At 35.5% G+C, this 57671-nt stretch carries 57 protein-coding genes and 3 pseudogenes (2 of these 60 cut by a window edge); 51 read left to right on the top strand and 9 right to left on the bottom strand.

Going from position 1 to position 57671, the window contains the following annotated elements; genetic code table 11:
* The 11 genes from A6J68_RS10010 to aroE all read left to right on the top strand — a co-directional run.
* Positions 1–201, top strand: partial view of a sucrose-specific PTS transporter subunit IIBC gene (locus A6J68_RS10010; RefSeq protein WP_000157939.1) — the 3' portion only. The gene continues 1719 nt to the left of window position 1, outside the view; 201 of the gene's 1920 nt are visible here — the last part of the coding sequence; its start codon lies off the left edge, out of view; the stop codon is at positions 199–201.
* Between the two features lie 67 nt (positions 202–268).
* A complete protein-coding gene (scrK, locus tag A6J68_RS10005; RefSeq protein WP_000164273.1) occupies positions 269–1150 on the top strand; it encodes a fructokinase ScrK in 882 nt (293 codons plus the stop codon).
* A 117-nt stretch (positions 1151–1267) separates the two neighbouring features.
* Entirely contained in the window at positions 1268–2215 is a 948-nt protein-coding gene (gene manA, locus A6J68_RS10000) for a mannose-6-phosphate isomerase, class I (protein ID WP_001294265.1), read from the top strand.
* 108 nt (positions 2216–2323) lie between these two features.
* Complete coding sequence (gene secA, locus A6J68_RS09995) at positions 2324–4852, top strand: preprotein translocase subunit SecA (RefSeq protein WP_001284146.1); 2529 nt, start codon at positions 2324–2326, stop codon at positions 4850–4852.
* A 125-nt stretch (positions 4853–4977) separates the two neighbouring features.
* The gene (locus A6J68_RS09990) at positions 4978–5985 is read left to right on the top strand and encodes a 3-deoxy-7-phosphoheptulonate synthase (protein WP_000505724.1); all 1008 of its coding nucleotides are present in this window, start codon (positions 4978–4980) and stop codon (positions 5983–5985) included.
* A 24-nt stretch (positions 5986–6009) separates the two neighbouring features.
* Positions 6010–6369, top strand: a complete 360-nt coding sequence (acpS, locus tag A6J68_RS09985; RefSeq protein WP_000635015.1) for a holo-ACP synthase — start codon at positions 6010–6012, stop codon at positions 6367–6369.
* Positions 6366–7466 (top strand): alanine racemase, encoded by a 1101-nt coding sequence (alr, locus tag A6J68_RS09980; RefSeq protein WP_000625944.1) that lies wholly within the window; start codon positions 6366–6368, stop codon positions 7464–7466. Before acpS ends, alr begins: the two co-directional genes overlap by 4 nt.
* 92 nt (positions 7467–7558) lie before the next feature.
* Complete coding sequence (locus A6J68_RS09975) at positions 7559–9097, top strand: CHAP domain-containing protein (protein ID WP_000043265.1); 1539 nt, start codon at positions 7559–7561, stop codon at positions 9095–9097.
* Positions 9098–9176: 79 nt separating this feature from the next.
* The gene (recG, locus tag A6J68_RS09970; protein WP_000926641.1) at positions 9177–11192 is read left to right on the top strand and encodes an ATP-dependent DNA helicase RecG; all 2016 of its coding nucleotides are present in this window, start codon (positions 9177–9179) and stop codon (positions 11190–11192) included.
* A 290-nt stretch (positions 11193–11482) separates the two neighbouring features.
* Entirely contained in the window at positions 11483–12397 is a 915-nt protein-coding gene (locus tag A6J68_RS09965) for an aldo/keto reductase (protein ID WP_000939997.1), read from the top strand.
* Positions 12398–12494: 97 nt separating this feature from the next.
* Entirely contained in the window at positions 12495–13373 is an 879-nt protein-coding gene (gene aroE, locus A6J68_RS09960; RefSeq protein ID WP_001086868.1) for a shikimate dehydrogenase, read from the top strand.
* 34 nt (positions 13374–13407) lie between these two features.
* Here the strand turns inward: aroE and A6J68_RS09955 are convergent, their stop codons facing one another.
* Positions 13408–14370 carry an asparaginase gene (locus A6J68_RS09955; RefSeq protein WP_000723059.1) on the bottom strand — a complete coding sequence of 321 codons (963 nt, stop codon included), beginning with the start codon at positions 14368–14370 and terminating at the stop codon, positions 13408–13410.
* A 68-nt stretch (positions 14371–14438) separates the two neighbouring features.
* On the opposite strand from A6J68_RS09955, the gene A6J68_RS09950 reads away from it, so the two are divergent.
* On the top strand, positions 14439–15821 hold the full coding sequence (locus A6J68_RS09950; protein WP_000974892.1) for an HAD-IIB family hydrolase: 1383 nt from the start codon (positions 14439–14441) through the stop codon (positions 15819–15821).
* Between the two features lie 54 nt (positions 15822–15875).
* On the opposite strand, the gene A6J68_RS09945 is transcribed toward A6J68_RS09950, so the two are convergent.
* Positions 15876–16328, bottom strand: a complete 453-nt coding sequence (locus A6J68_RS09945; RefSeq protein WP_000080032.1) for a universal stress protein — start codon at positions 16326–16328, stop codon at positions 15876–15878.
* A 266-nt stretch (positions 16329–16594) separates the two neighbouring features.
* Between A6J68_RS09945 and A6J68_RS09940 the strand changes: the two genes are divergently transcribed.
* The 3 genes from A6J68_RS09940 (at position 16595) to A6J68_RS09930 (ending at position 19332) form a co-directional block, all read left to right on the top strand.
* A complete protein-coding gene (locus A6J68_RS09940; RefSeq protein ID WP_000688108.1) occupies positions 16595–17806 on the top strand; it encodes a pyridoxal phosphate-dependent aminotransferase in 1212 nt (403 codons plus the stop codon).
* Positions 17807–17931: 125 nt separating this feature from the next.
* Positions 17932–18717, top strand: a complete 786-nt coding sequence (gene codY / locus A6J68_RS09935) for a GTP-sensing pleiotropic transcriptional regulator CodY (protein ID WP_001133183.1) — start codon at positions 17932–17934, stop codon at positions 18715–18717.
* 66 nt (positions 18718–18783) lie between these two features.
* Positions 18784–19332, top strand: coding sequence for a cysteine hydrolase family protein (locus tag A6J68_RS09930; RefSeq protein ID WP_000158744.1), 549 nt, complete (start codon positions 18784–18786; stop codon positions 19330–19332).
* Between the two features lie 46 nt (positions 19333–19378).
* On the opposite strand, the gene A6J68_RS09925 is transcribed toward A6J68_RS09930, so the two are convergent.
* Complete coding sequence (locus tag A6J68_RS09925; RefSeq protein ID WP_000153121.1) at positions 19379–20344, bottom strand: 3-hydroxyacyl-CoA dehydrogenase; 966 nt, start codon at positions 20342–20344, stop codon at positions 19379–19381.
* 245 nt (positions 20345–20589) lie between these two features.
* Between A6J68_RS09925 and A6J68_RS09920 the strand changes: the two genes are divergently transcribed.
* From A6J68_RS09920 to A6J68_RS09830, 19 genes and pseudogenes are all read left to right on the top strand, one after another.
* Complete coding sequence (locus tag A6J68_RS09920) at positions 20590–21162, top strand: helix-turn-helix transcriptional regulator (RefSeq protein WP_318655372.1); 573 nt, start codon at positions 20590–20592, stop codon at positions 21160–21162.
* 10 nt (positions 21163–21172) lie between these two features.
* Positions 21173–22003, top strand: a complete 831-nt coding sequence (locus A6J68_RS09915) for a pyruvate, water dikinase regulatory protein (protein WP_000390093.1) — start codon at positions 21173–21175, stop codon at positions 22001–22003.
* A 12-nt stretch (positions 22004–22015) separates the two neighbouring features.
* Positions 22016–24661, top strand: a complete 2646-nt coding sequence (gene ppdK, locus A6J68_RS09910) for a pyruvate, phosphate dikinase (RefSeq protein WP_000448265.1) — start codon at positions 22016–22018, stop codon at positions 24659–24661.
* Between the two features lie 137 nt (positions 24662–24798).
* Positions 24799–25101 carry an Asp-tRNA(Asn)/Glu-tRNA(Gln) amidotransferase subunit GatC gene (gatC, locus tag A6J68_RS09905; RefSeq protein ID WP_000703030.1) on the top strand — a complete coding sequence of 101 codons (303 nt, stop codon included), beginning with the start codon at positions 24799–24801 and terminating at the stop codon, positions 25099–25101.
* The gene (gatA, locus tag A6J68_RS09900) at positions 25101–26567 is read left to right on the top strand and encodes an Asp-tRNA(Asn)/Glu-tRNA(Gln) amidotransferase subunit GatA (protein ID WP_000009529.1); all 1467 of its coding nucleotides are present in this window, start codon (positions 25101–25103) and stop codon (positions 26565–26567) included. Before gatC ends, gatA begins: the two co-directional genes overlap by 1 nt.
* Positions 26567–28009, top strand: a complete 1443-nt coding sequence (gatB, locus tag A6J68_RS09895) for an Asp-tRNA(Asn)/Glu-tRNA(Gln) amidotransferase subunit GatB (RefSeq protein ID WP_001008627.1) — start codon at positions 26567–26569, stop codon at positions 28007–28009. The genes gatA and gatB overlap by 1 nt, the downstream gene beginning before the upstream one ends.
* Positions 28010–28138: 129 nt before the next feature.
* The gene (locus tag A6J68_RS09890) at positions 28139–29053 is read left to right on the top strand and encodes a DMT family transporter (RefSeq protein ID WP_000161968.1); all 915 of its coding nucleotides are present in this window, start codon (positions 28139–28141) and stop codon (positions 29051–29053) included.
* A 116-nt stretch (positions 29054–29169) separates the two neighbouring features.
* On the top strand, positions 29170–29697 hold the full coding sequence (locus A6J68_RS09885) for a YqeG family HAD IIIA-type phosphatase (protein ID WP_000020581.1): 528 nt from the start codon (positions 29170–29172) through the stop codon (positions 29695–29697).
* Positions 29697–30815, top strand: coding sequence for a ribosome biogenesis GTPase YqeH (yqeH, locus tag A6J68_RS09880; protein WP_000391742.1), 1119 nt, complete (start codon positions 29697–29699; stop codon positions 30813–30815). The genes A6J68_RS09885 and yqeH overlap by 1 nt, the downstream gene beginning before the upstream one ends.
* A 92-nt stretch (positions 30816–30907) precedes the next feature.
* Positions 30908–31225: a ribosome assembly RNA-binding protein YhbY gene (gene yhbY / locus A6J68_RS09875; protein WP_000958131.1), complete on the top strand. Its 318-nt coding sequence runs from the start codon at positions 30908–30910 to the stop codon at positions 31223–31225.
* A gap of 129 nt (positions 31226–31354) precedes the next feature.
* Positions 31355–31987: a nicotinate-nucleotide adenylyltransferase gene (locus tag A6J68_RS09870; protein ID WP_001162765.1), complete on the top strand. Its 633-nt coding sequence runs from the start codon at positions 31355–31357 to the stop codon at positions 31985–31987.
* Positions 31984–32571: a bis(5'-nucleosyl)-tetraphosphatase (symmetrical) YqeK gene (gene yqeK, locus A6J68_RS09865; RefSeq protein WP_000221167.1), complete on the top strand. Its 588-nt coding sequence runs from the start codon at positions 31984–31986 to the stop codon at positions 32569–32571. Before A6J68_RS09870 ends, yqeK begins: the two co-directional genes overlap by 4 nt.
* 62 nt (positions 32572–32633) lie before the next feature.
* Entirely contained in the window at positions 32634–33155 is a 522-nt protein-coding gene (locus tag A6J68_RS09860) for a cysteine hydrolase family protein (protein ID WP_000128170.1), read from the top strand.
* A gap of 1 nt (position 33156) precedes the next feature.
* Complete coding sequence (gene rsfS / locus A6J68_RS09855) at positions 33157–33513, top strand: ribosome silencing factor (protein ID WP_000136424.1); 357 nt, start codon at positions 33157–33159, stop codon at positions 33511–33513.
* Positions 33514–33578: 65 nt separating this feature from the next.
* Complete coding sequence (locus tag A6J68_RS09850; protein ID WP_000257075.1) at positions 33579–34313, top strand: class I SAM-dependent DNA methyltransferase; 735 nt, start codon at positions 33579–33581, stop codon at positions 34311–34313.
* Positions 34314–34335: 22 nt separating this feature from the next.
* A complete protein-coding gene (locus tag A6J68_RS09845; protein WP_000583229.1) occupies positions 34336–34587 on the top strand; it encodes a hypothetical protein in 252 nt (83 codons plus the stop codon).
* The gene (locus A6J68_RS09840) at positions 34584–35693 is read left to right on the top strand and encodes a nucleotidyltransferase (protein ID WP_000218977.1); all 1110 of its coding nucleotides are present in this window, start codon (positions 34584–34586) and stop codon (positions 35691–35693) included. The genes A6J68_RS09845 and A6J68_RS09840 overlap by 4 nt, the downstream gene beginning before the upstream one ends.
* Before the next feature lie 92 nt (positions 35694–35785).
* Positions 35786–36500 (top strand): annotated as a pseudogene (locus tag A6J68_RS09835) (MerR family transcriptional regulator).
* A 138-nt stretch (positions 36501–36638) separates the two neighbouring features.
* Entirely contained in the window at positions 36639–37043 is a 405-nt protein-coding gene (locus tag A6J68_RS09830) for a cupin domain-containing protein (protein ID WP_000675692.1), read from the top strand.
* Positions 37044–37307: 264 nt separating this feature from the next.
* Here the strand turns inward: A6J68_RS09830 and A6J68_RS09825 are convergent, their stop codons facing one another.
* Genes A6J68_RS09825 through dhaK form a run of 4 tightly spaced genes read right to left on the bottom strand, consistent with a single transcriptional unit; the run spans position 37308 to position 40010 of the window.
* Positions 37308–38021: an MIP/aquaporin family protein gene (locus A6J68_RS09825; protein WP_000191472.1), complete on the bottom strand. Its 714-nt coding sequence runs from the start codon at positions 38019–38021 to the stop codon at positions 37308–37310.
* A gap of 9 nt (positions 38022–38030) precedes the next feature.
* Entirely contained in the window at positions 38031–38405 is a 375-nt protein-coding gene (gene dhaM, locus A6J68_RS09820; RefSeq protein WP_001279899.1) for a dihydroxyacetone kinase phosphoryl donor subunit DhaM, read from the bottom strand.
* Positions 38405–38983 carry a dihydroxyacetone kinase subunit DhaL gene (dhaL, locus tag A6J68_RS09815; RefSeq protein ID WP_000453281.1) on the bottom strand — a complete coding sequence of 193 codons (579 nt, stop codon included), beginning with the start codon at positions 38981–38983 and terminating at the stop codon, positions 38405–38407. Before dhaL ends, dhaM begins: the two co-directional genes overlap by 1 nt.
* Before the next feature lie 37 nt (positions 38984–39020).
* A complete protein-coding gene (dhaK, locus tag A6J68_RS09810) occupies positions 39021–40010 on the bottom strand; it encodes a dihydroxyacetone kinase subunit DhaK (RefSeq protein WP_000722647.1) in 990 nt (329 codons plus the stop codon).
* 173 nt (positions 40011–40183) lie between these two features.
* Between dhaK and dhaS the strand changes: the two genes are divergently transcribed.
* The 14 genes and pseudogenes from dhaS (at position 40184) to A6J68_RS09725 (ending at position 52473) form a co-directional block, all read left to right on the top strand.
* The gene (gene dhaS, locus A6J68_RS09800; RefSeq protein ID WP_000204281.1) at positions 40184–40720 is read left to right on the top strand and encodes a dihydroxyacetone kinase transcriptional activator DhaS; all 537 of its coding nucleotides are present in this window, start codon (positions 40184–40186) and stop codon (positions 40718–40720) included.
* Positions 40721–40729: 9 nt separating this feature from the next.
* On the top strand, positions 40730–41716 hold the full coding sequence (gene dhaQ, locus A6J68_RS09795; RefSeq protein ID WP_001232461.1) for a DhaKLM operon coactivator DhaQ: 987 nt from the start codon (positions 40730–40732) through the stop codon (positions 41714–41716).
* A gap of 254 nt (positions 41717–41970) precedes the next feature.
* Positions 41971–42234 (top strand): annotated as a pseudogene (locus A6J68_RS09790) (hypothetical protein); the annotation flags it as partial.
* An 84-nt stretch (positions 42235–42318) separates the two neighbouring features.
* A pseudogene (locus tag A6J68_RS09785) lies at positions 42319–42666 on the top strand (DNA/RNA non-specific endonuclease); the annotation flags it as partial.
* A gap of 9 nt (positions 42667–42675) precedes the next feature.
* The gene (locus A6J68_RS09780; RefSeq protein ID WP_001083613.1) at positions 42676–42876 is read left to right on the top strand and encodes a hypothetical protein; all 201 of its coding nucleotides are present in this window, start codon (positions 42676–42678) and stop codon (positions 42874–42876) included.
* 130 nt (positions 42877–43006) lie between these two features.
* Positions 43007–43960, top strand: coding sequence for a ketopantoate reductase family protein (locus A6J68_RS09775; protein WP_000686582.1), 954 nt, complete (start codon positions 43007–43009; stop codon positions 43958–43960).
* A gap of 810 nt (positions 43961–44770) precedes the next feature.
* Complete coding sequence (locus tag A6J68_RS09770) at positions 44771–45325, top strand: hypothetical protein (protein WP_223842272.1); 555 nt, start codon at positions 44771–44773, stop codon at positions 45323–45325.
* A gap of 425 nt (positions 45326–45750) precedes the next feature.
* On the top strand, positions 45751–46467 hold the full coding sequence (locus A6J68_RS09760; RefSeq protein WP_000532903.1) for a YebC/PmpR family DNA-binding transcriptional regulator: 717 nt from the start codon (positions 45751–45753) through the stop codon (positions 46465–46467).
* A gap of 154 nt (positions 46468–46621) precedes the next feature.
* Positions 46622–47311, top strand: coding sequence for a gamma-glutamyl-gamma-aminobutyrate hydrolase family protein (locus A6J68_RS09750; RefSeq protein ID WP_000956420.1), 690 nt, complete (start codon positions 46622–46624; stop codon positions 47309–47311).
* A 101-nt stretch (positions 47312–47412) separates the two neighbouring features.
* Positions 47413–48246, top strand: coding sequence for an amino acid ABC transporter substrate-binding protein (locus A6J68_RS09745; protein WP_000152903.1), 834 nt, complete (start codon positions 47413–47415; stop codon positions 48244–48246).
* 140 nt (positions 48247–48386) lie between these two features.
* A complete protein-coding gene (locus tag A6J68_RS09740; RefSeq protein WP_000768250.1) occupies positions 48387–49211 on the top strand; it encodes a MetQ/NlpA family ABC transporter substrate-binding protein in 825 nt (274 codons plus the stop codon).
* Positions 49212–49344: 133 nt separating this feature from the next.
* Complete coding sequence (locus A6J68_RS09735) at positions 49345–50721, top strand: M20/M25/M40 family metallo-hydrolase (protein ID WP_000176660.1); 1377 nt, start codon at positions 49345–49347, stop codon at positions 50719–50721.
* Positions 50714–51784 carry a methionine ABC transporter ATP-binding protein gene (locus tag A6J68_RS09730; RefSeq protein WP_000032379.1) on the top strand — a complete coding sequence of 357 codons (1071 nt, stop codon included), beginning with the start codon at positions 50714–50716 and terminating at the stop codon, positions 51782–51784. Before A6J68_RS09735 ends, A6J68_RS09730 begins: the two co-directional genes overlap by 8 nt.
* Positions 51781–52473, top strand: a complete 693-nt coding sequence (locus A6J68_RS09725; protein WP_000574037.1) for a methionine ABC transporter permease — start codon at positions 51781–51783, stop codon at positions 52471–52473. The genes A6J68_RS09730 and A6J68_RS09725 overlap by 4 nt, the downstream gene beginning before the upstream one ends.
* Positions 52474–52521: 48 nt before the next feature.
* Here the strand turns inward: A6J68_RS09725 and A6J68_RS09720 are convergent, their stop codons facing one another.
* On the bottom strand, positions 52522–53577 hold the full coding sequence (locus tag A6J68_RS09720) for a zinc-dependent alcohol dehydrogenase family protein (protein WP_001200719.1): 1056 nt from the start codon (positions 53575–53577) through the stop codon (positions 52522–52524).
* 113 nt (positions 53578–53690) lie between these two features.
* Positions 53691–55058, bottom strand: coding sequence for a branched-chain amino acid transport system II carrier protein (gene brnQ, locus A6J68_RS09715; protein ID WP_000769356.1), 1368 nt, complete (start codon positions 55056–55058; stop codon positions 53691–53693).
* Between the two features lie 175 nt (positions 55059–55233).
* Between brnQ and sstT the strand changes: the two genes are divergently transcribed.
* The 3 genes from sstT to A6J68_RS09700 all read left to right on the top strand — a co-directional run.
* Positions 55234–56442 carry a serine/threonine transporter SstT gene (gene sstT / locus A6J68_RS09710; RefSeq protein ID WP_000819596.1) on the top strand — a complete coding sequence of 403 codons (1209 nt, stop codon included), beginning with the start codon at positions 55234–55236 and terminating at the stop codon, positions 56440–56442.
* 168 nt (positions 56443–56610) lie between these two features.
* A complete protein-coding gene (locus tag A6J68_RS09705; protein WP_001095694.1) occupies positions 56611–57159 on the top strand; it encodes an ECF-type riboflavin transporter substrate-binding protein in 549 nt (182 codons plus the stop codon).
* A 16-nt stretch (positions 57160–57175) separates the two neighbouring features.
* On the top strand, positions 57176–57671 hold the beginning of the coding sequence (locus tag A6J68_RS09700; RefSeq protein WP_000651251.1) for an ABC transporter ATP-binding protein. It continues 1181 nt past the right edge of the window; the window shows 496 of its 1677 coding nt (coding positions 1–496); it begins with the start codon at positions 57176–57178; its stop codon lies beyond the right edge, outside the window.

Raw genomic sequence — 57671 nt, 5'->3', positions numbered from 1 at the left:
TTTACTTCTAAAGTCAAGGCAGACCAAAAAGTGAAAAAAGGTGATATTCTTGGCACCTTTGATTCAGCCAAGATTGCAGAAGCAGGTCTGGATAATACAGCTATGATTATTGTGACTAATACAGCTGATTTTGCTGATGTTATACCATTGGTAAAAGAGGGTGTTGTTACTACAGGTGACATGATTATTGATGTTAAGTGAGGATTAAAGGTTGGGATAATTATCCCAACCTTTGTCTTTGAGATAGAGATTATAGATAGGAAAAAAGATGACAAAGTTATATGGTAGTATTGAAGCAGGTGGGACAAAGTTTGTTTGTGCAGTTGGTGATGAGGAATTAAAAGTTGTAGAAAAAATGCAATTTCCAACAACGACGCCTCAAGAAACGATTAAAAAGACTGTTGATTTCTTTAAAAGATTTGAAAAGAAGTTAGAGGCAGTTGCTATTGGTTCTTTTGGTCCCATTGATATTGATAAAAAATCAAAGACATACGGTTATATCACAACGACCCCAAAGTTACATTGGGCTAATGTTGATTTACTCGGCTTAATTTCTAAAGATTTCAATGTTCCATTTTATTTCACAACAGATGTTAATAGCTCTGCCTATGGTGAAGTTATAGCTCGTAACAATATTGATTCACTTGTTTATTACACCATTGGTACGGGAATTGGTGCAGGAGCTATACAAAAGGGTGAATTTATAGGAGGAACTGGTCATACTGAAGCAGGTCATACTTATATGGCGATGCATCCGCAGGACCAAGCAAATGATTTTAAAGGTATCTGTCCGTTTCATAATAGCTGTTTAGAAGGTTTGGCATCTGGTCCAACTCTAGAAGCTAGGACTGGTATTCGTGGTGAATTGATTGAAGAAAATTCAATGGTTTGGGATGTTCAAGCCTATTATATTGCTCAGGCTGCAATACAAGCAACTGTATTATATCGTCCACAAGTCATTGTATTTGGTGGAGGCGTCATGGCACAAGAGCACATGTTAAGACGTGTTCGCCAGACATTTGCAACTTTATTAAATGGGTATTTACCAGTTCCCGATTTGTCTGATTATATTGTGACACCAGCTATAGAAGAAAATGGTTCTGCAACGTTAGGAAATTTTGCTTTAGCAAAGAAAATATCAAAAGGTTAATAAAACCCTTAAGCCACTACTTAGTTTAGTTAGCAAATAAAAGATTAAAAAAAGTAAGCGATATGATGGATAAAATGCTATAATAGGCTTGAATTTTACAAAAGATAGGGGATTCTTATGTCGGAACCATTATTTTTAGAAGCAAGCATGCACGATAAAATCTGGGGTGGAACAAAGTTAAGGGATGAATTTGGCTATGATATTCCAAGTGAAACAACAGGAGAATATTGGGCTATTTCAGCTCATCCTAACGGTGTCTCAAGAGTTAAGAATGGTCGCTTTAAAGGTTGTTTTTTAGATAAGCTGTATCAAGGTGAAAAAAGCTTATTTGGCAACCCTGATGATACTGTCTTTCCTTTACTAACTAAAATCTTAGATGCTAATGACTGGCTTAGTGTACAGGTTCATCCGGATGATGCTTATGCTCTTAAACATGAAGGTGAACTTGGTAAAACAGAATGTTGGTATATTATTTCTGCTGATGAAGGATCTGAAATTATCTATGGTCATAATGCTAAAACTAAAGAAGAACTTCGCCAAATGATTGAATCTGGAGATTGGGAACATCTTTTAACCCGAATTCCTGTTAAATCAGGGGATTTTTACTACGTTCCAAGTGGGACAATGCATGCTATAGGTAAAGGGATATTAATTTTAGAAACACAGCAATCTAGTGATACTACTTATCGTGTTTATGATTTTGATCGTCCAGATGCTTCAGGAAAATTACGTGATTTACGCATTGAACAATCAATAGATGTTCTCACGATTGGTAAACCTGCCAATACTGTTCCTGCCAATATGAAGTTAAAACATCTATCTTCAACTTTATTAGTTTCAAATGATTTCTTTACAGTTTATAAATGGGAAATTTCTGGTGTTACCAACTTTAAACAATTTGCACCCTACCTTTTGGTTAGTGTCTTAGACGGAGCGGGTCACATTACAGTAGATAACAAAGTTTATACACTTAAAAAAGGTGACCACTTTATCTTGCCAAATGATGTTGTCAAATGGGATATTGATGGACAGTTAGAAATTATAGCAAGTCATGTTAAAAAATAATGAGAGTGGGGATACCACTTGTTTTAATCTCGATTAAAACGACCATTTATTGAAAGACAACATTATTTATGGTAAAATGTGGTGATAAGAGTATCGAAAGGAATTAGAATGGCAAATATTCTACGCACTGTTATTGAAAATGACAAGGGTGAATTAAAAAAATTAGATAAAATAGCTAAGAAAGTTGACTCTTACGCAGATCATATGGCTACGTTATCAGATGAAGCTTTACAAGCAAAAACTCCAGAATTTAAAGAACGTTATCAAAATGGTGAAACTTTAGATCAATTGTTACCGGAAGCGTTTGCGGTAGTTCGTGAAGCTTCTAAACGTGTATTAGGTTTATACCCATACCACGTCCAAATTATGGGTGGTATCGTTCTTCACCATGGTGATATTCCAGAAATGCGTACTGGTGAGGGAAAAACTTTAACAGCGACAATGCCTGTTTATCTAAATGCTATCTCAGGATTAGGTGTTCATGTTATTACTGTTAATGAGTACTTATCAACACGTGATGCGACCGAAATGGGTGAGGTTTATAGTTGGCTTGGATTATCTGTAGGGATTAACTTAGCAGCTAAGTCACCATTTGAAAAACGCGAAGCTTACAATTGTGATATCACATACTCAACTAACGCAGAAGTCGGATTTGACTACCTTCGAGACAATATGGTTGTTCGCCAAGAAGATATGGTGCAACGCCCACTCAACTATGCTTTGGTTGATGAGGTTGACTCTGTATTAATCGATGAAGCTAGGACGCCATTGATTGTTTCAGGTCCTGTAAGCTCTGAGATGAACCAACTGTATACACGTGCGGACATGTTTGTAAAAACGCTTAATAGCGATGATTATATCATTGATGTTCCAACAAAAACAATTGGTTTATCAGATACAGGTATTGACAAGGCTGAAAACTATTTCCATCTAAATAACTTGTATGATCTCGAAAATGTTGCCTTAACTCACTACATTGATAACGCTCTTCGAGCTAACTATATTATGTTGTTAAATATTGATTATGTGGTTAGTGAAGAACAAGAGATTTTAATTGTGGACCAATTTACCGGTCGTACGATGGAAGGACGTCGTTTCTCAGATGGCTTACACCAAGCTATTGAAGCAAAAGAGTCAGTGCCAATCCAAGAAGAATCAAAAACGAGCGCTTCAATTACTTACCAAAATATGTTCCGTATGTACCATAAATTAGCAGGAATGACTGGTACTGGTAAGACTGAGGAAGAAGAGTTTCGTGAAATTTATAATATGCGCGTTATTCCTATCCCAACAAATCGTCCTGTTCAACGTATAGATCATTCAGATCTACTTTATCCAACTCTTGACTCTAAATTTAGAGCGGTGGTAGCAGATGTCAAAGAACGTTATGAACAAGGACAACCTGTACTGGTTGGTACAGTAGCTGTTGAAACGTCAGACTTAATTTCTAGAAAATTAGTTGCTGCTGGAGTACCACATGAAGTTTTGAATGCTAAAAATCACTTTAAAGAAGCTCAAATCATTATGAATGCTGGGCAACGTGGTGCTGTTACAATCGCAACCAACATGGCTGGTCGTGGTACTGATATCAAGCTTGGTGAAGGGGTTCGTGAACTTGGTGGTTTATGTGTTATTGGTACAGAGCGTCATGAAAGCCGTCGTATTGATAACCAGCTTCGTGGTCGTTCGGGTCGTCAAGGAGATCCAGGTGAATCACAATTCTATCTTTCGTTAGAAGATGATTTGATGCGTCGCTTTGGTACAGATCGTATTAAAGTGGTTCTTGAGCGAATGAATTTAGCTGAAGATGATACAGTTATTAAATCAAAAATGTTGACACGACAAGTTGAATCAGCTCAACGCCGCGTTGAAGGTAATAACTATGACACACGTAAACAAGTCTTGCAATACGATGATGTTATGCGTGAACAACGTGAGATTATTTATGCTAACCGTAGAGAAGTGATTACTGCTGAGCGTGATTTAGGATCAGAGCTCAAAGGGATGATTAAACGTACGATTAAAAGAGCAGTTGATGCACATAGCAGAAGCGATAAAAATACTGCAGCAGAAGCTATTGTTAATTTTGCAAGATCGGCGTTATTAGATGAAGAAGCTATCACAGTTTCAGAACTTCGTGGTCTAAAAGAGGCTGAAATTAAAGAACTTCTTTATGAACGTGCCTTAGCTGTTTATGAGCAACAAATTGCTAAATTAAAAGATCCAGAAGCTATTATCGAATTCCAAAAAGTCTTAATCTTGATGGTAGTGGATAATCAATGGACAGAGCATATTGATGCCTTAGATCAATTACGTAACTCCGTTGGACTTCGTGGTTATGCTCAAAATAACCCAATCGTTGAGTATCAATCAGAAGGTTTCCGTATGTTCCAAGATATGATTGGTTCGATTGAGTTTGATGTGACACGTACATTGATGAAAGCTCAAATTCATGAACAAGAGCGTGAACGTGCTTCTCAACATGCTACGACAACAGCAGAGCAAAATATCTCGGCACAACATGTACCTATGAATAATGAATCACCAGAATACCAAGGGATTAAACGTAATGATAAATGTCCTTGTGGCTCTGGCATGAAGTTTAAAAATTGTCATGGTCTGAGATGTTTACAATAACAATGATTTTAAAATAAAAATAAAACAGTCTGAGAAGACTGTTTTATCATTACTTGTCTAATAGTATGACGACTATATTGTATAGCAGAGCTTATTAATAGACTTAGGTTGTATTAGGAAAAAACATGGGATTTCATCAGTTAAGTGATAAAATTAATATTGAAATATTGAAGCAGAAAACTAGCTTAGATCTAGAAGTTAGCCAAAAAAAATTAGCCAAAGAAGAAGAGTTAAAAAATATCATAAAAGGTGAGGATCAGCGGTTTCTAGTAATAGTAGGTCCTTGTTCTGCGGATAATCCAAAGGCGGTGCTAACTTATGCAAAGCGTTTAGCTAAATTGGAAGCTGCCTTTAAAGATAAAATGTTTTTGGTTATGAGAGTTTATACCGCTAAGCCAAGAACGAATGGTGATGGTTATAAAGGCTTAGTTCACCATTCTGACAAACTAGGAGTTTTTTTTCAAGCACGTAAGATGCACTATGACATCATTCGAGAGACTGGACTCCTGACAGCTGATGAATTACTTTATCCAGAGATGTTATCAGTGATGGATGATTTAGTTTCTTACTATGCTATTGGTGCGCGTTCAGTGGAAGATCAGGGACACCGTTTTATATCTTCAGGTATAGATGCACCAGTAGGTATGAAAAATCCAACGTCTGGTAATTTAAGAGTCATGTTTAATGCGGTCTATGCAGCACAAAATCAACAGGAATTATTCTATCAAAATAAGCAAGTTAGAACAGATGGTAATTTGCTGTCACATGTTATTTTGAGAGGATATCATAATGCCGACTATCGAAGTATCCCTAATTATCATTATGAAAACCTTTTAGAAACTATTACTCATTATGAAGAGACTGATTTGCAAAATCCCTTTATTGTTGTTGATACAAATCATGACAATTCAGGTAAGCAATTTTTAGAACAAATTCGCATTGTGAAATCAGTACTTGCAGACCGACAGTGGCATACTAAAATTAGAAACTATGTTCGTGGTTTTTTGATAGAATCTTATTTAGAAGATGGAAGACAAGATAAACCAGATGTTTTTGGTAAGTCTATCACAGATCCATGTCTAGGTTGGGATAAAACAGAAATGCTAATTAGGGATATTTACAATAGTTTGTAAGTATCGAACTTATAGGAGTTACACATGATTGTTGGACACGGAATTGATTTACAAGAGATAGAGGCGATTACTAAAGCATATGAGCGTAATCAACGTTTTGCAGAACGCGTTTTGACCGAACAAGAATTGCTTCTTTTTAAAGGAATTTCCAATCCCAAGCGTCAGATGTCTTTTTTAACAGGGCGATGGGCAGCAAAAGAGGCTTATAGCAAAGCACTTGGAACAGGAATTGGGAAAGTTAATTTTCATGATATCGAAATTTTATCGGATGATAAAGGAGCGCCTTTGATTACAAAAGAACCGTTTAATGGAAAATCTTTTGTTTCAATATCTCATAGTGGTAATTATGCACAAGCTAGTGTTATTTTGGAGGAAGAAAAATGATTTCAAGTTATCATAGACCAACCAGAGCCTTGATAGATTTAGAGGCGATTGCAAATAACGTTAAATCTGTACAAGAGCACATTCCAAGTGATAAAAAAACATTTGCTGTAGTTAAGGCTAATGCTTATGGGCATGGTGCTGTTGAAGTTTCAAAATACATTGAGTCTATTGTAGATGGTTTTTGCGTATCCAATTTAGATGAGGCTATTGAGCTACGTCAAGCAGGAATTGTAAAAATGATATTGGTATTAGGTGTTGTTATGCCTGAGCAGGTTATACTAGCCAAAAATGAAAATATTACTCTAACAGTTACTAGCTTGGAGTGGTTACGTTTATGTCAGACATCAGCAGTAGATTTATCTGGTCTAGAAGTACATATCAAAGTTGATAGTGGAATGGGACGTATAGGTGTTCGCCAGTTAGATGAAGGAAATAAGCTAATTTCTGAATTGGGGGAAAGTGGTGCCTCTGTCAAGGGGATTTTCACCCATTTTGCAACAGCTGATGAAGCCGATAACTGTAAATTCAATCAACAACTTACTTTTTTTAAAGACTTTATTTCAGGATTAGATAATTGTCCGGACCTTGTTCATGCTAGTAATTCTGCTACAAGCCTTTGGCATAGTGAGACAATTTTTAATGCCGTTAGATTGGGTGTTGTTATGTACGGCTTAAATCCAAGTGGAACTGATTTAGACTTACCTTACCCTATAAACCCTGCTTTAAGTTTAGAGTCTGAGCTAGTACATGTTAAACAACTACACGATGGTTCTCAAGTTGGCTATGGCGCAACCTATCAAGTTACTGGAGACGAATTTGTTGGAACAGTACCGATTGGCTACGCTGATGGATGGACACGAGATATGCAAGGATTTTCAGTTATAGTAAATGGAGAACTTTGTGAAATTATTGGGCGTGTCTCGATGGATCAAATGACTATCCGTTTACCTCAAAAATATACTATCGGAACTAAAGTAACCTTGATTGGTCAACAAGGTAGTTGTAACATTACAACTACGGACGTCGCTCAAAAAAGACAGACGATTAATTATGAAGTACTTTGTCTTTTAAGCGATCGTATTCCGAGATATTATTAAAAACAAATGACACAGTAGTTAACTGTTTTAAAAAATTTAAAAATATGTTAGACTAATCAGTGACAATTTTTATAGAAGGGAATCATTAGTATATGTCAAAACAAAAAGTAACGGCAACTTTGTTGTTATCCACTTTAGTCTTATCGCTATCATCACCTTTAGTGACCTTAGCAGAAACTATTAATCCAGAAACAAGCCTGACAATGGCAACAGCATCAACAGAAAGTTCTTCTGAAGCAGAGAAACAGGAAAAAACACAACCTACAGATTCAGAAACTGCTTCACCTTCAGCCGAAGGAAGTATCTCAACAGAAAAAACAGAGATTGGTACGACAGAGACATCATCAAGCAATGAATCATCATCAAGTTCATCACATCAATCTTCTTCCAACGAAGATGCTAAAACATCTGATTCTGCTTCAACAGCATCTACTCCTAGCACTAATACTACAAACAGTAGTCAAGCAGACAGTAAGCCAGGTCAATCAACAAAGACTGAATTAAAACCTGAGCCTACCTTACCATTAGTAGAGCCTAAAATAACTCCCGCTCCGTCTCAGATAGAAAGTGTTCAGACAAATCAGAATGCTTCTGTTCCTGCTTTATCCTTTGATGATAACTTATTATCAACACCGATTTCACCAGTGACAGCAACGCCATTCTACGTAGAACACTGGTCTGGTCAGGATGCCTACTCTCACTATTTATTGTCACATCGTTACGGTATCAAAGCTGAACAATTAGATGGGTACTTAAAATCTTTAGGGATTCAATATGATTCTAATCGTATCAATGGTGCTAAGTTATTACAATGGGAAAAAGATAGTGGTTTAGATGTCCGTGCTATTGTAGCTATTGCTGTCCTTGAAAGTTCATTGGGAACTCAAGGAGTGGCTAAGATGCCAGGTGCTAATATGTTTGGTTATGGTGCCTTTGATCATGACTCTAGCCATGCTAGTGCTTATAATGATGAAGAAGCAATTATGTTGTTGACAAAAAATACAATTATTAAAAACAACAACTCTAGCTTTGAAATCCAAGATTTGAAAGCACAGAAATTATCTTCTGGACAACTTAATACAGTTACTGAGGGTGGTGTTTATTATACAGATAACTCTGGAACTGGTAAACGTCGTGCCCAGATTATGGAAGATTTAGACCGCTGGATTGATCAACATGGAGGGACACCAGAAATTCCTGCTGCCTTGAAAGCTTTATCGACAGCAAGTTTAGCAGATTTACCAAGTGGTTTTAGCTTATCAACAGCGGTTAACACAGCTAGCTATATTGCATCAACTTATCCATGGGGTGAATGTACATGGTATGTCTTTAACCGCGCTAAAGAGTTAGGTTATACATTTGATCCATTTATGGGTAATGGTGGAGATTGGCAACATAAGGCTGGCTTTGAAACAACACATTCACCAAAAGTAGGCTATGCTGTATCATTTTCACCAGGACAAGCTGGTGCTGATGGCACTTACGGTCACGTAGCTATTGTTGAAGAAGTTAAAAAAGATGGTTCAGTTCTCATTTCAGAATCTAATGCAATGGGACGTGGTATTGTCTCTTACCGTACTTTTAGTTCAGCACAAGCTGCACAATTAACTTATGTTATTGGCCATAAATAATTAGACATAATAAAGGCGCTCTTGAGGCGCCTTTTTGGTGATCTTTTAGTATAATAAAAGATATTAGAAGGAGAATCTTATGCTATTACAATCACCAATTTCTAATCTTAAGGGATTTGGACCAAAATCAGCAGAAAAATTTCAGAAATTAGATATTTATACAGTAGAAGATTTACTTCTTTATTATCCGTTTCGCTATGAAGATTTTAAATCAAAATCTGTTTTTGATTTAGTGGATGGTGAAAAAGCAGTCATTACAGGCTTAGTCGTTACTCCAGCTAATGTACAATATTATGGTTTTAAACGTAACCGTTTAAGTTTCAAATTGCGTCAAGGGGAAGCTGTCTTAAATGTTAGTTTTTTTAATCAACCCTATTTAGCTGATAAAATAGAACTTGGTCAAGAGGTAGCTGTCTTTGGTAAATGGGATGCAACTAAATCAGCTATTACTGGGATGAAGGTTTTAGCTCAAGTTGAAGATGACATGCAACCTGTTTATCGCGTATCTCAGGGAATTTCACAGTCTACTTTGATTAAAGCTATTAAGTCAGCTTTTGAAATCAATGCGCATTTGGAATTGAAGGAAAATTTACCAGCTACTTTATTGGGAAAATACCGATTGATGGGTCGTAGTCAGGCTTGTTTAGCTATGCATTTCCCAAAAGATATCACAGAGTATAAGCAAGCGCTCCGTCGGATTAAATTTGAAGAATTATTTTACTTTCAAATGAACCTTCAAGTTTTGAAAGCCGAAAATAAATCTGAAACAAATGGTTTGTCTATTCTTTATAGTAAACATGCTATGGAGACAAAGATTTCATCTTTACCTTTTATTCTAACGAATGCTCAAAAGCGCTCTTTAGATGAAATATTATCTGATATGTCATCGGGAGCTCATATGAATCGTTTATTGCAAGGAGATGTAGGATCAGGAAAGACAGTCATTGCTGGTCTATCAATGTATGCAGCTTATACAGCAGGTTTTCAATCGGCTTTGATGGTTCCAACGGAAATCCTAGCTGAACAACACTACATTAGTCTGCAAGAGTTATTTCCAGATTTATCAATCGCTATATTAACTTCGGGTATGAAAGCAGCTGTTAAGCGTACGGTTTTAGCAGCTATTGCAAATGGCTCGGTTGATATGATTGTAGGAACTCATGCTCTTATCCAGGACTCGGTACAGTACCATAAACTGGGGCTTGTAATTACAGACGAGCAACATCGTTTTGGTGTTAAACAGCGTAGAATTTTCCGTGAAAAGGGAGAAAATCCTGATGTTTTAATGATGACAGCCACCCCAATTCCCCGAACTCTAGCAATCACAGCTTTTGGAGAAATGGATGTTTCTATTATTGATGAATTACCTGCCGGTCGTAAACCTATTATTACACGCTGGGTGAAACACGAGCAGCTAGGTACTGTGTTGGAATGGGTAAAAGGTGAATTGCAAAAAGATGCTCAAGTGTATGTCATTTCACCGTTGATTGAAGAGTCAGAAGCTTTAGATTTAAAGAATGCAGTAGCATTGCATGCTGAATTATCTACTTATTTTGAAGGAATTGCTAAGGTTGCTCTTGTACATGGACGTATGAAAAATGATGAAAAAGATGCTATAATGCAAGATTTCAAGGATAAAAAAAGTCATATTTTAGTATCTACAACAGTTATTGAAGTAGGGGTAAATGTCCCAAATGCAACGATCATGATTATTATGGATGCCGATCGTTTTGGATTAAGCCAGCTACATCAACTTCGTGGGCGTGTTGGTCGTGGATATAAACAATCATACGCTGTTTTAGTGGCTAATCCCAAAACTGATTCTGGGAAAAAACGAATGACAATCATGACAGAAACGACAGATGGTTTCGTTTTAGCTGAGTCGGATTTAAAAATGCGTGGTTCTGGTGAAATCTTTGGTACTCGTCAGTCTGGAATTCCAGAATTTCAAGTAGCTGATATCGTTGAGGATTATCCTATTTTAGAAGAAGCCAGACGTGTTGCTAGTGATATTGTCAAAGATAATAATTGGAAAGAAAATACAGAATGGGCACTTATTCTAGATAATTTACGCCAACATTCAGATTTTGATTAAGTTTCTATTAAGGCTGTGCTAAGCTCAGTTTAAGCTTGCTGTCATATGATATTCCTATCACAGATGTGGAGGTATGTTATGACAATAATGATTACTGTAATTTATAATAGTACTTTTCAGAATAGATTTTTCTTACCGACTTATTTAGTCAATAATGAGTATCAGAAAAAAAGTTGAGTTAAATTTACTCAGCTTTTTGCATTTGTAATAGTAAGCCTTTTCATAGAAATTTTGTTATAATGAATTGATTAATCTTTCTGTTAATACAAACAGATTAGAATGGGGTGCATATGTTACAAAACATTGGACAAACAGGCATTCAAGCAACTCGAATTGCTTTAGGTTGTATGAGAATGAGTGACTTGAAAGGAAAACAAGCTGAAGAAGTAGTTGGAACAGCATTAGATTTGGGTATTAATTTTTTTGATCATGCTGATATTTATGGGGGAGGGCTATCTGAATTACGCTTTCGAGATGCAATCAAACATTTAAATGTCAATCGTGACAAAATGATTATTCAATCTAAATGTGGGATACGAGAAGGTTACTTTGATTTTTCTAAAGAGTATATTTTATCATCAGTAGATGGTATTTTAGAAAGATTAGGGACAGAATATTTAGATTTTCTCATTCTTCATCGTCCAGATGTATTAGTTGAGCCTGAAGAAGTAGCAGAAGCATTTACCAAACTGAGGGCAGAAGGTAAAGTAAAACACTTTGGTGTTAGCAATCAAAACCGGTTTCAAATGGAGTTGTTACAATCCTACCTTGACGAGCCCTTAGCAGTGAATCAACTTCAGTTATCGCCAGCACATACACCAATGTTTGATGCAGGGTTAAATGTTAACATGTTAAATAAAGCTTCAATTGAACATGATGATGGCATTGTTGATTATTGTCGTCTTAAAAGAGTTACCATTCAAGCTTGGTCTCCATTTCAAATTGATTTATCTCGTGGTTTATTTGTTAATCATCCGGATTATAAGGAATTAAATGAAACCATAGCTAAACTGGCAAAAAACTACAATGTTAGCAGCGAAGCTATTGTGATTGCATGGATTTTACGTCATCCTGCCAAAATGCAGGCGATTGTTGGTTCAATGAATCCATCTCGTTTAAAGGCGATTGATAAGGCTAATGATATCGCTTTAACCCGTAAAGAATGGTATGATATTTACCGTAGTGCAGGTAATATATTGCCTTAAACTAAGGGAGAGAGTATAAATTACATACTCTCTTTTTAATTGAGTCAGTTTTTGGTAAAATGAACTGAAATAAATTGTTAAGAAAGAAGGTTATACAATGAATTCATTAAATGGGGAAACTTTACTAACTGGTCTAATTGCCAATCCTGCACGCCACTCTCTATCCCCGTTAATGTGGAATACCTCTTTTCAAGAAAAAAACATGAATTATGCCTATCTGACATTTGAAGTAGAAGAGGGTAAATTAACAGAAGCTGTTCGAGGTGTCAGGGCATTGAGTATTCGTGGTGTTAATGTTTCAATGCCATTTAAACAGAGTGTTATCCCTTTGCTAGATGATTTATCTCCTCAAGCTAAATTAGTGGGTGCTGTAAATACTATCGTTAATCAAGGTGGAACCGGACGTTTAGTAGGCCATATGACAGATGGCATTGGTTGTTTTAAAGCTTTAGCAGCTCAAGGTTTCAGTGCTAAAAATAAAATAATTACAATAGCTGGTATTGGTGGTTCAGGTAAAGCAGTTGCAGTTCAAGCAGCTATGGAGGGAGTTGCGGAAATTAGATTATTTAATCGTAACAGCTCAAATTACGATAAGGTCATTGACTTATCAGATAAAATTAAAAAACAGTTTCAAATAAAGGTAGTCGTTGATTATCTAGAAAATAAGACAGCATTTAAAGACGCTATTAGAACTAGTCATTTTTATATTGATGCTACTAGTTTAGGAATGAGGCCATTAGATAATTATAGTTTAATTAACGATCCAGAAATTTTAACACCGAATTTAGTAGTTGTCGACTTGGTTTACAAGCCTAAAGAAACAGCATTGTTACGATTTGTTAGACAAAATGGAGTGAAACATGCTTATAATGGTCTAGGGATGCTGATTTATCAAGGAGCAGAAGCATTTCAATTAATAACGAATCAAGAAATGCCTATTAGCAGTGTTGAGAGAGTATTACAAACTGAAAATTAATAAAAAACTCTAGAAATATTTCTAGAGTTTTTTATCAACCTTCAATATAGTCTTTTAGATTTTGCCCTGTGAGACCTGCATTGAGTGCAATGAGTAATTTGAGTCTGGCTTTGGGAGCGTTTAGTTCTTTAACAAACATGACACCAGATTCTTGTAATTTTGCTCCGCCACCTTCATATCCGTAAACTGGCTCAGCAATACCATTAAAACAGCGAGACACTAGAACAACAGGGACACCTTGCTCAATTAATTCTTCGATTTCTTGTGCAGCTTTTGGGGGCATATTCCCTGCACCGAGTGCTTCAATAACTAATCCGCTAATATTTTGAGAATTTAAAAAGCTAATGATACCACTATCACCCATGCCAGCATATGCTTTCACGATAGGAACAGTTCCTGTAATTTTATCTAAATCAAAACGAACTCTCTCTTCAGTTGCTTTAAAGAAAAGCAGGTCTTGTTTCATAATAATCCCAAGGGGGCCATGTGTAGGGGTTTGGAATGTCGAAACGTTTGTTGTATGTGTTTTTGTGACATATTTAGCAGCATGTATCTCATCATTCATGACAACTAGCACCCCCTTGTCGGCAGCTTTAGTACTATTAGCGACACGGAGGGCTGATAGGTAATTATAAACGCCATCGCTACCAAGTTCATTTGTGCTTCTCATAGCACCGGTAATGATGATTGGGATTTTAGGGAGTATCATTGTGTCTAAAAAATATGCTGTTTCTTCTAAAGTGTCAGTCCCATGCGTAATGACAACTCCATCAAAATTACTGGCATGTTGCTTCAGATAGTGATAGATATCAAGCATATGATGAGGGGTGATTTGAGGACTGGGAAGATTTAGAAAATCTACAACAGTCAAATCAAGGTCATCTAATGATAAATCAACGTATTTCATTGGGTTATCGGCGCTGGACATGACCTGTCCCTTCTCGTTAGCATTCATGGAAATCGTTCCACCTGTGTGTAGAACAAGGATTTTTTTCATTGATTTTATACTTCTTTCAAGTTGTGATATAATTTATTTTATCATAAAAAAGAGGGGATGTTGACCCAGTGGCAATTAAGGCAGTATTTTTTGATATTGATGGTACACTTCTTAATGATCGTAAGAATGTACAAAAGTCAACAATTAAAGCAATTCGAAATTTGAAAGACCAAGGAATACTAGTCGGTTTAGCAACGGGGCGAGGTCCTAGTTTTGTACAACCTTTTTTAGAAAACCTTGGTTTAGATTTTGCTGTAACCTATAATGGTCAATATATCTATAGTAGAAGTGAAATTATTTATACCAATCAATTATCTAAGACAACTGTCTATCGTCTGATTCGTTATGCTGGAGCAAGAAGAAGAGAAATTTCATTAGGAACAGCCTCAGGATTACTCGGTTCAGGTATTATTGGTCTAGGAACTAGCCGTTTGGGGCAGATTGTATCTAGCCTTGTTCCGAGAAAATGGGCAAAAGCGATTGAACGAAGCTTTAAGCATTTTATTCGTCGGATTAAACCTCAAAATATTGATAGCCTCATGGTTATCTTACGAGAACCTATTTATCAGGTCGTTTTAGTTGCAACAGAGGGCGAATCAGAGCGAATTCAAAAACAATTTCCTCGTGTTAAATTAACAAGAAGCAGTCCTTACTCAATGGATGTCATTTCTGAAGGGCAGTCAAAAGTTAAGGGAATTGAACGTGTTGGTCAATGCTATGGTTTTGATTTATCAGAAGTGATAGCATTTGGAGATTCTGATAATGATATTGAGATGTTATCTCAAGTTGGTATTGGTGTTGCCATGGGGAACGCTAGTCAGCAAGTGAAAGAAAATGCACGTTATACAACTGCTGACAATAATGATGATGGTATCTCTAAGGCATTAGCCCATTATGGACTTATCCAATTTGAGATTGAAAAAACATTCAGTAGTCGTGACGAGAATTTCAATAAAGTAAAATCTTTCCATCTATTAATGGATGGTGAAACTATTGAAACGCCACGCTTATATGACAGTAAGGAAGCTGGTTTTAGGTCGGACTTTAAAGTAGAAGAAATCGTTGAGTTCTTGTATGCTGCTAGTCAAGGTAACCAAGAAGTATTTGACCAATCTATCCGTAATTTACACTTAGCTATTGATAAAGCAAGAGATAAGGTTATTTCTAAAGACCATCCAGAAACACCATTAGTGGGAGAAGTGGATGCCTTAACAGATTTACTTTATCTGACTTATGGCTCCTTTGTTCTTATGGGAGTCGACCCAAAACCTCTTTTTGATACAGTACATGAGGCCAATATGGGTAAAATCTTTCCAGATGGCAAAGCTCATTTTGATCCTGTTACTCATAAAATTTTAAAACCAGACGACTGGGAAGAACATTTCGCTCCTGAGCCATCAATTCGACGTGAATTAGATAGCCAAATTCAGAAATCCTTAAATCGAAAATAAAAATATCCTGAGTTAATATAACTCAGGATATTTTAGAAAGTGAGCGTATTAAATTTACATTGTTTTATTAGGGTCACGTACAATGAGTAAATCTACTTTAGCGTGACGAAGGATGTATTCTGAGGAAGATCCGATAAGGAAACGTTCAAAGGTATTAAGACCTGTTGCACCAACCATAATCAAGTCTACTTTTTCTTTTTCTGGAATATCATGTGCAAGTAATGTTTTGGGATTACCAAATTCAATGACTTGTCTAACTTTATCTGCTCCTTTTTCACGAGCTTGTTTTTCATATTCCTCAAGGACATCTTTTGCTTCTTTTTCTAATTTTTCATAGATATAAGTATCAAATGTCGCAAAGCTTTGTAGAGCACGTGTATCTATAACATGTGTCAAGATTAATTCAGAATCATTGCGAAGAGCAACGTTAACTGCCTTTTCAAAAGCAAGTTCAGATTCTGTTGATCCATCAATAGCGACAAGGATGCGTTCATATTTTTGTGACATAAGCCTGTCCTCCTCTAAATATAACCAAAAGAGATAACCTCTTGCACTCAACTAGCCATCTTATCAGAAGGAGTGAGTGATGAGTAAGTTAGATATGTTGGTTATTCATTTTATAGCTATATTATAACGTTTTTTCTAGAAAAATGAAAGCGTTTTATGTTAGTTTTCTGAAATAGCTTAATATTAACTTAATCGCTTGATAAACCGCAGTAAATGTTTCAATTTTGAGAATATTTGTTTTATAATGGAAGATACGAGGTATTTTTATGAAGATATTTGATAAATCAATGAAGCTGGAACATGTGGCTTATGATATTAGAGGCCCTGTTTTAGAAGAGGCGGACCGCATGAGGGCAAATGGTGAAAAGATATTGCGGTTAAATACTGGAAATCCAGCTGCCTTTGGCTTCGAAGCGCCAGATGAAGTCATTCGTGATTTAATTACGAATGCGCGTGAATCAGAAGGTTACTCTGATTCGAAAGGTATTTTTTCAGCTCGTAAGGCTGTTATGCAGTATTACCAGTTACAAAACATCCATGTTGACATGGATGATATATACATTGTTAATGGTGTTAGTGAGGGAATCTCTATGTCAATGCAAGCTTTGCTTGATAATGATGACGAGGTTCTAGTTCCAATGCCAGATTACCCGTTATGGACAGCTTGTGTTAGCCTTGCTGGAGGAAATGCTGTGCATTATATTTGTGATGAGGAAGCTAATTGGTATCCTGATATTGATGATATCAAATCAAAAATCACATCCAAAACAAAAGCAATCGTCCTCATTAATCCAAATAATCCAACTGGAGCAGTCTATCCGCGTGAAATTCTGCAAGAGATTGTGGATATCGCTAGACAAAATGACTTGATTATTTTTTCAGACGAGGTTTATGACCGTTTAGTTATGGATGGAATGGAGCATATCCCAATTGCTTCTATTGCAGAGGATATTTTTACAGTTACTTTATCTGGCTTATCTAAATCACATCGCATCTGTGGTTTCCGCGTTGGTTGGATGGTATTGTCTGGTCCGCGACAACATGTTAAAGGTTATATTGAAGGTTTGAATATGTTAGCTAACATGAGGCTGTGTTCAAATGTTCTTGCTCAACAGGTTATTCAAACATCGTTAGGCGGACAGCAATCTATTGATAGTATGTTGTTGCCAGGAGGTCGTATCTACGAGCAACGTAATTATATCCATAAAGCAATTAATGAAATACCTGGTTTATCTGCTGTAAAACCAAATGCTGGACTGTATCTTTTCCCTAAAATTGATACAGATATGTACCGTATTGATAATGATGAAGAGTTTGTGCTTAATTTCTTAAAACAAGAAAAAGTATTACTAACACACGGTAGAGGATTTAATATGAATACCGCTGACCATTTTAGAATTGTTTACTTACCACGTGTTGATGAATTGACTGAACTACAAGAAAAAATGGCTCGCTTTTTAAGCCAATACAAGCGCTAGAATGAATTTTTATTAGATAAACATTAAATTAACAATAGAAGTTCTTAAAATGTACTGATATCGATTTGCAAAAGCTAAAATGCTTTGATATAATTGTAACGCAAAACATACAAAGGATGAAGGAAATGCCGAATTTATTAGAAAAAACTAGAAAAATTACATCCATCTTACAGCGTTCCGTAGATAGCTTAGATGCCGAATTACCATATAATACAATGGCGGCTCAATTAGCTGATATTATTGACTGTAACGCATGTATTATTAATGGTGGTGGTAACTTACTTGGCTATGCCATGAAATATAAAACAAACACTGACCGTGTGGAAGAATTTTTTGAAACAAAACAATTCCCAGATTACTATGTTAAATCTGCTAGTCGTGTTTATGATACAGAAGCTAACTTATCAGTAGATAATGATTTGTCAATTTTCCCAGTTGAGACAAAGGAAAACTTCCAAGATGGTATTACAACAATCGCTCCAATTTATGGTGGTGGAATGCGCTTGGGAACATTTATTATCTGGCGTAATGATAAAGAATTTAGCGACGATGATTTGATTTTAGTTGAAATTGCAAGCACCGTTGTTGGTATTCAATTACTTAACCTTCAAACAGAAAATCTAGAAGAAAATATTCGTAAACAAACAGCGGTGACAATGGCTATCAACACTTTATCTTATTCAGAAATGAAAGCTGTAGCTGCTATCTTAGGAGAATTAGATGGACTTGAAGGACGCCTAACGGCATCTGTTATTGCAGACCGTATTGGAATTACACGTTCCGTTATTGTAAATGCTCTTCGTAAATTGGAGTCTGCGGGAATCATTGAGAGCCGCTCACTCGGTATGAAGGGAACATACCTCAAAGTTATTAACGAAGGTATTTTTGACAAATTAAAAGAATATAATTAATCATAGCATGGGACTGGGAGTAGCTTTCAGTTCCTTTTTTGAAATCAAGAGGAGATAAGAAGAAAAATGACAAAAGCACTCATCTCAATAGACTACACATATGATTTTGTGGCAGATGATGGGAAATTAACGGCAGGTAAACCAGCGCAATCTATCGCTTCAGCTATAGCTGACGTTACAGAGAAAGCATACCGGTCAGGGGATTATATTTTTTTTGCGATTGATAATCATGATATTGGAGATGTTTTTCATCCAGAGACCAATCTTTTTCCTGAGCATAATATTAAAGGGACTTCTGGTAGAAACCTATATGGTCCTTTGGGAACTCTATATGAAACTATTAAGGAAGATAGTCGTGTTTTTTGGATAGATAAGCGCCATTATTCTGCCTTTTCTGGTACTGATTTAGATATTCGCCTACGTGAAAGACGAGTAGATACTTTGATATTGACAGGAGTACTGACAGATATTTGTGTATTACACACAGCAATTGATGCTTATAACTTAGGTTATAAAATTGAGGTCCCAGCAGCTGCTGTAGCCAGCTTAAATGATAGTAATCATCAATGGGCTTTAAATCATTTTAAAACTGTTCTTGGTGCAACTATTCTTTAGTTGAATTATAAAAGAGGTTAGATTTTTATCTAACCTCTTTTATAGTTTAGTCGTAATCATAAAAGCCGTGTCCAGCAGCTTTACCGGTACGTCCTTTATCAATGAATTCTTCTTTAAGCATTTTTGCAAGGTGAGCATGTAAACTATTAGGATCGCTGGTGGTATCTGAATAATTCTTCATGATATTATAAGCGGTATCGATGCCAATAATATCTAAAATTTCTAAAGGTCCCATCGGTGCTCCTGTTCCTAACTTCCAGGTTTTATCAATAGTTTCAGAATCAGAAACCTTATTATAGTACAATGCTAATGCACTCTCTAAGAATGGAACTAGTATTGAATTAAGAATATAGCCAGGTTGTTCTTTATGAATATATAAAGGTACCATACCAATATCTTTTGAGAATGCCAAAGCTTCTTTGACAACCTCGTCGTCAGTTCCCTTATGTCCCATAATTTCAACAATATTATTTTGCCAAATATTGTTAGCGAAATGCATTGCTAAAAATTTGTCAGGCCGTCCTGTTATATCAGCAAACTGACTTGGAACAAGTGTTGAAGAATTTGTTGCAAAGATTGTCTTTGAAGGTGCCACTTTAGCTAATTGTTTGTAAAAATCTTCTTTTATACTAACTGTTTCTGGGACAGCTTCGATTACTAAATCGGCGTCACTTACAGCTTGGTCTAAGTTTTTTGAAAAAGTAATTTGGTTTGGTAAATCAGCAATCAAGTCTAATGAATCGGCAACTTTTGAAAGAAAAATATGGTCTAAGCTAGGCAATAAGTTTTTATTATACTTGATACTTTTAGCTTTATCACTATATGCTTCTTTTGCTGTTTCAATTTCTGATTGATAGACTTTAGCTAATTTTTTGATGCGTTCTTTTCCCTTATTTAAAGCTTCATCGTTAATGTCATATATGGTGACAGACATTCCTTTGTAAGCTGCTTGAAAGGCGATTTGACTACCTAGAACGCCACTTCCTGCAACAGTGAGATTTTTAATTGTCATATTACAACCTCCGATACTTATATTCGAAAACGTTTTCGAAGAAAGTTTAACAAAAGATATGTCTAAAAGCAAATATATAGTATGATTATTTTTAAAATAGTATCTTTTTTTACTTGATTTCAGTAAAAAAAGATATATAATATAACATATAAAATAAATAGTATACAATATATAAAGAAGGTGATCTTATTCAATTAAATCAAAGGCAAGAAAGAATTATTGATATTATCAAACAGTTTCAGCCCATTACTGGTGAGCTAATAGCTGAGAAATTAGGAGTAACAAGAGCAGCACTAAGGTCTGATTTGGCGGTTTTAAGTATGCTAGGTATCATAGATGCAAAACCTAAGGTTGGTTATTTTTATTTAGGACAGTATCATGCTTCAATAGGGACAAGTCATTTTGAAAAGATGACAGTTTCAGAAATTATGGGGATCCCTCTGACAGTTCATCAAAAAGATTCAGTTTATGATGTTATTGTACATATTTTTATGGAAGATGCTGGTTGTGCTTTTATCTTGGATGATGATGATTTTCTCTGTGGAGTCGTGTCACGTAAAGATTTACTAAAAACCAGTATTGGCGGAGGAGATCTTTCTAAAATGCCAATAGGAATGGTGATGACACGTATGCCACACGTGACAACTGTTTTAGAAAATGAAAGTCTTTTTGCGGCAGCTGATAAATTAGTGAGCAGAAAAGTGGATAGTCTCCCTGTCGTTCGTCATGATAAGCAATATCCCGAAAAATTTAAAGTGATCGGGAAATTATCTAAAACAATCCTCGCTGGTTTGTTTTTAGAAATAAGAGATTATTAGGAGGAAACTGATGGAAGATCAACTCACTATATTTATTATTTCAGATTCTTTAGGGGAAACAGCCAAAGCTATTGCGAAAGCATGTTTGTCACAATTTCCAGGACATGATGATTGGCATTTTCAACGTTTTTCCTATATTAACAGTCAGGAACGCTTAGAACAAGTTTTTGAAGAGGCTAGCCAGAAGACAGTATTTATGATGTTTAGTTTAGTTGATGTTGCTTTGGCTTCCTATGCACAGAAACGATGTGAAAGTGAACATTATGCTTATGTTGACTTATTAACAAATGTTATTCAAGGAATATCAAGGATATCGGGTATAGATCCTTTGGGAGAACCAGGGATTTTACGACGCTTAGACAATGATTATTTCAAAAGAGTAGAATCAATAGAATTTGCAGTAAAATATGATGATGGGAGAGATCCGCGAGGTATTTTACAAGCAGATTTAGTTATTATAGGAATTTCAAGAACTTCTAAAACACCATTAAGTATGTTTTTAGCAGATAAAAATATTAAAGTTATTAATATTCCTTTGGTTCCAGAGGTTCCTGTTCCTAAAGAATTACGTATGATTGATTCTAGAAGGATTATCGGACTAACTAATTCGGTTGATCATCTTAATCAAGTCCGAAAAGTTCGATTAAAGTCCTTAGGTCTTTCTAGTACGGCAAATTATGCCAGTTTAGAACGGATTTTGGAGGAGACGAGGTATGCTGAAGAAGTTATGAAAAATTTAGGTTGCCCAATCATTAATGTATCTGATAAAGCAATCGAAGAAACAGCAACGATTATTTTAGAAATCTTAAAAACAAATGGACAAGTAGCTAAAAATCTGTAAAAGGAGACGCTGATGGAAACTAAGTTTGTGTATCATTTTGATGAAGGTTGTAAGGAAATGAAGGAACTGCTAGGTGGTAAGGGGGCTAATCTAGCTGAAATGACGAGTATTGGGTTACCGGTACCACAAGGTTTTACTATTACAACACAGGCTTGTAATGATTATTATGATAACGCTTGCCATATCCGAGAGAGTATTCTTAGTCAAATTGATCAAGCAATGGCACAATTGGAGGTTGAACAGAACAAGCAATTAGGAAGTGTTGATGATCCTTTGTTGGTGTCAGTTCGGTCAGGATCAGTTTTTTCAATGCCTGGTATGATGGACACAGTTTTAAATTTAGGGTTAAATGATCGTAGTGTCCAAGGTTTAGTGAAAAAGACAGAAGACGAGCGTTTTGCTTATGACAGTTATCGTCGTTTTATCCAAATGTTTGCAGATGTGGTTACAGGCATTCCAAAATATAAATTTGATACCATTTTAGATCGACTTAAGACAGATAAATGTTATCAAGATGACACAGAACTAACTGGTTCAGATTTAAAGAGACTTGTTGAATTTTACAAGGAACTATATCAAAAAGAAGCAGGAGAAAAATTTCCGCAAGATCCTAAAAGGCAGCTTTTGTTAGCAATTGAGGCAGTTTTTAAATCATGGAATAATCCAAGAGCTAAGATTTATCGTAAATTAAATGATATTCCGGAGACGCTTGGGACAGCCGTTAATATCCAAGCTATGGTTTTTGGGAATATGGGAAATAACAGCGGAACGGGAGTTGCTTTTACACGAAACCCATCAACTGGAGCAGCAAATTTATTTGGTGAGTATTTGATTAATGCACAAGGAGAAGATGTTGTTGCAGGTATCAGAACACCACAATCCATATCAAAATTGGCAGAACAAATGCCTATTATTTACCAAGAGTTTGTAAGCGTTACCCAAAAGTTAGAAGCTCATTATCGCGATATGCAAGATATGGAGTTTACAATTGAAAATGGTAATCTTTATATGCTTCAGACGAGAAGCGGTAAGCGTACAGCGAAGGCAGCTATCAAAATAGCAGTAGATCAAGTAAATGAAGGCCTAATTAGTAAAGAAGAAGCTATACTACGTATCGAGCCCAAACAATTAGATCAGTTATTACACCCTTCTTTTGACTTGAAAAGTTTAAAGAAAGCTATTATTTTGACGACAGGACTTCCAGCTTCTCCTGGAGCTGCTTATGGGAAAGTTTATTTCCATGCAGAAGATGTTGTTAAAGAGATGAAAAAGGGAAATCCAGTGCTATTGGTCAGACAAGAGACATCACCTGAAGATATCGAGGGGATGGTTAGTGCAAACGGGATTATAACAGCAAGAGGCGGAATGACTTCCCATGCGGCAGTAGTAGCCAGAGGAATGGGGAAACCATGCGTTGCAGGCTGTAGTCAATTATTGGTTGATGAAGTAAGACGAGAAATTTCTATTGGGCATCAAACGATAAAAGAAGGTGAGATGTTATCAATCGATGGTGCTACAGGAAATGTTTATATAGGACAAGTTCCGATGGCAGAGACTAGCGTAGATCGTGATTTTGAGATATTTATGAAATGGGTAGATGAAAATCGAGATATGATGGTGTGTTCAAATGCAGATAATCCGAGAGATGCTCAAAAGGCCTTGGACTTTGGAGCAGAAGGAATAGGTCTTTGTCGCACGGAACATATGTTTTTTGACGATGAACGTATTCCAGTCGTTAGAGAAATGATTTTAGCGGATGAAATATTGAGCCGAAGGAAGGCTCTAGAAAGGCTTTTATCTTTCCAAAGAGACGATTTTTATCAAATTTTTAAAGTATTGAAAGGTAAAGCTTGTACGATTCGTTTGCTTGACCCTCCTTTACATGAATTCTTACCCCATGATAAAGAGTCTATAGAATCTATGGCAAGACAAATGGGGATATCTACTTTAGCTATTGAAAAACGGATTCAAACATTAGAAGAATTCAACCCTATGTTAGGTCATCGTGGTTGTAGACTTGCGATTACCTATCCGGAAATTTACCAAATGCAGGTGAGAGCTCTTGTACAAGGCGCTATACTTGCAATGAAAGAGGGATATGAGGCAAAGCCAGAAATTATGATTCCTTTAGTGACAGCGCATGAAGAAATCTCTATAATACGTGATCTGATTGAAGAGACAATTGTTGAGGAGAGTAAATCTAAAAAAATTAACTTATCATTCCCTATTGGGACAATGATTGAAACACCAAGAGCTTGTATGATAGCGGATGATATTGCAAAGTTTGCGGATTTCTTTAGTTTTGGGACCAATGATTTAACACAAATGAGCTTTGGATTTTCACGAGATGATGCTGGAAAATTCTTAGGAGAATACGTTGATAAAGGACTTCTAAAAAAAGACCCTTTCCAAGTTTTAGATCAAAAAGGAATAGGAAGGTTTATTGAGCAGGCAGTGAGGTTAGGAAAAGAAGTTAAGCCAAACCTTAAAATAGGTATCTGTGGAGAGCATGGTGGAGAACCATCATCTATTGAGTTCTGTTACCAACAGGGGTTACATTATGTATCGTGTTCGCCGTTTAGGATTCCTATTGCTAAATTAGCGGCTGCACAGGCTAAAATCAAACAAAGCAGAAATGATATAACAATAGATAAATAAACAGTAAACGCTTCTTATCATAGGTAAGAAGCGTTTATTATGAAAAACTGGGATAATGTGATAACATTGAGAGTTTAATATGCTATAATAGTAGAGACTATCTTAAAACGAAAATGATACAGAGATAAGGAGAACTCATGAAAATTTCTGAAGAAGAAGTGCGTCATGTTGCCCATCTGTCAAAATTGCGCTTTTCTGATCAAGAGACTAAAGAATTTGCGTCAAGTTTGTCAAAGATTGTTGATATGATTGAACTCTTAAATGAAGTTGACACAGAAGGCGTACCAGTAACAACGACCATGGCAGATCGCAAAACTGTGATGCGTGAAGATATTGCTCAACCAGGCCATAATCGTGATGACTTATTTAAAAATGTACCACAGCATCAAGATTATTATATTAAAGTACCTGCAATTCTTGAGGATGGAGGAGATGCCTAATGTCGTTTAATAATCAATCAATTGATCAGTTGCATGATTTTCTCGTTAAAAAAGAAATTTCAGCAACTGAATTAACAAAAGCTACATTGGAAGATATTCATGCGCGTGAACAAGCGGTTGGATCTTTTATTACTATTTCTGATGAGATGGCAATAGCTCAAGCCAAAGAAATTGATGATAAAGGAATTGATGCTGATAATGTTATGTCAGGTATTCCCTTAGCAGTTAAAGATAATATTTCAACAAAGGGGATTCTTACAACAGCTGCTTCTAAAATGCTCTATAACTATGAGCCAATCTTTGATGCTACGGCTGTTGAAAAGTTATATGCTAAAGATATGATTGTGATTGGTAAAGCAAACATGGATGAATTTGCCATGGGAGGCTCTACAGAAACATCTTATTTTAAAAAGACAAATAACGCTTGGGACCATAGTAAAGTTCCGGGAGGATCATCAGGTGGTTCTGCAGCAGCAGTAGCTTCAGGACAAGTACGTTTATCATTGGGCTCTGATACAGGTGGTTCAATTCGCCAACCGGCTTCATTTAATGGAATCGTTGGTATGAAGCCAACTTACGGACGTGTATCACGCTTTGGTTTGTTTGCTTTCGGTAGTTCGCTTGACCAGATTGGACCGATGTCTCAAACAGTAAAAGAGAATGCACAGCTTTTGACAGTTATTTCTGGGCATGATGTAAGAGATTCAACTTCTTCTGAGCGTACTGTAGGCGATTTTACTGCTAAAATTGGTCAAGATATTCAAGGAATGAAAATTGCTTTACCAAAAGAATATTTGGGAGAAGGAATAGCGCAAGGAGTTAAAGAAACGATTATTAAGGCCGCAAAACATCTGGAAAAACTAGGTGCAGTTATTGAGGAAGTTAGTTTACCGCATTCTAAATACGGTGTTGCTGTTTATTATATTGTTGCTTCATCGGAAGCTTCTTCAAACTTACAACGTTTTGATGGTATTCGTTATGGATACCGTACAGAAAATTATAAAAACTTGGATGATATCTATGTCAATACACGATCTGAAGGTTTTGGAGACGAAGTTAAGCGTCGCATTATGCTGGGAACGTTCAGTTTATCTTCTGGGTATTACGATGCTTATTATAAAAAAGCAGGTCAAGTTCGTAGTTTGATTATTCAAGATTTTGAAAAAGTTTTCGCAGATTATGACTTGATTTTAGGTCCAACAGCTCCAACAACAGCCTTTGACTTAGATTCTTTAAATCACGATCCAGTTGCAATGTACCTAGCTGATATTCTAACAATACCAGTTAATTTGGCTGGTTTACCAGGTATTTCAATCCCTGCTGGTTTTGATCAAGGTCTACCGGTTGGTATGCAGTTGATTGGTCCGAAATTCAGTGAAGAAACAATATATCAGGTTGCTGCTGCCTTCGAAGCAACGACAGATTATCATAAACAACAACCTAAAATTTTTGGAGGTGAGAACTAATGAATTTTGAAACAGTCATTGGACTTGAAGTCCATGTTGAATTAAATACGAACTCTAAAATTTTCTCACCTTCTTCCGCTCATTTTGGTCAGGAACAAAATGCTAATACAAATGTAATTGACTGGTCTTTCCCAGGTGTCCTTCCAGTCATGAATAAAGGAGTTATTGATGCAGGAATCAAGGCGGCACTTGCCTTGAATATGGATATCCATCAAAACATGCATTTTGATCGTAAAAATTATTTCTATCCAGATAATCCTAAAGCTTATCAAATTTCACAGTTTGATGAGCCTATTGGTTACAATGGTTGGATTGAAATCGAATTAGAAGATGGTACACGAAAAAAAATTCGTATTGAGCGTGCCCACCTCGAAGAAGATGCAGGAAAAAATACACATGGGACAGATGGTTATTCCTATGTTGACCTTAATAGACAAGGTGTTCCACTGATTGAAATTGTATCAGAAGCTGATATGCGTTCTCCTGAGGAAGCTTATGCTTATTTGACAGCTCTCAAAGAGATTATCCAATATACTGGAATTTCTGACGTTAAAATGGAAGAAGGTTCTATGCGTGTAGATGCCAATATTTCACTTCGTCCTTATGGTCAAGAAGAGTTTGGTACTAAAGCAGAACTTAAGAACCTTAACTCATTCAATAATGTACGTAAAGGTTTGATACATGAAGAAAAACGTCAAGCACAAGTTTTACGATCTGGTGGTCAAATTCAGCAAGAGACTCGTCGTTTTGATGAAACAACAGGTGAGACTATTTTGATGCGTGTCAAGGAAGGCTCATCAGATTATCGCTATTTCCCTGAACCAGATCTACCACTATTTGATATCTCGGATGAATGGATTGATCAAGTTCGTTTAGAATTACCAGAATTTCCACAGGAACGTCGTGCGAAATATGTATCGTCTTTTGGTCTATCATCTTATGATGCTAGCCAATTAACAGCTACAAAAGCAACTTCTGATTTCTTTGAAAAAGCTGTTGCTATTGGGGGTGATGCAAAACAAGTTTCCAATTGGTTACAAGGAGAAGTGGCGCAATTTCTTAACAGTGAATCAAAATCAATCGAAGAAATTGGTCTGACTCCTGAGAATTTGGTTGAGATGATTGGCTTGATTGCTGACGGTACAATTTCATCCAAAATTGCTAAAAAAGTTTTTGTGCATTTAGCTAAAAATGGTGGTTCAGCTGAAGAATTCGTTAAAAAGGCTGGTTTAGTTCAAATTTCAGATCCTGAAGTATTAATCCCAATTATTCATCAAGTCTTTGCAGATAATGAAGCTGCTGTGATTGACTTTAAGTCAGGAAAACGCAATGCTGATAAGGCCTTCACAGGTTATCTAATGAAAGCAACAAAAGGACAAGCTAATCCACAAGTTGCTCTGAAGCTGTTAGCGCAAGAATTAGCAAAATTAAAAGAAGAATAGAAATCAGCCTTTTGGCTGGTTTTTATTCGCTAATTTAGCACGAACACCTAGGGATAAATAATTAAGAAGCTAAGATATTTATCAGATGACTTTAACTACAGTGTTTAAGAAATAAAAATGAGGGGAAAAATGACTAAAAAAGAAAAAGGAACAATGATGACCTTAGCTGCCGGACTAGCATGGGGCATTTCTGGAATTAGTGGTCAATACTTGATGTCGCACGGAGTACACGTTAACCTTTTGACTTCTTTACGATTGTTGATAACAGGTATCTTTCTCTTGTCTTTAGCTAGATCAAAACAAAAGGAGCATTTAGTAGCAGCGTGGAAACAGCCAAAATTTTTAAAGCAGGTTTTACTTTTTTCTATATTTGGTTTAGTTTTAAATCAATATGCTTTTCTCAGAGCGATTCATTTAACAAATGCTGGAACTGCAACGGTTTTGCAATATATGGCACCAATACTTATTTTGAGTATTGTTTGTATCCTAAACAGACAAAGACCAACATCTTTTGAAATAATAGCAATTGCTATGGCAATTTTAGGAACCTATATGATTGCAACGCATGGGAAGTTAGGAAGTTTAGCTATCACACCGAAAGGATTAATGTGGGGGCTTGGTTCCGCCATTACTTATTCTATTTATATTTTATTACCTGTGAAACTTATTCATGAATGGGGAAGTACGATTGTTATTGGTTCAGGAATGTTTATAGGTGGGATTTTATTTAGTTTGGTGACAAAAGCGTGGCAATACCCCTTACAAATTAATGTGATGAGTATACTTGCTTATATTGGCATTATTGGTATTGGGACTATTTTTGCTTACACTTTTTTCCTTAAAGGGGTTAGTATTGTAGGTGCTGTCAAGGGTAGCTTATTAGCATCGGTAGAGCCAGTTTCTTCGGTATTTTTGACAGTACTTGTTTTAGGAGAAATTTTTTATCCAATAGATTTACTTGGGATGCTGTTTATTTTTCTTGCTGTAACTCTAATCTCTTACAAAGATTTAATTGCATTGAAGAAAATGAAACGAGTAAGATAGTATCTTTTGGGGTTGAAACCCTAATTTAAAGGTCTTTAAAGACCTTTTTTCTTTACTCGCTATCTCTTAAGAATTATGGTAGAATGAATAGTAAAATATATTTTTTGGAGATGAAATTGAGTATAGATGATTATAGGCCGACCTTCGTGGTTGAGGCAGTTTATGATTTAAGAGCAGAAGATTTATTACGTCATGGCATTCGTGCGGTTTTAGTTGATTTAGATAATACACTCATTGCTTGGAATAATCCAGATGGTACTGCTGAGGTGCGTGCATGGTTAGATGAGATGACAACAGCGGATATTTCAGTTGTAGTAGTGTCTAATAACAATCATGCTCGCGTAGAACGTGCAGTATCACGTTTTGGTGTGGATTTTGTAAGTCGTGCGATGAAACCATTTACTCGTGGTATAAACATGGCAATTGAGCGTTATGGCTTTGATCGTGACGAGGTGATTATGGTTGGAGATCAATTGATGACAGATATTCGTGCTAGTTATCGCGCAGGAATAAAGTCCGTATTGGTAAAACCAATTGTTAAATCTGATGCTTGGAATACCAAGTTCAATCGCTTACGTGAACGTCGCGTTTGGAAAAAAATAGAAGAGAATTACGGTAAAATCGTATATCAAAAAGGAATTTAATGGAAGAGTTATTTTGTATTGGCTGCGGAGCCAGGATTCAAACTGAAAATAAAGATGCTGCTGGCTATACACCTCGTGCAGCACTTGAAAAAGGTTTAGAGACAGGAGAATTATACTGTCAGCGTTGTTTCAGATTGCGCCACTATAATGAGATTACTGACGTTCATATCACTGATGATGAATTTTTGAAATTACTACATGAGGTTGGAGATAGTGATGCCCTTGTGGTGAATGTCATTGATATTTTTGATTTCAATGGTTCAATTATTCCTGGTCTTAGTCGTTTCGTTGCAGGAAACGATGTTCTTTTAGTAGGAAATAAAAAAGATATTCTTCCCAAATCGGTTAAAGATGGAAAAGTAACACAATGGTTAACTGAGAGAGCTCATGAAGAGGGGCTTCGTCCTGTTGATGTCATCTTGACAAGTGCCCAAAATCATCATGCTATTAAGGATTTGATTGATACGATTGAAAAGTATCGTCATGGTCGAGATGTTTATGTTGTTGGGGTTACTAATGTTGGAAAGTCAACTCTTATTAACGCTATTATTCGTGAAATTACTGGTAGTCGTGATGTTATTACGACCTCACGTTTCCCAGGTACAACGTTAGATAAAATAGAAATACCTCTTGATGATGGTAGCTATATTTTTGATACCCCGGGTATTATTCATCGTCATCAAATGGCTCATTATTTGACAGCAAAAAATCTTAAATATGTTAGTCCTAAAAAAGAAATAAAACCCAAAACTTATCAGCTTAATTCAGAACAAACATTATTCTTGGCTGGCCTAGCACGTTTTGATTTTATTTCTGGTCAAAAACAAGGTTTTACGGCATATTTTGATAATAACCTGAATTTACACCGCACTAAACTAGTTGGAGCAGATGAATTTTACACTAAACATGTTGGAAAATTATTGACACCACCAACAGGTAAGGAAGTTTCAGATTTTCCTAAATTAGTTCGTCATGAATTTACAATCAAAGATAAAATGGATATTGTTTATTCGGGTCTTGGTTGGATACGTGTGAAATCAGAAGCAGAAAATCCAGTAGTAGTAGCTGCTTGGGCTCCAGAAGGCGTGGCAGTTGTTTTACGCAAAGCTTTAATTTAATAACTAAATTAACCAGCAACATATGACGGTTTTTCATCTAATTTAGCTGATGATACAGTCATAATCCTATAATAGATAAAAAGGAAACTAATATGTTAACATCTAAACAACGTGCTTTCTTAAAATCAGAAGCACATTCTATGAAACCCATTATTCAAATTGGGAAAAATGGTTTAAATGATCAAATCAAAACAAGCGTACGTAATGCACTCGATGCACGTGAGCTAATCAAAGTAACCCTTTTACAAAATACCGATGAAGATATCCACGATGTCGCTGAAGTTCTGGAAGATGAAATTGGCTGCGATACTGTCCTTAAAATAGGACGTATCTTGATTCTTTATAAAGAGTCAGCGCGCAAAGAAAATCGTAAAATTTCAGTTAAAGTAAAAGCAGTAAAATCAAACTAAACTACAATAGATTAAGAAATAGAGTATAGAACTAAAAAACGATTTACCTAAGTTACACTTCCGTATGATAGCTGATCATGATAATCAGTGTTTGTTTTTTTAGAGATACTACTTGTTCATGGAGGAATTATGGCACTCGAATTGCTAACACCATTTACAAAAGTTGAATTAGAAGAGAAAAAGCGAGATACTAACCGAAAACAAATTGGAATTATGGGAGGAAATTTTAACCCTGTTCATAACGCCCACCTTGTTGTTGCAGATCAAGTACGTCAGCAATTGTGTTTAGACCAAGTTCTGTTGATGCCTGAATTTCAGCCACCACATATTGATAAAAAAGAGACAATTGATGAACAGCATCGTCTCAAGATGCTTGAATTAGCAATAGAAGGCATTGATGGTTTATCTATTGAACCAATTGAAATTGAACGTAAATGTATCAGCTATACATACGATACGATGAAGCTTCTAATTGAAAAAAATCCAGATGTTGATTATTATTTCATTATTGGGGCAGATATGGTGGAATATCTACCTAAGTGGCATCGTATTGATGAACTTGTTAAAATGGTGCAGTTTGTTGGTGTTCAACGTCCAAAATATAAAGCTGGTACATCATATCCCGTTATTTGGGTGGATCTGCCATTGATGGATATCTCATCAAGTATGATTCGTCAATTTATTAAAAGTAATCGTCAGCCCAACTATTTACTGCCTAGAGAGGTATTAGATTATATCAGGAAAGAAGGTCTTTACAAATGACCTACAAAGATTACACAGGTTTAGATCGGACTGAACTTTTGAGTAAAGTGCGTCATATGATGTCCGACAAACGTTTTAATCATGTGTTAGGAGTAGAGCGTGCTGCAATAGAGTTAGCAGAACGGTATGGTTATGACAAGGAAAAAGCGGGTCTAGCTGCTTTATTACATGATTATGCTAAGGAACTATCTGATGATGAATTTCTTAGATTAATTGATAAATACCAACTAGATCCCGACCTAAAAAAATGGGGTAATAATATTTGGCATGGTCTTGTTGGCATTTATAAAATACAAGAGGATCTAGCTATCAAAGATCAAGATATTTTAGCTGCTATTGCAAAACATACTGTTGGTTCAGCCCAAATGTCCACATTGGATAAAATCGTTTATGTAGCAGATTACATTGAACACAATCGAGATTTTCCAGGAGTTGAAGAAGCTCGTGAGTTAGCGAAAGTTGACCTTAATAAAGCAGTAGCTTATGAGACTGCTAGAACAGTTGCGTTTTTAGCAAGTAAGGCTCAGCCTATCTATCCTAAAACGATTGAAACCTATAATGCTTATATACCTTATCTCGACTAATTCTTTTATTGAATAATGGTCATGATAGGTTTGGCGATGCAGTGGTCATTTTGGAGGAAAGTATGACTTGTGCACTTTTACTAATTGATATCCAACAAGGTATTATGGATAAGAAACCAAAGCATTTAACAAATTTTGCAGAGCTTTTAGATGATTTACTTTTAAGTGCCAAAGGTTCTAATTGTGAAGTGATATGGATAAGGCATCATGATAAGGAATTGCCTCAAGGTTCTCCACAGTGGGAAATTTGGGAACAGCGACATCTTGTGACGCATCACAAAATAATTGATAAAACTTACAATAGTTGTTTTAAAGATACTCATTTACATGATTACTTGCAAAGTAAGCATATTAGTCAATTAATCATGATGGGACTTCAAACAGAATACTGTTTTGATACATCAGTAAAAGTTGCTTTTGAATATGGTTATGATATCTTTATTCCACAAGGTGGACACCTAACATTTGATACACCAACTTTAAGTGGGGATTCTATTAAAAAACATTACGAGAATATTTGGCATCATCGTTTTGCGACAATGGTAGCAAAAGATAGCTTATTGAAATTAATAAACGAGGAATAAAATGACAGAAAAAGACTTACTACAGCTAGTCGTTAAGGCTGCGGATGAAAAACGAGCAGAAGATATTGTAATTTTAGATTTACAGCCTGTAACGAGTGTTGCAGATTACTTTGTGATTATGAGTGCAAGTAATAGTAGGCAGTTAGAAGCAATCGCAGACAATATCCGTGAACAAGTAAAAGGAAATGGTGGGGATGCTAGCCACCTTGAAGGCGATAGTAAAGCTGGTTGGGTACTTCTTGACCTCAATAGCGTCGTGGTTCATATCTTCTCTGAAGATGAGAGACAGCACTATAACCTTGAAAAACTTTGGCATGAAGCACCATTGCTTGATGCTGAAGTCTTTATGACAGAATAAAGCTAAGCAGTCTTGGGACTGCTTTTTGAGAGATGTAATATCAAGAAAGATTTGAGAACTATTATATGGCAACGTATGAAACTTTTGCAGCTGTTTATGATGCTGTCATGGATGATACTTTATATGATAAATGGACTGATTTTTCACTTCGTCATTTTCCAAAAGGTAAGAAAAAACTTTTGGAATTAGCATGTGGTACGGGAATTCAGTCTGTTCGATTTGCACAAGCTGGTTATGCTGTTACAGGACTTGATCTTAGTGGCGATATGCTGAAACTTGCCAAAAAACGTGCAACTTCTGCTCACCAAAGTATCCAGTTTATTGAAGGAAATATGTTAGATTTATCTAATGTTGGTAAATATGATCTCATCACGTGCTATTCAGACTCTATTTGTTATATGCAAGATGAAGTCGAGGTTGGTGATGTTTTTATCGAAGTCTATAAGGCCTTAGAAGAAAATGGCGTCTTTATTTTTGATGTTCATTCGACTTATCAAACAGATAAAGTATTTCCTGGTTATTCTTATCATGAAAATGCAGATGACTTTGCTATGGTGTGGGATACTTATGAAGATGATGCACCTCATTCTATTGTCCATGAATTAACATTTTTTGTTCAAGAAGAAGATGGTCGATTTACACGTCATGATGAAGTTCATGAAGAGCGTACTTATGATATTTTGACTTATGATATTTTACTTGAACAGGCAGGTTTTAAAGATGTTAAGGTGTATGCAGATTTTGAAGATAAAAAACCAACTGCAACTTCTGCTCGCTGGTTTTTTGTAGCTCATAAATAAGTAATAATTTGGAGGTAAAAAGATGATAATATTCTTATACGCTTGTCTGATGATATTTGGGATACTTTATATTATTGAACGTCGGGTAAGTCAGAAAAAGTCTAAAGTTATTTTGGAATTATTGATGAACCCTAAACTTCATTTGGATTTATTATCGGCATTAAAACCATTTGAAAAAGAAACAGATCGTCTCATATACCTTCGTAAAACTTATCACCTAGATATTATTGATGCTGTTACTTTAAATAATCAATTGAAAGAGAAAGAAGTATGACAGTTACAGGAATTGTTGCCGAATTTAATCCCTTTCATAATGGGCATAAGTACCTTTTAGAACAAGCTCAAGGCATAAAAGTAATAGCCATGTCGGGTAATTTTATGCAACGTGGTGAGCCGGCGATTGTAGATAAATGGACCCGTGCCCAGATGGCACTAGAAAATGGTGCTGATTTAGTGATTGAACTCCCTTTTCTGGTTTCGGTACAGTCAGCGGATTATTTCGCTAGTGGAGCTGTGTCTATCCTGGCACGATTAGGTGTGGATAACTTATGCTTCGGTACCGAAGAAATGCTTGATTATGCCCGTATTGGGGATATTTATGTGAATAAAAAAGAGGAGATGGAAGCTTTTTTGAAAAAACAATCGGATTCTCTTTCCTATCCACAAAAAATGCAAGCTATGTGGCAAGAATTTGCAGGGATTACATTTTCGGGACAAACCCCAAATCACATTTTAGGCTTAGCCTACACCAAAGCAGCTAGCCAAAATGGTATTCGATTAAATCCGATACAACGTCAAGGAGCTGGTTATCATTCATCAGAAAAAACAGAGATATTTGCTTCTGCAACAAGTCTTCGTAAACATCAATCTGATCGTTTCTTTGTAGAAAAAGGTATGCCTAACAGTGACTTGTTTTTGAATAGTCCACAAGTAGTTTGGCAAGATTATTTTAGTTTACTCAAATATCAGATAATGACGCATTCTGATTTGACACAAATTTATCAAGTGAATGAAGAGATAGCCAATCGTATAAAAAGTCAAATTCGTTATGTGGAGACTGTGGATGAGTTAGTTGATAAAGTCGCAACTAAACGGTATACCAAAGCAAGAATTCGACGTTTATTAACCTATATCTTGATAAATGCTGTGGAAAGTCCTATACCAAATGCTATTCATGTCTTAGGTTTTACACAAAAAGGTCAACAGCATTTAAAGTCTGTGAAGAAGTCTGTGGATATCGTGACGAGGATTGGTTCACAAACGTGGGATAGTTTGACGCAACGAGCAGATTCTGTTTATCAGATGGGAAATGCTAATATAGCAGAGCAAACATGGGGACGTATCCCTTTTTATCAACCTGTTAGTCAAAGTGACCTTTGATTTAAGCTTTATAAATTAATCATCACAAAATAATATTTTTCCCTTGACCCTTACTTAACGTTATACATTATACTCTTTACAGAGAGGTTATTATGAAAACAGTTAAAGAAATAAGTCACATTTCTGGTATTAGTGTGCGCACACTTCATTATTATGATGAAGTAGATTTGTTATCTCCTTCATTTGTAGGAGAGAATGGTTATCGTTACTATGATGATGAATCACTGATTAAGTTACAAGAAATTTTGTTATTTAAGGAACTGGAATTTCCTCTTAAAAAAATAAAAGAGATAATGGAAAGTCCAAATTATGATCGTAATCAAGCACTTCTTGATCAAATTAGGTGGCTGGAACTAAAGAAACAGCGACTAGAAGAAGTAATTGAACATGCAAAGTCTATCCAGAGGGGTAAAAATATGTCAGATTTTACAGCTTATAATCAAGAAGAATTAGAAGTATTTCAAGAGGAAGCTAGAACACGCTGGGGGGGATACAGATAGTTACAAAGAATTTGAAAATAGCCATAGTAAGAATGATTTTTCAATGATTTCACAAGCTATGAGTCAGATTTTTAAAGACTTTGGACAGTTGAAAGAACTTTCTCCGACAGATGAGAAAGTTCAAAAACAAGTTCAGATTTTACAAGATTATATCACAGCTCAGTTTTACAACTGCACTAACGATTTATTAGCAAGTCTTGAAATAATGTACATCTAAGATGAGCGTTTCCAAAAGTCTATTGATAATTGGGGAGGCCAGGGAACAGCATTATTTGTTTCTAAAGCTATAGATAGCTATTGTCATTAGGCTATATTTTAGGTTTGCAATGAAATGATAGGAATCAAGGAACAGTAGATATTATTAAAAATGTCAGACTCTTATCTAAATTTTTGACAGTAAGGAGCAAAAAGAGTAGACTGTAGGCATAGAAAGGTAGGTATCGTTATGAAAGGATTTCATGGGAATATCGAAAAATTGACACTAGGAAATACAAATTTCCGCCAAGTCCTCTATACCGCAGAACATTGTCAACTCGTTTTAATGACACTGCCTGTTGGTGGAGAAATTGGTAGCGAGATTCATGCAGAAAATGATCAGTTTTTCCGTTTTGAAGCTGGTCATGGTAAGGTTGTCATTGATGGTAATGAATATGAAGTTGCAGATGGAGACGCTATAATAGTTCCGGCAGGTGCTGAACATAACGTAATTAACACTTCTGAAACTGAGATGTTAAAACTCTATACAATTTACAGTCCAGCTCATCACAAAGATGGTATTATCCGTGCCACAAGAGAAGAAGCTGAAGAAAATGAAGAAGATTTTGATGGAGTTACTACTGAAACTAAATAATACTAGACTAAAAAGCGCTATGTCAATAGCGCTTTTTAGCTTAATAGTAGTCATTTCTTGGAGAATATAAATAGTAATTTAGGAAGTAATGTTAATAACCGAGCTTTTAAGGAAACGTTAAGTAAGGGCGGTTATACTATAAACATCCTAAACTTTTTTCATAAAATCTCCAGAAAGAACACTAAGTATTTTGGTGTTTTTTCTATTTTGAAAGCATACTGCAACTATGAAAAACCAGAAAGTATTAACTTTCTGGTTTTTTAGTTAAACTAAAGTCAAAGCAATATTGTATAAGATAGCCCCAAGGACACCGCCGATAATTGGACCTACAACTGGAATCCAAGCGTATGACCAATCTGAGTTACCCTTATTTTCAATAGGTAAGATAGCATGCATAAGACGAGGCCCTAGGTCACGTGCAGGGTTAATAGCATAACCAGTTGTTGGACCAAGAGAGAATCCTACTGCGAAAATAACTATACCAACGATAATTGGATCAAGACCTGCTGCAACTTTACTAGGACCAATTGCCATAATTGTAATCACAAGAATAGCAGTACCGATAATTTCACCAAGGAGATTCGATGGTGTATGGCGGATAGCAGGTCCGGTTGAGAAGCTGGCAAGGATAAGTCCACTATCTTTTGTTTCTTTCCAATGAGGATAATAGTGTAACCATAAAATAGTTGCCGCAACCATTGCTCCTAACATCTGTGCAATGATAAAGGGGATAACTTGTCCCCAAGAAATTGCTCCAATAGAAGCCATTGCTAATGTGACTGCTGGATTTAGATGAGCGGGACTGAATAATCCAGAAACATAAACAGCAACGGTACAAGCAATTCCCCAGCCAAAAACAATAGCAGTCCATCCAGTTCCTTCTTCTTTGGTTTTACTGAGCACATTTCCTGCAACTACGCCATCCCCAAGAAGAACCAAAATAAATGTTCCTAAAAATTCCCCAAGAAATTGAGTCATAATATCTCCTTATTTATTGATAGTTAATTCAGCTAATTGTGATTGAATACTATCCAGGTCAGCACCTGCCTGTAGAAGAGCAGCAGCGGTGTAAGCTCCCTCCACTACTGGGACAGAGTTAATGATAATATTTTTTTCTGAAAAATCAGCTACTAACTCTAAATTCATTTTTGCTGAACCTAAATCAAAGAAAGCTAATAACGTCTTTTTATCATTTTGCTCTACAATCTGTTGAACTTGATCAAAAGAAGTACCAATCTCACCATCTTCTGTTCCACCCACGTAAGTTATTGAGACATCCTTTGCTACCTCTGAAATAAGATCAACAACTCCTTGAGCAATATTTTTAGAGTGAGAAACAACAATAATACCAATATCAGACATTAGACACCTCCAACTTCTAGTAATGCTTTAAATAATAATCCTGAAGAAAATGATCCTGGATCAATGTGTCCTACTGAGCGTTCTCCAACATAAGAAGCGCGTCCTTTTGTTGCTTTCATCCCTTTTGTAGCATCTACTAAGGAATCGATACGGTCTTCAGTCAATTCATTTTTTTCAATCGCTTCAATAACACCGTGCCAAACATCAACCATTGTTTTTTCATTAAGTTCAGCTTTACCACGTTTTTGAATCATTTCAAGTCCTGCGCCAAGTGCCTCTGAAATGGTACTTTCACTCTGTTCAGCTTTTGTAATTCCCATAAATGCAGAACCATAGAGTGGTCCAGATGCTCCGCCTACTTTGCTTAAAAGTTGCATGGACACGGTTTTGAAAACATCGGCAGCACTACTAAATTCATTGTTATCAAGGTTTTCAATAACAGCAGTCATACCACGCGCCATATTGCCACCATGGTCGCCATCACCTATTGGAGTATCTAGTTCGGATAAATAGTCCTTGTTGGATTGAATTTTTTGGTTAAAAGTGTGCATCCATTCTATTGCAGTTTTTACTTCCATAAGAGTTCCTTCCTTTTGTTCTAATTAACAGGAATGATTACCAAGCAATGGTTGTAACGTCACTATTAAGTGCTTCTAACCACTCTTGATTTTCCAGTTTAATCAAGGTTAGTGATAAACCAGCCATATCAATTGAAGTCATATAGTTACCAAGTTTTTTGTAATTCACTTCAATGCCTTTATCCTCAAGGAGTTTGGCAACATCGTTAGCAAAGACATATTGTTCCATAAGTGGGGTTGCACCCATACCGTTAATAAGGACACCATATTTTTCGCCAGATTTAGCATCGAACGATTCAATTAACTTATCAACTAATTCTGTCGCTAAAGCCTTTGAAGGTTGCATTTTTTCTTTACGATAACCTGGTTCACCATGAATACCGATACCAAATTCAATTTCATCTTCTGCAAGAACAAATCCTGGCTTGCCTACTTCAGGAACAGTAGCCCCGCTTAGTGCAAGTCCAACAGTGTGAATGTTTGGTACTAATTCATCAGCAATAGCTTTGATTTCCTGAAGTGATTTGCCATGACGAGCAGCATGTCCTAGAATTTTATGGACGAGTATCGTACCAGCTACACCACGTTTTCCTTGTGTGTAAAGACTGTCTTCGACTGCAATATCATCATCAACGACCACACTTGCAACTTCTATGCCTTCCATTTCAGCCATATCTTGTGCCATTTCAAAGTTCATGATATCCCCTGAATAATTTTTGATAACCATGAAAACTCCAGCCCCCTCATCAGCTTCTTTAATTGCTTCAAGAACTTGGTCAGGAGTTGGAGAAGTAAATACTGCACCACACACAGCTGCAGATAACATTCCTTCGCCTACGAAACCAGCATGTGAAGGCTCATGTCCACTTCCTCCGCCAGAAATGAGAGCCACTTTTCCTGACTTCTCTTCATTGCGAGCAATGATATCAAAACCTTCTATGCGATGTACTAAATCATTATGAACATATGCTAATCCATCTAGCATTTCAGTAACAACATCAGTTGGTTGATTGAGAATTTTTTTCATTTGGAAACTCCTTTTATGTTTAATTCTCTTTTATTATAAAATTTGTAAGCCTTTTCTGGAATGGACAGATTTTCTTGTTTGTCCGCTTTGTTAGGGTTTTCAATAATCATAAATCATGTTACACTAAACCATAATAAATCATCAGCAATTCAATATAAAATAAAGGAGAAATTATGACTTCTTCGCTTATTACTAAGAAAAAAATAGCCAAGTCATTTAAACGTTTATTTATTTCGCAAGCTTTTGACAAAATATCGGTGAGTGATATTATGGAAGATGCAGGTATTAGACGTCAAACATTTTATAATCACTTTGTTGATAAATATGCTTTATTAGAATGGATTTTCCAAACAGAATTAAGCGAACAAGTTACGGATAATTTAGACTATATCTCAGGTTTTCAGTTGTTATCAGAGTTGTTGACTTTTTTTAAAATGAATCAAGAATTCTATATTAAATTATTTCAAATTGAAGATCAAAATGATTTTTCTTCGTATTTTGAGTCTTACTGTGAGCAGTTAGTAGATAAGCTTCTTTCTGATTATAGTAAATCTAACTTTAATCAGAAAGAAAGAGTTACATTTATTAATTATCATAGTAAAGCCCTCTCTTATTTTATAAAATATGAGTTAATAAATAACTCAAAAGAAGAATTATTTAATAGGAAAGTCATTGAAAAAATTATCAGAACATCAATAGAAAATTATTAGGACAAGGATATGAGAAAAACAGAACATCATAAAATGGAATATGTTTTTGAAACAATAAAAGCAATCACTAAAACTAATCCTAAAGTAGAGCAAATAAAAGATTTGCCCGCTATTCATTATTTAGGGCAATCCGAGCAAGTAATTCCGATTTTATCAGGAGGAGGCAGCGGACATGAGCCGGCTCACTTTGGATATGTTGGTGAGGGAATGCTATCGGCAGCGATTAGTGGTCCTATTTTTGTACCACCATGTGCTAGTGATATTCTAGAGACTATTAGATTTATCAATCGAGGCAAAGGTGTCTTTGTTATTATCAAAAATTTTGAAGCTGATTTGGAAGAATTTTCCCAAGCGATTGAACAGGCTCGTCAAGAAGGCATTCCAATCAAATACATCGTTTCTCATGATGACATCTCTGTTGAAACATCAAATTTTAAAATTCGTCATCGAGGCGTTGCTGGTACTGTGTTGCTACATAAAATTATTGGACAAGCTGCTTTAGAAGGAGCAAGCTTAGATGAATTAGAACAGCTAGGACTATCTTTGACAACTTCAATGGCTACTTTAGGTGTAGCAAGTAAGTCAGCCACTATTTTAGGTCAGCATCAACCTGTTTTTGATTTAGAAGAAGGTTACATCTCATTTGGAATCGGTATTCATGGTGAGCCAGGATACCGGACAATGCCTTTCGTGTCCATGGAACATTTGGCAAACGAACTAGTTAACAAATTGAAAATGAAATTACGTTGGCAAGATGGAGAAGCATTCATTCTATTGATAAATAATCTTGGAGGAAGTTCTAAAATGGAGGAATTACTTTTTACAAATGCTGTCATGGAATTTCTGGCTTTAGACGATTTACAATTACCTTTTATTAAAACAGGCCACCTAATTACAAGTTTAGATATGGCTGGTTTATCAGTTACCTTGTGTCGTGTAAAGGATAGTAGATGGATTGATTACTTAAAACATAAGACAGATGCTAGAGCTTGGTGATAGAAGTAAGTGGTAAGAGTTTTTAGAATAGAAAATACTTTAAGGAGAACAGAGAAATCTGTTCTCTTTTTGTTCGCTTAAAGATCATAGAAAGGTGAAGAGAACATGGAAGGTATTGAAATAATATTAGATATAGAAACGTTAGGAATTTTTCAAGTCATAGATCATGGTATCTCTCCAGATGATAGAGAAACATATGAACAATTAACTTTGTTTTAAATAACTTAACTTTATTATCTTAGAGGATGTTACATATGAAAAAGAATAGTTTATATAATCAGTTAATAAATAGTGAACCGATAGGCTTTATTGATCCACTAACCGACTTGGGGGAATTTGATATTTTTCAAATGAAGTTCAAAGAACCCGTTAGATACTTGAAAAATAAATATTCAGGAAAGCCTTATTCACCACATTGGCAGAATAAAATTGAAAAAATGAGGTCTCATCAAGAAAGCCTAAGAGAAGAAGTTAAAGAAGAGATTCCGATTACTAGTAGGGCAAGAAATCAAGAAAATAATTTGAGTTGATCTTAAATTGATAAAAAGTTCGACTTTTTTCCTAAAAAATAGTGTGCTATAAGTCAATTAAAAGATGTGCTATATTTATTTAATAGATATCGTCTCATTGAATATCAACTAACCGGAGAAAATTCGAATGCAAAAAATTTAATGACAGGCACTCAAAATTTAAATGCTAATTTTGAAGATGAAAAATCGTCGATGGTATATTATGAAAATATGGTGGCTCATTATATAAGACTAACAAACCATCATGTGAGATACCGTGTTACACTCTTATTTAAAAATATTGAGATGGTTGCAAGAGGGGTTGGTATGGAAACCCAAAGTGTGGAAGATAATCAGATATCTTTTGATATTTATATTTTTAATGTGCAGTCAGGATACAACATTAATTATTTAACAAGATATTCCGTTAAGGAAAATTAAAGGAGAAAAATGAATTCAGAAATTCGAAATAGAAAACATGTTTATTTGAATGATGATATTATCTTTCAGTTAGCTGAAATCTCAGAATTTTTAAAGTCAAGTCAGTCAACATTTAAACAGGAGCGTAGTCCATATTCTCAAATAATAGACCTACGAAAAGAAGAAGCACAAGCTAAAAGTGTTAGGAATAGCATAGAAAAATTATTGTAAGAAAACAGTGATCTAATACAGGTAAGGAAGTATGAGTTAGGCTATAAAACTAAGTAAAAAAATATGATATAATATAAAAAATTATCGAGTAAAATAAACTGGAAGCGAAACTTAAGGAGATGATTATTAAATGAAAATATGTATTTTAGGATTAGGCGTAATAGGCACAACTTATGGATATATCTTTCAAAAAGCAGGACATCAGGTTGAACATTTAGTTAGAGAAAGTAAAAAGCAAGATGTTCCATTAAAGCTGGATATAACCATGTTAGATGGGCGATATAACAATAAGGGAGAAGAAAAAACAGATATATATACTGTGAATCTTGCAAAACCAAATACAAATTATGACTTTATCCTTTTAAGTGTTGCAGGCGGGAGGATAAAAGATGCCATAGCAACACTTTCACAAAATAATATTACAGGAAGTTTGTTATTATTTTGTAACTTTTGGAACAGCCGTGAAGAAATCGAAAAAATGGTTGGTGATTTTAAATATATCATTGGATTTCCGACAGCAGGTGGGAATTTGAAGCAGAAAAAGTTGAATTGTGTTCTGTTTGACCATATAATGCTTGAAAGTGAAGAAAAAGCAACTATCACAAACTATAAAGAGTTGTTAGAATTTCTCGAATCTGCCGACATAAAAGTAGAAAATCCTTATGATATGATAGAGTGGATATGGATTCATATGGCAATAAATGCAGGTGTTACTTCTACTGCAGCAAGGGCAGGAAAAATTGATGATCCAAAACAACTTGCGGTTAATCTTATGAGAGATAATCATGGATTGTCTATCGCGGTAAAATCAATAAGAGAAACAATTAAAGTAGTAAAAAATAGAGGGGTCGATTTAAGATTATATAAAAATGAACTTTTTCCTTATAAAATACCTTCTACTATTGCAGGAATAATTATGAAACGAATGTTCGCAAGAAATGAACTTACGAGTAGAATTATGACGTTGCACAATGATGTAAAAGATATTATGTATGGTTGTAAATGTATCTATGATGCTGGAAAACAGGAAAAATTGAACTTACCATTGTTTTATCATAATATGGATAAAATATTTAATAGTTAAATCCATATTCATAAATCAGTGTTTGGAGGGAGAATTTTTTAAATGGTTTTAGTGATTTATATTTTATTATGATTTACTAGTTTCAGTTACAATGATTATTGACGGACGAATGATGTGGAATCATCTACCTGAAAAAATTAATAGATTAATGGGATATCGTACTACTTTATCAATGAAAAAATAGGTACATGGAGTTTTATACATGATTACTGTGGCTATTAATTATTATTCATATTCTATTTTATAGAAGCACAGATGATGAAATAGGTATTATTAGCTTAATTGTAGTTTCTATACGAATAACTATTTTAATTGTGTTAATACTTACGACTGAACGGGAGTTGAAGAAAACTTTCACAGAAAATTGCATTAGAAAGTAGAACGATAGCTTCTAGCTTGATTAATTGAATAGAATATTTTTAGAAATAGTAAATCACAAAGGTTTACTATTTTTTAGGGCTTTGCTTGTTGCAATATATATATCTACTGTAATGTTATACGAATCTAAAATAACTCAGCTTACTTCAATTATAGCCATGTAGCATAGAATTTTATTGAGTTTTTGATTTTTGATGACATGAGACTAGATGATCAATATCCGAATATGGTCACTTTAATGTGTATAGCTATTATATTAATATATTTAGGGAGGGAAGTGTTGTGCGCCTTGTATGGAAATTTCTATCAGAAAAGTTAGTATGTAAGATCATGGATTCTTCGTACGGTGTGTTGATATTATTTTTTATTTGCCTATCAATAACTGCTGTAGGTGGATATACATTGGTATATAATTTGTCTGGGTATTCCTCAATGGATGCACAGAAAGTTTTTGGAATCATTGTACTAACAATAATTTTACTAGTATTTATTGTAGGAACAATTTTTTATGCAATAGGTTCTGCACAGTTGATAATGTCGATTTTGTCTAAGAAAAAGATTTCGTTTGATGAGAAAGATGCACCACTTGATGGTGCGACTCATGTGGGAGAGACAGTTTTCCAAGGAAAGGAGGTGTCGTTATATAGTAAGCAGGATAAATTTTTCCTATGGAGTAGAAAGTGGCAAAAGGGTTTCAGCAAATATCAATATTATCACATACGACCGGTTGATCAAACTGAAATTAGTGAGGTGTATCAAGTGGAAAGATGTTGCTTCTATTGTGACCATATATTTACACAATTTTTTATTAGAGAAGGAAAAAATAGAGAGAAAATAGTTGAGTTATGCACTATTGATGTACAAATTGGTAATGACAGAGATCTAGGATTTAAACAAGTTAATAGAGGCGAGTTTGAAAAAACGGTTCCTTTTAAGGATGTCGAAATTAAAGAAATAAAGAAATTGATTGATTTGAAACAAATATAAGAAAAGCACCTTTAAAAGGGCTTTTCTTATATTTTTCTTTAAAAAGCTCGTTATTCGTTTTGTAGTGTGCTACAATTCTATTGAATTAATCGAATAAAAGAAGCGCAGTTATGGTAACCACTACGCTTTACCGAGTAAGTCCAATTACAACGTTCCCTTACTTAGTCTTTATCGTAAGATACAGGATAACACCGAATCTGTCAAGGCTGGGCAAAGGAAAATTTGTTCAGTCTTTTTATAAAAGGAACTCGGTAGGTTCTCCTTAATAGAAAATTGACAATTCTAAAAAATTCTACTGCATACCGTGATAGAATTTCCATTTTACCAATTGCTATCAAAGTGCTATAATAATAGAGTTAAAATTAAGATTGCTTGCCAATATGAGCCAGCAGGTTATTAAAAATGAAATCAAAGGAGATTTTCCAATGGGACGTAAGTGGGCCAATATTGTTGCCAAAAAGACTGCTAAAGATGGTGCTAACTCAAAAGTATACGCTAAATTCGGTGTTGAAATATATGTTGCTGCAAAGCAAGGTGAACCAGACCCCGAGTCAAACTCAGCTCTAAAATTCGTTTTGGACCGTGCTAAGCAAGCACAAGTTCCAAAGCATGTTATTGATAAAGCGATTGATAAAGCCAAAGGAAACACAGATGAAACTTTCGTAGAGGGACGCTATGAAGGTTTTGGTCCAAATGGTTCAATGATTATTGTGGATACTTTGACATCAAATGTTAACCGTACGGCAGCAAATGTACGTACTGCTTACGGTAAGAACGGTGGCAATATGGGAGCTTCAGGATCGGTATCCTACTTATTTGATAAAAAAGGTGTCATCGTTTTTGCTGGTGATGATGCTGACACTGTCTTCGAACAATTACTTGAAGCGGATGTAGACGTAGATGATGTTGAAGCAGAAGAGGGAACAATAACAGTTTATACCGCCCCAACAGATCTTCATAAAGGTATCCAAGCACTTCGCGATAATGGTGTAGAAGAATTCCAAGTTACTGAACTTGAAATGATTCCTCAATCAGAAGTAGTATTGGAAGGTGATGACCTTGAAACTTTTGAAAAGCTTATTGACGCACTCGAATCAGATGATGATGTTCAAAAAGTTTATCATAATGTAGCAGATTTCTAAAAAATAAAACCGTAGTATTAATACTATGGTTTTTATTTTTGTGAGAGTTGATAGGTATTGTTAAAGAAGTGATAGGTAAAAAATATTATTCAAAAAGTTTTTTTAGGTGTAAAATGATAATTATTAGACAGTTATTGGTTGATGAGGGAGCAAAATGTTAACAAAGCCTATTATTGGTATTACAGGAAATGAAAGAGAAATGTCAGATATTCCAGGTTATTATTATGATTCGGTATCTAGGCATATTTCGGAAGGAGTTAAAAACGCAGGCGGGTTACCAGTTATCCTACCAATAAGTGAAGCAGAAAGTGCCAAAGCTTATGTTGAGATGATAGATAAGCTGATCATATCTGGTGGCCAAAATGTTTTACCATCCTATTATGGTGAAGAGAAGATAATTGAGAGTGATGATTATTCACTTGCGCGTGATATTTTTGAATTTGCATTAGTCGAAGAAGCGTTGAAACAAAATAAACCAATCTTTGCGATTTGCCGTGGCATGCAGTTAGTAAATGTGGCGCTTGGTGGTACACTTAATCAATCTATTGATAATCACTATCAAGAGCCTTACATTGGATTTGCTCATTATTTAAATGTGGAAAAAGGGAGTTTTCTAGAAGGCTTTATATCAGGTGATTTTAAGATCAATTCTCTTCATAGACAAAGTGTTAAACTGTTAGCTGAAGGTCTGATAGTTAGTGCTAGAGATCCTAGAGATGGGACAGTAGAAGCTTATGAAAGTCGAACAGAACAATGTATTATAGGTGTTCAATGGCATCCAGAATTAATGCTTCACCAAATTGAAAACCAAACCTTATTTGGTTATTTTGTTAATGAAACGTAGCATCCATATAATAGCAAAAACTCTCAGACGATAGAAGATAAGTATTAGTTAAAAACTTAAAGATGTTATGATGTCGTGTACAATTAAAGAGGAGAAAAAAGATGACAATAAAAAAAGTGTTAAGTGTAACAGGAATTATTTTAGTGACAGTAGCGTCTCTAGCTGCTTGTAGCTCAAAATCTCATACTACTAAGACGGGCAAAAAAGAAGTTAATTTTGCAACTGTTGGAACAACGGCACCTTTTTCTTATGTGAAGGATGGGAAACTGACTGGCTTTGATATTGAAGTAGCCAAAGCTGTTTTTAAAGGTTCAGATAACTATAAAGTCACTTTTAAAAAAACAGAATGGTCATCGGTATTTACCGGCATTGATTCAGGAAAGTTTCAAATGGGTGGAAATAATATTTCTTATTCATCAGAGAGATCTCAAAAATATTTATTTTCATACCCAATAGGCTCTACTCCTTCAGTTTTAGCAGTTCCTAAGAATAGTAATATCAAAGCTTATAATGATATTAGTGGTCATAAAACACAGGTTGTCCAAGGAACGACAACTGCCAAGCAATTAGAAAATTTCAATAAAGAGCATCAGAAAAATCCTGTTACTCTAAAATATACTAATGAAAATATTACACAGATTCTAACGAATTTGAGTGATGGAAAAGCTGATTTTAAACTTTTTGACGGACCAACTGTTAACGCTATCATAAAGAATCAAGGTCTCACGAATTTAAAAACCATCCCTTTGACTATGAGAGATCAGCCTTATATTTATTTCATCTTTGGTCAGGATCAAAAAGACTTGCAAAAGTATGTGAATAATCGCCTTAAACAATTACGTAAAGATGGGACACTTTCAAAAATAGCTAAAGAATACCTTGGAGGTGATTACGTACCAAATGAGAAAGATCTCGTTACTCCTAAGGAGAAGTAGTAATAAAAACTAAGGAGATGTCAATCCTTAGTTTTTTGTTATATAGTTTAAAACTATAACAAGAGACAGTTTATAACAATTTGATTCTAATAACTTCCTATGGGATAATATCTTTATCACAAAAATTGAGGGAATTTATTATGAAGTTAAAACATATTGTCTTAGGATTAGCCTTAACAACACTTTTAGGAGTCACATTTAGTAATCAAGAAGTTTCAGCAAGCTCAACTTCAAGTAAAGTTGTTAAAGTTGGTGTTATGACCTTTTCTGACACTGAAAAAGCACGTTGGGATAAAATTGAAAAGCTAGTAGGTGATAAAGCTAAAATCAAATTTACAGAATTTACAGATTATACACAACCAAATCAAGCGACAGCCAATAAGGATGTGGATATTAATGCCTTTCAACATTACAATTTCTTAGAAAACTGGAATAAGGAAAATAAGAAAAACTTAATTCCACTTGAAAAGACTTACTTAGCTCCAATTCGTATCTATTCTGAGAAGGTAAAATCTCTTAAAAAATTGAAAAAAGGAGCCACTATTGCAATTCCAAATGATGCAACAAATGGTAGCCGTGCATTGTATGTCCTTCAGTCAGCAGGTTTAATCAAATTGAATGTTTCTGGTAAGAAGGTTGCAACAGTTGCTAATATCACATCTAATAAAAAGGATATTAATATTCAGGAGTTAGATGCGAGTCAAACACCACGTGCACTCAAAGATGTAGATGCAGCTATTATTAATAATACATACATTGAGCAAGCTAATTTAAAACCTTCAGATGCTATCTTTGTTGAGAAATCAGATAAAAATTCAAAACAATGGATTAATATCATTGCGGGACGTAAAAATTGGAAAAAGCAAAAGAACGCTAAAGCTATCCAAGCTATCTTGGATGCTTATCACACAGATGAAGTGAAAAAAGTTATCAAAGATACTTCAGCTGATATTCCACAATGGTAACGTGAATTGACTGTATAAGTTTAACAGGGAATCCTAATAGGATACAACTTATCAGCCATATAGCCATAAAGGGCCTGGGACGAATACAATGTGCCAGGCTCTTGGATTGTTTTTGAAGGAAGGTGGATGAAAGATGACTTTAACAAACGAAGAAAATCAAATTCAAAAGTTTCTATCTGATACTATTGTTCAGGATGATATCAATATTTTAAGAGATTTAATTGCAATTAAGTCAATTTTTGCTCAGAAAGTTGGTTTAAATGACTTATCAAGCTATCTTGGAGAAGTTTTCAGAAAAGCTGGCGCAGAAGTCATTATAGATGACAGCTATAGCGCTCCCTTTATCGTGGCAAATTTCAAATCATCAAAAGTAGATGCTAAGCGTATTATTTTTTACAATCATTATGATACTGTACCAGCAGATGAGGTAGAACAGTGGACTGAGGACCCTTTTACACTTTCACTTCGATATGGTAAGATGTATGGACGTGGTGTAGATGATGATAAAGGTCACATTACCGCACGTTTATCAGCAGTTAAAAAATATTTATCAAGACACAAAGGGGAACTTCCTCTAGATATCACTTTTATTGTGGAAGGAGCAGAGGAATCAGCTTCAGTAGGCCTTGATTATTATTTAGAAAAGTATCAAGAGCAGCTACAAGGGGCTGATTTGATCGTGTGGGAAGATGGCCCTAAAAATCCTAAAGGACAGTTGGAAATTGCTGGTGGAAATAAAGGCATTGTCACTTTTGATTTATCAGTAAGTTCAGCGGATGTTGATATTCATTCATCCTTTGGTGGGGTTGTTGATTCCTCGACATGGTATTTAATTCAAGCCCTCAATACGTTAAGGGATAACAAAGGTCATATATTGGTAGAAGGTATTTATGATAAAGTTATTCCCCCTACTAAGAGAGAGTTAGAATTAGTTGAAAAATATTCTTATAGATCTGCAAAGGCGCTAGAAGGTGCTTACCAATTAGTTTTGCCCAGTTTAGCAGATAGTCATAAAACTTTTTTGAGAAAGCTTTATTTTGAACCTTCTATAGCCATTGAAGGTATAACCTCAGGTTATCAAGGTGAAGGCGTCAAAACAATTTTACCTGCTTATGCTAAATGTAAAGCAGAGGTTAGGTTAGTACCAGGGTTAACCCCGAAAGGTGTACTAGATTCAATACAAAATCATTTGAAAGAGAATGGCTTTAAAGACATTGAGCTAACCTATACCCTTGGTGAAATGTCTTATCGTAGTGATATGTCAGCGCCATCTATCCTAAAGGTTGTTGATTTAGCTGAGCAATTTTATCCAGAAGGGATATCTCTGTTACCTACCTCACCAGGTACAGGACCAATGTATTTAGTTCATCAAGCTCTAAGAGCGCCAATTGCAGCTATTGGCATAGGACATGCCAATAGTCGAGACCATGGCGTTGATGAAAATGTTAGTATTGCTGATTATTACACCCATATTGAATTAGTGGAGGCTTTAATAGAATCATATGAGTAAAGAACCAATTATTAAATTAGACAACATTGATGTTACTTTCCACCAAAAGAAACGTGAGATTAATGCTGTTAAAGATGTTACTATCCATATTAATCAAGGTGATATATATGGAATTGTCGGTTATTCAGGAGCCGGAAAATCTACCCTTGTTCGTGTTATTAATTTGCTACAAGAACCTTCAGCAGGTAAAATTACTATTGATGACCAAGTTATTTACGACAACAAGGTGACACTGACTAGCACACAATTACGCGAACAGCGCCGTGAAATTGGAATGATTTTTCAACATTTTAACCTAATGTCACAGTTGACAGCAGAACAGAATGTAGCTTTTGCTCTTAAACATTCAGGTTTATCAAAAGAGGCGAAAGCAGCTAAGGTTGCTAAATTATTAGAACTTGTTGGATTATCCGATCGTGCTCAAAACTATCCTTCACAATTATCAGGAGGGCAAAAACAGCGTGTTGCCATTGCGCGTGCATTGGCTAACGATCCTAAAATCTTAATTTCAGATGAGTCTACCTCTGCACTTGACCCTAAAACAACAAAACAAATACTTGCCCTTCTCCAAGATCTGAATAAAAAATTGGGACTTACGATTGTTTTGATTACACATGAGATGCAAATTGTCAAAGACATTGCTAATCGCGTTGCTGTTATGCAAAATGGTAAATTGATTGAAGAAGGATCAGTTTTAGACATTTTTTCACATCCTAGAGAGAGTCTTACACAAGATTTTATAAAAATAGCTACTGGGATTGATGAGGCAATGCTTAAGATTGAGCAACAAGAAGTTGTCAAAAATCTACCAGTAGGTAGCAAATTAGTTCAACTGAAATACGCTGGGCATAGCACGGATGAGCCGCTTTTAAATCAAATTTATAAAGAATTTGAAGTAACTGCTAACATCCTCTATGGGAATATTGAAATTTTAGATGGTATTCCAGTTGGAGAAATGGTAGTTATCTTATCAGGTGACGAAGAAAAATTAAGACAAGCCTGCCAAGCAATTACAGATTCGCAAGTTCAATTAACGTTATTGAAAGAAGGTGGTAAAGCATGATAGAGTGGATTCAAACACATTTACCAAATGTATATCAAATGGGTTGGGAAGGTGCTTACGGCTGGCAGACAGCTATTGTACAAACCCTTTATATGACTTTTTGGTCGTTCCTTATTGGAGGTTTAATGGGATTGTTAGGAGGTTTATTCCTTGTTTTAACTAGTCCTAGAGGAGTTATTGCTAATAAATTAGTATTTGGAGTTTTAGATAAAGTTGTTTCTGTTTTTAGAGCTCTGCCCTTCATTATTCTTCTTGCTTTGATTGCGCCAGTAACTCGCGTAATTGTAGGAACAACACTTGGTTCACCAGCAGCTTTGGTACCTCTTTCTTTGGCAGTTTTCCCATTTTTTGCTCGTCAAGTTCAAGTTGTTTTAGCTGAACTTGATGGTGGAGTTATTGAGGCTGCACAAGCCTCAGGTGGAACACTTTGGGATATTATTGTAGTTTATCTTCGTGAAGGTCTACCAGATTTAATTCGAGTATCAACGGTTACTTTGATTTCTTTAGTAGGTGAAACAGCTATGGCTGGCGCTATTGGTGCAGGAGGATTGGGTTCTGTTGCTATTACTAAAGGATATAACTATTCTCGTGATGATATTACTTTAGTAGCGACTATTCTGATTTTATTATTAATTTTCTTTATCCAATTTTTAGGTGATTTTTTAACACGTCGCTTGAGTCATAAATAAAAATGTGAGAAGGCTATTCTTCTCACATTTTCATTTGTTTAAAAATTATCAGGCTGGAGTAATATCGTTTTCGATGATAACTTTGAGAGTATTGTTTTCTTCAGCAGCTTTAAATACCTTATAAGCTTCTTCGATTTCAGATAGCTTGAAGTGATGTGTTACTAGTTGTGTTGCATCGATTTTGCCTGTCTCAAGAACTTCAAGGAGCATTTCAGTTGTATTAGCATTAACTAATCCAGTATTAAGGGTTATATTTTTTATCCATAAATCTTGGAGGTTAAATTCAACAGGTTTACCATGAACACCAACATTTGCGATATGTCCTCCAATAGAAACTACATTTTGACAAATATCAAATGTTGCAGGATAACCAACACATTCTAATACGACATCAACGCCACGGCCTTTGGTAATTTTATCAATTTCTTCTTTAACTTCTTGAGTAGACGTTGATAGAATGGTGTGTGTTGCACCAAATTTTTTAGAGGCTTCAAGTCGTTTTTGAGATAAATCAACCATAATAATTTTGGCAGGAGAATAGAATTGTGCAGTTAGTAAGGCAGATAGTCCAATTGGTCCAGCGCCTACAATACAAACAGTATCACCTGGTTTAATGTGAGAAGGTAAGACGCCGATTTCGTATGAAGTTGGTAAAATATCAGATAACATAACCAATGCATCGTCACAAACACCTTCAGGTGCATGATAAAGGCTACCATCTGCATGTGGAATATGAACATATTCTGCTTGAGTACCTTCAATAAGATGTCCTAAAATCCACCCGCCATCTTCACAATGTGAAGGCAACTGGTGCTTACAGTAATAGCAAGTATTACAGGCAGTGACACAAGAAATAATTACTTTATCTCCGACTTTAAAATGATTGACAGCAGAACCAACTTCTTCGACGATACCAATGCCTTCATGACCTAAAGTTGTTCCTGGTTTACAAGCAGGAACATCGCCACCAAGGATATGTAGATCAGTACCACAAATGGTTGTTTTGACAAGTCTTACAACCGCATCTGTGGGTTTTATTACTTGAGGTTTAGCCTTATCAGTAAGTGATAATTCATTAGCTGAAAGATAAGTTGCAGCTCTCATATTAGAGTTCCTCCAAAAATTATTTATTTTCAAGGCTATTATACCACCAAAAGAAAGCGGTTACAATAATTATTTTAAAATAAAAGCAGTAATTTTCGTACTGCTTTAAATTATTATGCTTTTACTTTTTTTAGAATAAGACCAACTAAGACACCACAAATTGCAAAACTAATCCATCCCATAGAATATTCACCTAAAGGAACAACTTTAGTAAAGAATGTGGTCAAAGCGGATGGAATGGTAAATAAACCAGTCATTTCGCCGAGTTTTGATAAGGCATCGTATAAAGCAGCGACAGCAGTGGCGGCAATAGAAGTTTGGTAGACAATGCGGCTACTTTCAAATTTTTGATCAAAAAAGACTAAGAAAATTAAGACTATAGTTAATGGATAGAGAAGGTAGAGAACTGGTAGTGACCAACGGATAATCTCTGATAAACCACCAAAATAGAACGTAATAGCAATTAAAGTAAAGATTGTAGCCCAAGTAATGTGACTAATCTTTGGAAGTAATTTGTGGAAGTATTCCGCACAAGCAGTGATTAATCCAGTAGCTGTTGTTAAGCAAGCAAGAAAAATAGCCGTACCTAAAATAGCTTGTCCCACAATTCCTAAATAGAAGTTAGCTGATTGACTAAGAACATGCCCACCGTCTATTGGAGTATTGTGAAGTAAGAAGGAACCATTTGCAAATTTAAACAAGCTTTGTGAAGTTGCACCAATACGTCCTACAAAAATATAAATAAAAGCTAAAAGAAATGTAGCGATAGCACCAGATTTAAGTGTCATAGAAGTAATTTCTTTTTTGGTAATTGCTCCGTACTGTTTACTTGCTTGAATAACGATAATAGCAAAAGCAATTGATGCAAGGGCATCCATTGTACCATACCCCTGAATCAGTCCTGCTAGGAATGGTAAATCCTTGAAAGCATCGCTGACATTCGTTGAAGCGTTATGTGGTGTTCCAACGATAGCAGCTGGATGGATGAGTGAGGCAATAATTAAAATACTAATAACAGTTAGTAAAAAGGGAGTTAGATATTTACCAATACGATCTACAATCTGACTAGGTCTAATAGCTAAGAAATAAGAAATACCAAAGAAAATTAAACCATAGATAATTTTGACTAAGGAGCTGTCGCCTAAGATAGGTTGAATACCAACTGAGAATGAGGTTGCCCCTGTTCGAGGAATGGCAAAGAAAGGTCCAATAGATAGGTATAGTGCTACTGCAAAGAAAATAGCATATGTTTTAGAGACAGGTTTGGTGAAGCTTTCAACATCGGTTGCTCCTGAGTACGTCACAGCTGCAACACCAAGTAGGGGTAAAGTTACGCCTGTTAAGCAGAACCCAATGATAGCCCACGCCCAATTAGAACCAGAGTAGATACCTAAGTAGGCTGGATAAATAAGATTACCGGCTCCAAAGAACAGCGCAAAAAGCATCAAGCCGATAATGATATAAGTGTTTTTTAGTTTCATCAATGTACCTTTCTGTACAAAAAAATATTTTATTTTCGAAATTGATTGAATATTTCAAAAAGTAATTATATCAGAAAAATTTAGAATTCGTCAACCTCTAAAAAATAAAAAAGGTATTTGACGAATCTTTTTTTTTATCATATCATAGACTTTAAGAATTTTTTAGGAGTTTAGTATGAAACGATTTTTAAAAGCTTGGAGAAAAACAAGCTTGATAAAAAAAATAACAATTGGAGTCGTTATTGGCTTATTCTTGGGTATTTTAGTCCCTAAAGCCTCTGCGATTGGTTTACTTGGTCAACTTTTTGTAGGAGGGTTGAAAGCTATTGCCCCTCTTTTAGTTTTCACTTTAGTTATTAGTGCCTTGTCGCAACACCGTGAGGGCGGTAAGACCAATATGTCAACGATAATTGGTTTGTATATCACTGCAACTTTTGCAGCGGCCCTAATCGCTGTTGTTGTGAACTATATTTTCCCTTTGACACTGATATTGAAAACGCCAGCAAAGACAGACTTATTACCTCCCAAGGGGATTTCAGAAGTCTTTCAATCTCTTTTGTTGAAAATTGTTGATAATCCCATTCATGCCATTACCGAGGCCAATTATATGAGTATTCTATTTTGGGCGGTTATTTTTGGTTTGGCGATGCGAAGCAGTAATCAGCGTACAAAAGATTTAATGCAAACTTTTGCTGATGCTACTTCACAAGTTGTCAAATGGATTATCAATTTGGCCCCAATTGGTATTATGGGGTTGGTTTTCACTAGCATTTCAGAAAACGGTATTGGTATACTAGGTGATTATGGTCTTTTAATATTAGTTTTGGTGGGTACGATGTTATTTGTAGCTCTTGTCGTTAACCCAATCATTGCTTTTGTTATGATGCGTAAAAATCCTTACCCTTTGGTATTACGATGCTTAAAGGATTCAGGTATTACAGCTTTCTTTACACGTAGTTCTGCGGCGAATATTCCTGTTAATATGAGACTATGTGAGGATTTAGGATTAGATAAAGACACTTACTCAGTATCTATCCCGCTTGGTGCAGCTATCAATATGGCTGGTGCAGCTATTACAATTAATATCCTGACTTTAGCAGCAGTAAATACTTTAGGAATTACTGTTGATTTTCCAACAGCATTCTTATTAAGTGTGGTTGCTGCTGTATCAGCATGTGGAGCTTCTGGTGTAACTGGTGGTTCACTTTTATTGATTCCGGTGGCATGTAGCTTATTTGGTATTTCAAATGACGTTGCAATGCAAGTCGTAGGAGTTGGTTTCATTGTAGGGGTGATACAGGATTCGTGTGAGACAGCTTTAAATTCATCGACAGACGTTCTGTTCACGGCTGTAGCTGAAAAATCAGTTTTTGGAAAAAAATAAACTAATGAAGGTCTTAGGTATTCTATCTGAGATCTTTTTTGGTATTTAATATTATTTTCAATCGTTTTTCAGTTCTTCTTGTCAATAAGGTTTCAAATCAGCTTGAAATATGATAAAATAAAACAGATTGTAAGTGACTGTTTAAGCTTGTTTTTCAGAGAGGTTTTTATGAATACAAACACAATAAAAAAGGTTGTAGCGACTGGAATTGGAGCTGCACTTTTTATCATTATAGGTATGCTAGTTAATATACCAACACCAATTCCAAATACTAATATTCAATTGCAGTATGCAGTTTTAGCATTATTTGCAGTTATTTATGGACCAGGAGTTGGTTTTTTTACTGGTTTTATCGGACACGCATTGAAAGATTCGATTCAATATGGTTCTCCGTGGTGGACTTGGGTTTTAGTTAGTGGTCTTTTAGGTTTGATGATAGGCTTTTTTGCTAAAAAATTAGCTATTCAATTATCTGGCATGATTAAGAAGGATTTGCTTCTATTTAATGTAGTTCAAGTTATTGCTAACCTTATAGGTTGGTCTGTCGTTGCACCGTATGGTGATATTTTCTTTTATAGCGAACCTGCAAGCAAAGTTTTTGCACAAGGTTTCTTATCAAGCCTTGTGAATTCCATTACTATTGGAGTAGGTGGTACGCTTTTGTTGCTAGCATACGCTAAATCACGACCACAAAAAGGTAGTTTATCCAAAGATTAGGATAAGAGAGTAATCTATGAAAGATTTTATTGAATGGAAGGATTTTACCTTTCAATATGACGTTCAATCTGAACCAACTTTAAAAGGGATTAACTTAAGCATTCCTAAAGGTGAAAAGGTCTTGATATTAGGACCTTCAGGGTCGGGGAAGTCAACGCTTGGTCATTGTTTAAATGGTATTATCCCAAATACTCATAAAGGCCAATATAGTGGTATTTTTACGATTAACCATAAAAATGCTTTTGACTTGTCAATATATGACAAGTCTCATTTAGTTTCTACGGTTTTACAAGATCCAGATGGCCAATTTATAGGATTGACAGTAGCAGAAGATATTGCTTTTGCATTAGAAAATGATGTTGTAGCACAGGAAGAAATGGCCTCTATCGTTGAAATGTGGGCAAAACGTTTAGAAATAGCTCCTCTTTTGTCTAAACGTCCACAAGACTTGTCGGGAGGACAAAAACAACGGGTTAGTTTAGCTGGAGTTTTAGTAGACGATAGCCCAATTC

The sequence above is a fragment of the Streptococcus sp. 'group B' genome, from assembly GCF_002073795.1.
GTDB lineage: Bacteria > Bacillota > Bacilli > Lactobacillales > Streptococcaceae > Streptococcus > Streptococcus agalactiae.
Note: the sequence above shows the minus strand (reverse complement) of the source record. Positions and strands in the feature narration are given on the sequence as shown.

Bases quoted from the DNA above. Each gene is read 5' to 3' on its own strand.
- scrK (WP_000164273.1), top strand. From the start codon at position 269: ATGACAAAGTTATATGGTAGTATTGAAGCAGGTGGGACAAAGTTTGTT.
- manA (WP_001294265.1), top strand. From the start codon at position 1,268: ATGTCGGAACCATTATTTTTAGAAGCAAGCATGCACGATAAAATCTGG.
- secA (WP_001284146.1), top strand. From the start codon at position 2,324: ATGGCAAATATTCTACGCACTGTTATTGAAAATGACAAGGGTGAATTA.
- A6J68_RS09990 (WP_000505724.1), top strand. From the start codon at position 4,978: ATGGGATTTCATCAGTTAAGTGATAAAATTAATATTGAAATATTGAAG.
- acpS (WP_000635015.1), top strand. From the start codon at position 6,010: ATGATTGTTGGACACGGAATTGATTTACAAGAGATAGAGGCGATTACT.
- alr (WP_000625944.1), top strand. From the start codon at position 6,366: ATGATTTCAAGTTATCATAGACCAACCAGAGCCTTGATAGATTTAGAG.
- A6J68_RS09975 (WP_000043265.1), top strand. From the start codon at position 7,559: ATGTCAAAACAAAAAGTAACGGCAACTTTGTTGTTATCCACTTTAGTC.
- recG (WP_000926641.1), top strand. From the start codon at position 9,177: ATGCTATTACAATCACCAATTTCTAATCTTAAGGGATTTGGACCAAAA.
- A6J68_RS09965 (WP_000939997.1), top strand. From the start codon at position 11,483: ATGTTACAAAACATTGGACAAACAGGCATTCAAGCAACTCGAATTGCT.
- aroE (WP_001086868.1), top strand. From the start codon at position 12,495: ATGAATTCATTAAATGGGGAAACTTTACTAACTGGTCTAATTGCCAAT.
- A6J68_RS09955 (WP_000723059.1), bottom strand. From the start codon at position 14,370: ATGAAAAAAATCCTTGTTCTACACACAGGTGGAACGATTTCCATGAAT.
- A6J68_RS09945 (WP_000080032.1), bottom strand. From the start codon at position 16,328: ATGTCACAAAAATATGAACGCATCCTTGTCGCTATTGATGGATCAACA.
- A6J68_RS09940 (WP_000688108.1), top strand. From the start codon at position 16,595: ATGAAGATATTTGATAAATCAATGAAGCTGGAACATGTGGCTTATGAT.
- codY (WP_001133183.1), top strand. From the start codon at position 17,932: ATGCCGAATTTATTAGAAAAAACTAGAAAAATTACATCCATCTTACAG.
- A6J68_RS09930 (WP_000158744.1), top strand. From the start codon at position 18,784: ATGACAAAAGCACTCATCTCAATAGACTACACATATGATTTTGTGGCA.
- A6J68_RS09925 (WP_000153121.1), bottom strand. From the start codon at position 20,344: ATGACAATTAAAAATCTCACTGTTGCAGGAAGTGGCGTTCTAGGTAGT.
- A6J68_RS09915 (WP_000390093.1), top strand. From the start codon at position 21,173: ATGGAAGATCAACTCACTATATTTATTATTTCAGATTCTTTAGGGGAA.
- ppdK (WP_000448265.1), top strand. From the start codon at position 22,016: ATGGAAACTAAGTTTGTGTATCATTTTGATGAAGGTTGTAAGGAAATG.
- gatC (WP_000703030.1), top strand. From the start codon at position 24,799: ATGAAAATTTCTGAAGAAGAAGTGCGTCATGTTGCCCATCTGTCAAAA.
- gatA (WP_000009529.1), top strand. From the start codon at position 25,101: ATGTCGTTTAATAATCAATCAATTGATCAGTTGCATGATTTTCTCGTT.
- gatB (WP_001008627.1), top strand. From the start codon at position 26,567: ATGAATTTTGAAACAGTCATTGGACTTGAAGTCCATGTTGAATTAAAT.
- A6J68_RS09890 (WP_000161968.1), top strand. From the start codon at position 28,139: ATGACTAAAAAAGAAAAAGGAACAATGATGACCTTAGCTGCCGGACTA.
- yqeH (WP_000391742.1), top strand. From the start codon at position 29,697: ATGGAAGAGTTATTTTGTATTGGCTGCGGAGCCAGGATTCAAACTGAA.
- yhbY (WP_000958131.1), top strand. From the start codon at position 30,908: ATGTTAACATCTAAACAACGTGCTTTCTTAAAATCAGAAGCACATTCT.
- A6J68_RS09870 (WP_001162765.1), top strand. From the start codon at position 31,355: ATGGCACTCGAATTGCTAACACCATTTACAAAAGTTGAATTAGAAGAG.
- yqeK (WP_000221167.1), top strand. From the start codon at position 31,984: ATGACCTACAAAGATTACACAGGTTTAGATCGGACTGAACTTTTGAGT.
- A6J68_RS09860 (WP_000128170.1), top strand. From the start codon at position 32,634: ATGACTTGTGCACTTTTACTAATTGATATCCAACAAGGTATTATGGAT.
- rsfS (WP_000136424.1), top strand. From the start codon at position 33,157: ATGACAGAAAAAGACTTACTACAGCTAGTCGTTAAGGCTGCGGATGAA.
- A6J68_RS09850 (WP_000257075.1), top strand. From the start codon at position 33,579: ATGGCAACGTATGAAACTTTTGCAGCTGTTTATGATGCTGTCATGGAT.
- A6J68_RS09845 (WP_000583229.1), top strand. From the start codon at position 34,336: ATGATAATATTCTTATACGCTTGTCTGATGATATTTGGGATACTTTAT.
- A6J68_RS09840 (WP_000218977.1), top strand. From the start codon at position 34,584: ATGACAGTTACAGGAATTGTTGCCGAATTTAATCCCTTTCATAATGGG.
- A6J68_RS09830 (WP_000675692.1), top strand. From the start codon at position 36,639: ATGAAAGGATTTCATGGGAATATCGAAAAATTGACACTAGGAAATACA.
- A6J68_RS09825 (WP_000191472.1), bottom strand. From the start codon at position 38,021: ATGACTCAATTTCTTGGGGAATTTTTAGGAACATTTATTTTGGTTCTT.
- dhaM (WP_001279899.1), bottom strand. From the start codon at position 38,405: ATGTCTGATATTGGTATTATTGTTGTTTCTCACTCTAAAAATATTGCT.
- dhaL (WP_000453281.1), bottom strand. From the start codon at position 38,983: ATGGAAGTAAAAACTGCAATAGAATGGATGCACACTTTTAACCAAAAA.
- dhaK (WP_000722647.1), bottom strand. From the start codon at position 40,010: ATGAAAAAAATTCTCAATCAACCAACTGATGTTGTTACTGAAATGCTA.
- dhaS (WP_000204281.1), top strand. From the start codon at position 40,184: ATGACTTCTTCGCTTATTACTAAGAAAAAAATAGCCAAGTCATTTAAA.
- dhaQ (WP_001232461.1), top strand. From the start codon at position 40,730: ATGAGAAAAACAGAACATCATAAAATGGAATATGTTTTTGAAACAATA.
- A6J68_RS09780 (WP_001083613.1), top strand. From the start codon at position 42,676: ATGAATTCAGAAATTCGAAATAGAAAACATGTTTATTTGAATGATGAT.
- A6J68_RS09775 (WP_000686582.1), top strand. From the start codon at position 43,007: ATGAAAATATGTATTTTAGGATTAGGCGTAATAGGCACAACTTATGGA.
- A6J68_RS09770 (WP_223842272.1), top strand. From the start codon at position 44,771: ATGGATGCACAGAAAGTTTTTGGAATCATTGTACTAACAATAATTTTA.
- A6J68_RS09760 (WP_000532903.1), top strand. From the start codon at position 45,751: ATGGGACGTAAGTGGGCCAATATTGTTGCCAAAAAGACTGCTAAAGAT.
- A6J68_RS09750 (WP_000956420.1), top strand. From the start codon at position 46,622: ATGTTAACAAAGCCTATTATTGGTATTACAGGAAATGAAAGAGAAATG.
- A6J68_RS09745 (WP_000152903.1), top strand. From the start codon at position 47,413: ATGACAATAAAAAAAGTGTTAAGTGTAACAGGAATTATTTTAGTGACA.
- A6J68_RS09740 (WP_000768250.1), top strand. From the start codon at position 48,387: ATGAAGTTAAAACATATTGTCTTAGGATTAGCCTTAACAACACTTTTA.
- A6J68_RS09735 (WP_000176660.1), top strand. From the start codon at position 49,345: ATGACTTTAACAAACGAAGAAAATCAAATTCAAAAGTTTCTATCTGAT.
- A6J68_RS09730 (WP_000032379.1), top strand. From the start codon at position 50,714: ATGAGTAAAGAACCAATTATTAAATTAGACAACATTGATGTTACTTTC.
- A6J68_RS09725 (WP_000574037.1), top strand. From the start codon at position 51,781: ATGATAGAGTGGATTCAAACACATTTACCAAATGTATATCAAATGGGT.
- A6J68_RS09720 (WP_001200719.1), bottom strand. From the start codon at position 53,577: ATGAGAGCTGCAACTTATCTTTCAGCTAATGAATTATCACTTACTGAT.
- brnQ (WP_000769356.1), bottom strand. From the start codon at position 55,058: ATGAAACTAAAAAACACTTATATCATTATCGGCTTGATGCTTTTTGCG.
- sstT (WP_000819596.1), top strand. From the start codon at position 55,234: ATGAAACGATTTTTAAAAGCTTGGAGAAAAACAAGCTTGATAAAAAAA.
- A6J68_RS09705 (WP_001095694.1), top strand. From the start codon at position 56,611: ATGAATACAAACACAATAAAAAAGGTTGTAGCGACTGGAATTGGAGCT.